Annotated in this window: 46 protein-coding genes, 2 tRNA genes, 2 pseudogenes and 1 riboswitch (2 of these 51 only partly in view); of the genes and pseudogenes, 19 read left to right on the top strand and 31 right to left on the bottom strand. The window is 56.6% G+C overall.

Features of this window, described 5'->3' with window-relative positions; genetic code table 11:
- Positions 1–453: the 5' end (the start) of a S24 family peptidase gene (locus AC1EKE_RS03465; protein ID WP_480308222.1), read on the bottom strand. 609 nt of this gene lie to the left of the window's left edge; the window shows 453 of its 1,062 coding nt (coding positions 1–453); it begins with the start codon at positions 451–453; its stop codon lies beyond the left edge, outside the window.
- A gap of 115 nt (positions 454–568) precedes the next feature.
- A riboswitch (cobalamin riboswitch) is annotated at positions 569–780 on the top strand.
- Positions 781–906: 126 nt separating this feature from the next.
- Here AC1EKE_RS03465 and AC1EKE_RS03470 point away from each other — a divergent pair.
- From AC1EKE_RS03470 to AC1EKE_RS03485, 4 genes are read left to right on the top strand one after another with little or no spacing between them, the layout of a single operon-like run.
- A complete protein-coding gene (locus tag AC1EKE_RS03470) occupies positions 907–2,061 on the top strand; it encodes a DUF5074 domain-containing protein (RefSeq protein ID WP_480308223.1) in 1,155 nt (384 codons plus the stop codon).
- A gap of 14 nt (positions 2,062–2,075) precedes the next feature.
- On the top strand, positions 2,076–4,112 hold the full coding sequence (locus AC1EKE_RS03475) for a TonB-dependent receptor (protein WP_480308225.1): 2,037 nt from the start codon (positions 2,076–2,078) through the stop codon (positions 4,110–4,112).
- On the top strand, positions 4,109–5,539 hold the full coding sequence (locus AC1EKE_RS03480; RefSeq protein WP_480308226.1) for a hypothetical protein: 1,431 nt from the start codon (positions 4,109–4,111) through the stop codon (positions 5,537–5,539). Before AC1EKE_RS03475 ends, AC1EKE_RS03480 begins: the two co-directional genes overlap by 4 nt.
- Before the next feature lie 27 nt (positions 5,540–5,566).
- A complete protein-coding gene (locus tag AC1EKE_RS03485) occupies positions 5,567–7,024 on the top strand; it encodes a DUF5074 domain-containing protein (protein WP_480308227.1) in 1,458 nt (485 codons plus the stop codon).
- Between the two features lie 179 nt (positions 7,025–7,203).
- On the opposite strand, the gene AC1EKE_RS03490 is transcribed toward AC1EKE_RS03485, so the two are convergent.
- Positions 7,204–7,277 (bottom strand) — tRNA-Arg (locus AC1EKE_RS03490).
- A 48-nt stretch (positions 7,278–7,325) separates the two neighbouring features.
- Positions 7,326–7,399, bottom strand: a tRNA-Arg gene (locus tag AC1EKE_RS03495).
- A gap of 190 nt (positions 7,400–7,589) precedes the next feature.
- Here AC1EKE_RS03495 and AC1EKE_RS03500 point away from each other — a divergent pair.
- Positions 7,590–9,779, top strand: a complete 2,190-nt coding sequence (locus AC1EKE_RS03500) for a DUF349 domain-containing protein (protein WP_480308228.1) — start codon at positions 7,590–7,592, stop codon at positions 9,777–9,779.
- A 1,058-nt stretch (positions 9,780–10,837) separates the two neighbouring features.
- Here the strand turns inward: AC1EKE_RS03500 and AC1EKE_RS03505 are convergent.
- Positions 10,838–11,899, bottom strand: a complete 1,062-nt coding sequence (locus tag AC1EKE_RS03505; protein ID WP_480308229.1) for a hypothetical protein — start codon at positions 11,897–11,899, stop codon at positions 10,838–10,840.
- Positions 11,900–11,907: 8 nt separating this feature from the next.
- Entirely contained in the window at positions 11,908–12,327 is a 420-nt protein-coding gene (locus AC1EKE_RS03510; RefSeq protein WP_480308230.1) for a FeoB-associated Cys-rich membrane protein, read from the bottom strand.
- 796 nt (positions 12,328–13,123) lie between these two features.
- Between AC1EKE_RS03510 and AC1EKE_RS03515 the strand changes: the two genes are divergently transcribed.
- The 6 genes from AC1EKE_RS03515 to arsB all read left to right on the top strand — a co-directional run bounded on the left by AC1EKE_RS03515 (position 13,124) and on the right by arsB (position 17,328).
- The gene (locus tag AC1EKE_RS03515; RefSeq protein WP_480308231.1) at positions 13,124–13,450 is read left to right on the top strand and encodes an ArsR/SmtB family transcription factor; all 327 of its coding nucleotides are present in this window, start codon (positions 13,124–13,126) and stop codon (positions 13,448–13,450) included.
- A gap of 77 nt (positions 13,451–13,527) precedes the next feature.
- Positions 13,528–13,761, top strand: coding sequence for a thioredoxin family protein (locus AC1EKE_RS03520; RefSeq protein ID WP_297236764.1), 234 nt, complete (start codon positions 13,528–13,530; stop codon positions 13,759–13,761).
- Positions 13,762–13,771: 10 nt separating this feature from the next.
- Positions 13,772–14,098, top strand: a complete 327-nt coding sequence (arsD, locus tag AC1EKE_RS03525; protein WP_480308233.1) for an arsenite efflux transporter metallochaperone ArsD — start codon at positions 13,772–13,774, stop codon at positions 14,096–14,098.
- Positions 14,099–14,123: 25 nt separating this feature from the next.
- Positions 14,124–15,836, top strand: a complete 1,713-nt coding sequence (gene arsA / locus AC1EKE_RS03530) for an arsenical pump-driving ATPase (protein ID WP_480308234.1) — start codon at positions 14,124–14,126, stop codon at positions 15,834–15,836.
- Positions 15,837–15,840: 4 nt separating this feature from the next.
- Positions 15,841–16,269: an arsenate reductase ArsC gene (locus AC1EKE_RS03535; protein ID WP_480308235.1), complete on the top strand. Its 429-nt coding sequence runs from the start codon at positions 15,841–15,843 to the stop codon at positions 16,267–16,269.
- Between the two features lie 12 nt (positions 16,270–16,281).
- The gene (gene arsB, locus AC1EKE_RS03540; RefSeq protein WP_480308236.1) at positions 16,282–17,328 is read left to right on the top strand and encodes an ACR3 family arsenite efflux transporter; all 1,047 of its coding nucleotides are present in this window, start codon (positions 16,282–16,284) and stop codon (positions 17,326–17,328) included.
- Between the two features lie 92 nt (positions 17,329–17,420).
- Here the strand turns inward: arsB and tpiA are convergent, their stop codons facing one another.
- From tpiA to dacB, 6 genes are all read right to left on the bottom strand, one after another.
- Positions 17,421–18,176 carry a triose-phosphate isomerase gene (tpiA, locus tag AC1EKE_RS03545; protein ID WP_480308237.1) on the bottom strand — a complete coding sequence of 252 codons (756 nt, stop codon included), beginning with the start codon at positions 18,174–18,176 and terminating at the stop codon, positions 17,421–17,423.
- Between the two features lie 9 nt (positions 18,177–18,185).
- The gene (locus tag AC1EKE_RS03550; protein ID WP_480308238.1) at positions 18,186–19,373 is read right to left on the bottom strand and encodes a BT_3928 family protein; all 1,188 of its coding nucleotides are present in this window, start codon (positions 19,371–19,373) and stop codon (positions 18,186–18,188) included.
- 13 nt (positions 19,374–19,386) lie between these two features.
- Positions 19,387–19,977, bottom strand: coding sequence for a DUF1599 domain-containing protein (locus AC1EKE_RS03555; protein WP_296164825.1), 591 nt, complete (start codon positions 19,975–19,977; stop codon positions 19,387–19,389).
- Positions 19,974–20,711: a dipeptidase PepE gene (gene pepE, locus AC1EKE_RS03560; protein ID WP_296164821.1), complete on the bottom strand. Its 738-nt coding sequence runs from the start codon at positions 20,709–20,711 to the stop codon at positions 19,974–19,976. The genes AC1EKE_RS03555 and pepE overlap by 4 nt, the downstream gene beginning before the upstream one ends.
- A 59-nt stretch (positions 20,712–20,770) precedes the next feature.
- A complete protein-coding gene (locus AC1EKE_RS03565; protein WP_480308239.1) occupies positions 20,771–22,144 on the bottom strand; it encodes an MATE family efflux transporter in 1,374 nt (457 codons plus the stop codon).
- A gap of 112 nt (positions 22,145–22,256) precedes the next feature.
- Complete coding sequence (dacB, locus tag AC1EKE_RS03570) at positions 22,257–23,672, bottom strand: D-alanyl-D-alanine carboxypeptidase/D-alanyl-D-alanine endopeptidase (protein WP_480308240.1); 1,416 nt, start codon at positions 23,670–23,672, stop codon at positions 22,257–22,259.
- A 143-nt stretch (positions 23,673–23,815) separates the two neighbouring features.
- On the opposite strand from dacB, the gene AC1EKE_RS03575 reads away from it, so the two are divergent.
- The 3 genes from AC1EKE_RS03575 to rsmH are packed head-to-tail and all read left to right on the top strand — an operon-like array spanning position 23,816 to position 26,337.
- Positions 23,816–25,087 carry an AI-2E family transporter gene (locus tag AC1EKE_RS03575; RefSeq protein WP_480308241.1) on the top strand — a complete coding sequence of 424 codons (1,272 nt, stop codon included), beginning with the start codon at positions 23,816–23,818 and terminating at the stop codon, positions 25,085–25,087.
- Complete coding sequence (locus AC1EKE_RS03580; protein WP_296161383.1) at positions 25,084–25,377, top strand: DUF4286 family protein; 294 nt, start codon at positions 25,084–25,086, stop codon at positions 25,375–25,377. Before AC1EKE_RS03575 ends, AC1EKE_RS03580 begins: the two co-directional genes overlap by 4 nt.
- Before the next feature lie 3 nt (positions 25,378–25,380).
- The gene (gene rsmH / locus AC1EKE_RS03585; protein ID WP_480308242.1) at positions 25,381–26,337 is read left to right on the top strand and encodes a 16S rRNA (cytosine(1402)-N(4))-methyltransferase RsmH; all 957 of its coding nucleotides are present in this window, start codon (positions 25,381–25,383) and stop codon (positions 26,335–26,337) included.
- A 6-nt stretch (positions 26,338–26,343) separates the two neighbouring features.
- Here the strand turns inward: rsmH and queF are convergent, their stop codons facing one another.
- The gene (gene queF / locus AC1EKE_RS03590) at positions 26,344–26,820 is read right to left on the bottom strand and encodes a preQ(1) synthase (protein ID WP_296161404.1); all 477 of its coding nucleotides are present in this window, start codon (positions 26,818–26,820) and stop codon (positions 26,344–26,346) included.
- Positions 26,821–26,905: 85 nt separating this feature from the next.
- On the opposite strand from queF, the gene AC1EKE_RS03595 reads away from it, so the two are divergent.
- Positions 26,906–27,241, top strand: coding sequence for a PAS domain-containing protein (locus tag AC1EKE_RS03595; protein WP_296161407.1), 336 nt, complete (start codon positions 26,906–26,908; stop codon positions 27,239–27,241).
- A 92-nt stretch (positions 27,242–27,333) separates the two neighbouring features.
- Here AC1EKE_RS03595 and ubiE read toward each other — a convergent pair whose 3' ends face one another.
- From ubiE to AC1EKE_RS03615, 4 genes are read right to left on the bottom strand one after another with little or no spacing between them, the layout of a single operon-like run.
- Entirely contained in the window at positions 27,334–28,068 is a 735-nt protein-coding gene (ubiE, locus tag AC1EKE_RS03600; protein ID WP_296161410.1) for a bifunctional demethylmenaquinone methyltransferase/2-methoxy-6-polyprenyl-1,4-benzoquinol methylase UbiE, read from the bottom strand.
- Positions 28,058–29,011: a phosphoribosylaminoimidazolesuccinocarboxamide synthase gene (locus tag AC1EKE_RS03605; RefSeq protein WP_480308243.1), complete on the bottom strand. Its 954-nt coding sequence runs from the start codon at positions 29,009–29,011 to the stop codon at positions 28,058–28,060. The genes ubiE and AC1EKE_RS03605 overlap by 11 nt, the downstream gene beginning before the upstream one ends.
- Before the next feature lie 45 nt (positions 29,012–29,056).
- Positions 29,057–30,022: a PhoH family protein gene (locus tag AC1EKE_RS03610; RefSeq protein WP_296161437.1), complete on the bottom strand. Its 966-nt coding sequence runs from the start codon at positions 30,020–30,022 to the stop codon at positions 29,057–29,059.
- The gene (locus AC1EKE_RS03615) at positions 30,022–30,519 is read right to left on the bottom strand and encodes a thioredoxin family protein (protein ID WP_296161452.1); all 498 of its coding nucleotides are present in this window, start codon (positions 30,517–30,519) and stop codon (positions 30,022–30,024) included. Before AC1EKE_RS03615 ends, AC1EKE_RS03610 begins: the two co-directional genes overlap by 1 nt.
- A gap of 481 nt (positions 30,520–31,000) precedes the next feature.
- On the opposite strand from AC1EKE_RS03615, the pseudogene AC1EKE_RS03620 reads away from it, so the two are divergent.
- Positions 31,001–31,243, top strand: a pseudogene (locus tag AC1EKE_RS03620) (Arm DNA-binding domain-containing protein); the annotation flags it as partial.
- Positions 31,239–31,373 (top strand): annotated as a pseudogene (locus AC1EKE_RS03625) (tyrosine-type recombinase/integrase); the annotation flags it as partial. The pseudogenes AC1EKE_RS03620 and AC1EKE_RS03625, both read left to right, overlap by 5 nt.
- Positions 31,374–31,437: 64 nt before the next feature.
- Here AC1EKE_RS03625 and AC1EKE_RS03630 read toward each other — a convergent pair.
- The 10 genes from AC1EKE_RS03630 to AC1EKE_RS03675 form a co-directional block, all read right to left on the bottom strand.
- On the bottom strand, positions 31,438–33,123 hold the full coding sequence (locus tag AC1EKE_RS03630; RefSeq protein ID WP_480308244.1) for an alpha/beta hydrolase-fold protein: 1,686 nt from the start codon (positions 33,121–33,123) through the stop codon (positions 31,438–31,440).
- A 136-nt stretch (positions 33,124–33,259) separates the two neighbouring features.
- Entirely contained in the window at positions 33,260–34,231 is a 972-nt protein-coding gene (locus AC1EKE_RS03635) for an IS30 family transposase (protein ID WP_480308245.1), read from the bottom strand.
- A 307-nt stretch (positions 34,232–34,538) separates the two neighbouring features.
- Positions 34,539–35,246, bottom strand: coding sequence for a DUF1266 domain-containing protein (locus AC1EKE_RS03640; RefSeq protein ID WP_288965611.1), 708 nt, complete (start codon positions 35,244–35,246; stop codon positions 34,539–34,541).
- A gap of 38 nt (positions 35,247–35,284) precedes the next feature.
- Positions 35,285–36,337: a DUF3137 domain-containing protein gene (locus AC1EKE_RS03645; protein WP_480308246.1), complete on the bottom strand. Its 1,053-nt coding sequence runs from the start codon at positions 36,335–36,337 to the stop codon at positions 35,285–35,287.
- Positions 36,338–36,340: 3 nt separating this feature from the next.
- Entirely contained in the window at positions 36,341–36,910 is a 570-nt protein-coding gene (locus tag AC1EKE_RS03650; protein ID WP_480308247.1) for a LemA family protein, read from the bottom strand.
- 15 nt (positions 36,911–36,925) lie between these two features.
- Positions 36,926–37,657 carry a toxin-antitoxin system YwqK family antitoxin gene (locus AC1EKE_RS03655; protein WP_480308248.1) on the bottom strand — a complete coding sequence of 244 codons (732 nt, stop codon included), beginning with the start codon at positions 37,655–37,657 and terminating at the stop codon, positions 36,926–36,928.
- A gap of 121 nt (positions 37,658–37,778) precedes the next feature.
- Entirely contained in the window at positions 37,779–38,036 is a 258-nt protein-coding gene (locus tag AC1EKE_RS03660; RefSeq protein WP_480308266.1) for a helix-turn-helix domain-containing protein, read from the bottom strand.
- A 142-nt stretch (positions 38,037–38,178) separates the two neighbouring features.
- On the bottom strand, positions 38,179–39,693 hold the full coding sequence (locus AC1EKE_RS03665) for a sialidase family protein (protein ID WP_480308249.1): 1,515 nt from the start codon (positions 39,691–39,693) through the stop codon (positions 38,179–38,181).
- A gap of 27 nt (positions 39,694–39,720) precedes the next feature.
- On the bottom strand, positions 39,721–42,036 hold the full coding sequence (gene tamL, locus AC1EKE_RS03670; protein ID WP_480308250.1) for a translocation and assembly module lipoprotein TamL: 2,316 nt from the start codon (positions 42,034–42,036) through the stop codon (positions 39,721–39,723).
- Entirely contained in the window at positions 42,033–46,850 is a 4,818-nt protein-coding gene (locus AC1EKE_RS03675) for a translocation/assembly module TamB domain-containing protein (protein ID WP_480308252.1), read from the bottom strand. The genes tamL and AC1EKE_RS03675 overlap by 4 nt, the downstream gene beginning before the upstream one ends.
- Positions 46,851–46,988: 138 nt before the next feature.
- On the opposite strand from AC1EKE_RS03675, the gene AC1EKE_RS03680 reads away from it, so the two are divergent.
- Complete coding sequence (locus AC1EKE_RS03680) at positions 46,989–47,804, top strand: polysaccharide biosynthesis/export family protein (protein ID WP_480308253.1); 816 nt, start codon at positions 46,989–46,991, stop codon at positions 47,802–47,804.
- A 5-nt stretch (positions 47,805–47,809) separates the two neighbouring features.
- Positions 47,810–50,308, top strand: a complete 2,499-nt coding sequence (locus AC1EKE_RS03685) for a polysaccharide biosynthesis tyrosine autokinase (protein WP_480308254.1) — start codon at positions 47,810–47,812, stop codon at positions 50,306–50,308.
- Positions 50,309–50,551: 243 nt separating this feature from the next.
- Here the strand turns inward: AC1EKE_RS03685 and AC1EKE_RS03690 are convergent, their stop codons facing one another.
- From AC1EKE_RS03690 to AC1EKE_RS03710, 5 genes are all read right to left on the bottom strand, one after another.
- Positions 50,552–51,211 (bottom strand): outer membrane beta-barrel protein, encoded by a 660-nt coding sequence (locus AC1EKE_RS03690; RefSeq protein ID WP_297129426.1) that lies wholly within the window; start codon positions 51,209–51,211, stop codon positions 50,552–50,554.
- A gap of 61 nt (positions 51,212–51,272) precedes the next feature.
- Positions 51,273–55,256, bottom strand: a complete 3,984-nt coding sequence (locus AC1EKE_RS03695; protein ID WP_480308255.1) for a glycoside hydrolase family 2 TIM barrel-domain containing protein — start codon at positions 55,254–55,256, stop codon at positions 51,273–51,275.
- Between the two features lie 187 nt (positions 55,257–55,443).
- Complete coding sequence (locus AC1EKE_RS03700; protein ID WP_297129429.1) at positions 55,444–56,157, bottom strand: DUF5020 family protein; 714 nt, start codon at positions 56,155–56,157, stop codon at positions 55,444–55,446.
- Positions 56,158–56,160: 3 nt separating this feature from the next.
- Positions 56,161–57,162, bottom strand: coding sequence for an aspartate-semialdehyde dehydrogenase (locus tag AC1EKE_RS03705; RefSeq protein WP_297129431.1), 1,002 nt, complete (start codon positions 57,160–57,162; stop codon positions 56,161–56,163).
- 46 nt (positions 57,163–57,208) lie between these two features.
- A protein-coding gene (locus tag AC1EKE_RS03710; protein ID WP_297129433.1) for a dihydrofolate reductase crosses the window boundary here: on the bottom strand, positions 57,209–57,671 show its 3' portion. The gene runs 56 nt beyond the window's last position; 463 of the gene's 519 nt are visible here — the last part of the coding sequence; the start codon falls outside the window, past its right edge — the gene reads right to left on this strand; its stop codon occupies positions 57,209–57,211.

Genomic DNA, 57,671 nt, shown 5'->3' on the forward strand with positions numbered 1-57,671 from the left:
CTTATCGAGCGTCGCATCCTGCGGGCGCTGTCCGTAGCGGGTGATGCGGAAGAGTGTGGAGGCGTTGCTCAGACCCACCTCCTTCGTCATCTCACTATAGGTCAGCTCCTCCTGCTCCATGACATGAGTCACTCGGTCGCTACGCGTAGGGTACGGAGAGGTGGAGAAGACCTCCCCTCCCGCAAGCATCTCTCCCTCACCATCGACGAGCCAGGGGCGGGAGAAGATCCCGTCGAATGCGTCTAAGAAGTCGTCGATCAGATTGACCGACATATAGGTCCCCCCACGCGAGAGGGCCGAGCGGATGGAGCTCCTATTGCCCCCCATGCGGAGAGCCACATCATCGGTCGTCTCCACAAAGTTGTGCGACCGGAGGTAGTCGTAAGCTCGGACCATCCGGTCGTGCTGACCCTGACGGATCTCAGCGGTGTCGTTTTTCTTCACGATAGGCATCTTACTTATATACAACCTTGCAAATATAGTTATATTCCGCGACCAATCCACCCCCTTTGGTCCGATGGCAGGGGCGGTGCGTTTTTGGCAAAACGGATAATAATGGCTAAACTTGCGCCCTCGTAGACTATTTGGTGTCCTCCCGCTCGGGCTCTCCGGACAGGAGGATGAAAAGGGAATCAGGTGCAAGACCTGGGCAGACCCGCTGCCGTAAGCTCCATAGAGAACTCCACTCACACTCTACTCTCCACTGTTGCCCTGTAGGCAATGGGAAGGATGCGAAGGGAGGGAGCAAGCCGGAAGACCTGCCGTAGTCTTAAGAGTAAAGTGCTTCCGGGGAAAGGAGCCGTGCTTGAGTCGCAATCGACCGACCCGCTGTCGGATCCACGCCATCGCTGCGCCTGCCATTCATCCTACCCTCTCTCCCGGTGATCGCAATAGCTGTAGAGAGATATGAGGATACGAGTACAGGCAATGGGATTGCTGGCGGCACTGCTCTCGGTGGTGTGCGCCTGCGACAAGATCCCGGAGCTCCCCTCCTTCGAGGGCGAGGATGGCAATAAAGCGGTGATGATCGTGGTGAATGAGGGTCTCTTCACCACCAATACCGCCGCCCTCTCGGTGATCTACGCCGATGGGACCGTCCACTACGATGTCTTTAGGGCGGTCAATCAGCGTCCTCTCGGCGATGTGGCTCAGTCGATGGCTGAGATCAATGGGCTTTACTTCATCGCTATTGACAACTCCCGCCGGATCGAGATCCTTGACCCCAAGAGCTTCCGGAGCGTCGGGTCGATCCGATACAGTCGTGCCGGCTCCCCTCGCTACATCACTCCCCTGACCGATAGTACTGCCGTTGTCTCTGACCTCCACAATCAGCTCGTCACGATCCGCACTCGCCCGCCCTACCGAGAGCTGGAGTACATCGAGCTACCATTCTCCTCCTCCGGCATCGAGCAGATGATCACGGTGGGAGGCAAGGTCTTCTGCACCTACATAGACCGGGGTATCGCAGTCTTTGATGCAGCCAAGTTTCGTCTCAGCACCATGCGACTGATTGACGAGGTCTCTGTCAGCTGGTCGCAGTCGACAGCGAAGCCGGTGGTGGATCACCGGGGGAGGATCTGGATCCTCTCTACGAAGCGAGTGGACGGCATCGAGCTGCCACGACTCAGCTGCATCGACCCGGTGGCTGAGGAGGTGGTGGACGAGCTGCTGATCCCGATCAAGAAGAGAGGCGACCTGAAGAGGGGTGACCTCATGGGGATGCCGGGCTACAATCGGATCGACATAGACCCCTCCGGCCGGCGGATCTACCTCAGCCTGACAGAGGCATCGGAGGACAACCCGGGAGCAAAGACTCGCCCACTCCAGGTGATCTATGCTATGGACGTGGACTCTAAGGAGCTGACACGCTACCTGCCGCTTCCCGAGGTGAAGCTGATGTACGGCATGAGTGTCTCACCCGAGGGGAAGGTGTGCATCTGCGACTGCCTCGACTTCACTGCCCAGAGAGGCTATGTGCGCGTTTACTCTCCTGACCGAGGTGAGGAGAAGAGCTACAAGGTGGCAGTCTACCCCAACTTTGTCTTTTTCCCCAAGTCATAATTAACCGAGTCATGATGAAGCGCCTGCCACTTCTCCTCCTCCTGCCCTTCCTTGCTCTCCCCACTCTACTCGCCCAGGATAAGGTGGAGCAGGAGGGGACTCTCGCTGAGCTCTTCGTCTATCAGCGGGCGATCACGAAAGAGAAGGAGATCAATGCCGGAGCCAAGGTGGAGCAGATCGCCCCGGCTACCATCGAGCTCTTCCGCTCACGCTCTCTCGCCGAGCTGCTGGCTGACAATACCGCGGTACACATCAAGAGCTTCGGTATGGGCGCTCTCGCCACCGCCTCCTTCCGCGGCGCTGGCGCGTCACAGACACGGGTGATGTGGAATGGCATCGACCTCACGCCGGCGATGTCGGGGATCTTCGACTTCTCCCAGATGCCCACCTTCTTTGCCGACCGCGTCTCACTCGTCTATGGCAGTAGCGATGCCACCACAGGTAGCGGTGCCATCGGTGGCAGCGTACGGCTAAGCACCACCCCGATGTGGGACGGGAAGCGGGCACTCACCCTCTCCGGCGAGTATGGATCCTATGGCACCTATAGCGCTATGGCATCGGCAAGGTATGGGACCGATCGCATATCCGGCAAGACGAGGGCCTTCCTCCGCCACTCTGACAATAACTACAGCTATCTCAATAAGGTATCCTCCGCCGATGCTTACCTCGAGCAGCGGAGCGATGCACGCTTCACCCTTGGCTCGGCTATGCAGGAGGGACACTTCCGCCTCGGGGAGAGCTCTTTCCTCTCCTCCGCACTCTGGTACCAGCAGGGGACGCGGATGCTGCCACAGCCCCTTGGCGTGGAGACGACCGTGCATGAGCGACAGGGGGAGACCAATCTCCGCGCCTACCTCGGACTGGATCACAGGGCAGGGAAAGGTCAAGCGGAGGTCAAGGCAGCGTATATCTACTATAGGATGAGGTATGACCGATGGTTTGACAATGATTACTTTGACCCCCAAGGCAATACCAATCTCTCCCACACCATCCACCTGAGCGGACAATACCGCTACCGCTTCAGCGACCGCCTACACGCCTCCACCACCCTCACCTACCGACACGATATCGCCCGCGCTGAGAGCTACCGCGAGGATGTGGTGCGGGTGCCTGATGAGAGTGGCTACGAGCGTCCGGAGCTGCCGGCACCGGAGCTAATCCACCGCTCCACACTCTCCTGGGCGAGCGCCGTGAGGTGGCAGTGGGCCGACCACTGGCTCGCCGACGGACGACTGATGATGGAGCTGGTGGACCGACGTAAGCCGGTGGTCACCTACTCCCTCGGCATGACCGGGACGCTTCTCCCGGAGCGCCTTCACCTCCGCGGTAGCGTCGCCTACAACTACCGCTTCCCGACACTCAACGAGCTCTACTGGCGACCCGGTGGCAACCCCAAGGTGCGCCCCGAGCACGGACTCTCAACCGACCTGACTCTCTCCTACCGACAGCCACTCGGCAGCCACTGGCACATAGAGAGCGAGCTCTCCCCCTATCTCCTCCTGATCGATGACTGGATACTCTGGCTGCCGATAGACCCCGAGTCGGGAGCCTTCACCAAGGGAGGCTCACAGAATCAGTGGCTCTGGTCGCCCCAGAATAAGCGCAACGTCCTCTCCTCTGGGCTGGAAGCGATGGCGAAGCTCTCCTACCGTCACGGCAACTGGGGCGGTAGTGCAGCCTTTAATTACTCCTACACCGACTCCCACTCCCGCAAGAGCGACGTCCGGGACGACGGTGCCTACCTCAAGCAGATCCCCTACGTCCCTCGACAGAAGTGGCACCTGACACTCTCTCTCGACTACTCCAAGGCTTTCCTCTCTCTCACCACCTCCTACGTGGGGGTGCGGTATGTGACGACGGACCAGAGCTACTTCACCTATCCCTACAACGTCACGCAGCTCGCCCTCGGCTACACCTGGGTGCTGCGGAGTGGCGTCACCCTCTCTCCTCAGCTGAGAGTGGATAATCTCTTCAACACCTACTACGAGTCGACGCAGTACTACCCGATGCCGCGTCGCAACCTTCTCGCATCTATTCTTATCACGCTATGAGTAAGTTTTCCACCACTTCGCTCCTCCTGCTACTCCTCATCCTCTTCCCGGCGTGCGGTGACGAAGGGACGTCTCCCTCCCCCACCCCCACCCCGGCAGGCAAAGACCTCACGATCTCTATCTCAATGCCTGAGGGCATCATACCGATAGAGGGGCTGAGGGTAGGCATGACCTACTACCTGGACGAGTCACAGAGTGTGGAGGTAAAGCTCTCCCAAGGAGCGAAAAGTGTCACGATCTCGCATCTCTCCCCGACAGAGGTAAAGGGCTCCGCCAGAGAGGCCACTATCCGCATCCCTCAGGGCAAACTATCAACGATAGACAGGACAAAAAAGTATCAGCTCACACTTCGCCTCACCGGGGCGTCACCGGAGGAGCGCCCACGGATCATGGAGCTCGACCCGAAGCAGCAGCGGTCGATCCTACACATCATGGATCTGATGCCCGTAGAGATGGAGGGAGAGGGAAGCTTCCAAGGCGATAGCATATCACTGACACTGACCCAGAGCAAGGAGCAGAGCATTGTCCTCCTCCGACTGGTCAATGTCACTAAGGAAAAGAAAGCCACAGAGAGGATCACCCTGGCGACAGCAACGGAGAGGCTCACCACCTCACCCGCTACCAAGAGTCTGCCACCTAAGTCTCAGATCAAGCTCCTCGCACTACTGACCCGCCCCTCAGAGGCGACGCTGACCATCGACAACGTCTCCGACAAGATTGACGCCCCTCGCCTCTCACACCGTGGGTCCGTCACCGCAGCCTTCATCGGGGATCGCTTCTCCTGCACCGTCCCGGAGGCCGAGGTCCCCGAGGAGGCCAATACGACCAATGGCGGAGATCCGCTCTTCAGCGCTGAGGACATCACCTACTGGGTAGGGGAGGGACCTAAGCAAGCGGCACTCGTCATTGACTGGCACGACGACCGACTTCCTCACGCCCTCGTCTGGGGCTACAGATGGGAGGGAAAGGTGACTGCAGAGCAGATGCTCCGCGATGTGGTGACGGCTGATCAGCAATTAGTGCTACTCACCTCCCCCTTCAGCAGCTACGGCATCGCCTGCACGGGGATCGGCTATCTCCCGAAGAAGCCGGAGAAGAAGGTCGAAGTCCTCATCGACGACATATCGGTCGATGAGGTGTCACCGCGGATCTTCCACGCCAAGTCGGGAAATGCCAATGTGGATGCCGCTCAACTCACCATCCCCTCCGCCATCTGGAGGTCAGGCTGGAAGACTGCCGGCTACTGGGTCTACTACCAAAAGGACAAGCGACTGGACCCCTGGAGCTACAGCAACATAGGTATTACCGGCACTACGGTCACCGATAAGAGTTGGCACGGACTATCCTTCCAGATAGGTATGGAGAGCCAAAGTGGCAACCCCCTGCAGGACCACTTCGCACCGGCAAGTGATAAAGCATTTCAGTAAACACTCCTATTTATACAAGTAACACTTATGACTAGACTAAAGACACTGAGGACCCTGATGATGGGTCTGATGGCGGTGGGTGCGCTCACGAGCTGCGCCACCGACGATGACATCACCGACCTCCAGCAGGAGATTAATAAGCTCAAGCAGCAGATCGGGCAGGAGGGCGGCTCCCCCATGATCAAGCTGACCGGCGGCGAAGCCGGTCAGACCGAGCTGTCCCTCTTCCCCGGAGAGACACTCACCGTAAAGGTTGAGGCCGAGAAGGGCATCACCGACCTCGCTGCCTCCACCACCGACACCGACTGGCGCGTCCTCTGCGATGAGGAGAAGGGTGAGCTCCTGATCACCGCACCCCTTGTGGTCCGCGACACGCCTGCCAAGGTCTTCGTCTCCGGGACCAATGCTCAGGGCATCATGTATCGCGCCGGCATCGTCTGTCGCATGCGTAATTACGCCGACCCCAAGGCGGTCCTGATCCTCAACGAGGGCCAAGTCGGAACCGGTGAGATGGGCTCCATGATCTACGTCAACCCCAAGGGCGATGCCGTAGCATCTCCCTTCCACGCCATCAATAGCACCGATCTCGGAGTCGCCTCACAGGACATGAGCCGCTGCGGTGACAAGATCTACGTGATCGCTCAGGGTCCCTACAAGAAGAGTGGCACCCTCTCCGAGATCGATGCCAATACCCTCCGTCTCGTTCGCACCTACACAAGTGAGATCAGCGAGGCCCAAAACCCCACCCACCTCCTCGCTTACGATGCTGAGCACATCTACATCCGCGACGAGCACGGTATCGCATGCTACGACAGCAAGATGGACCTCTACGTACCGGTAGCCGACAGCAAGGGTGCACTCAAGCACCCCTTCCTCCAGGTTGGCGGCAAGGTATTCTTCACCACCAATGACGCCCTCTGCGCCATCGAGGTGGGAGAGAAGACCTTTGACAAGGTCGCCAAGCGGATCACCTTCCCCGGCAAGGTCTCCGGAATGGCCAAGGCGGATGACAAACACCTCTACGTCTCCTACGGCATCGAGGGAGAGGGCGTGATCGCTCTCGTCAATGTGGAGACTTACGAGATCGAGAAGAGCCACACCTTCCCGCTCGCTGAGGGCGGAAGCGCACTTCAGAGGCTCTATGCCTCCACCTCCACCATCACCGCCAAGGGCGACACGATCTACTTCGGTGAGGGCAAGAACTCGATCTACCGCCACCTCTTCTCCACCGGGGCGACGAAGGAGATGTGGAGCTACAAGACCGTCAACCCCAAGCACATGGAGTCCTACCAGACCCCTGCCGTCCACCCCGTCACAGGACTGGTCTACTACGCAACCCTCAAGGGGTGGGGATCAGCCTACAAGACCAATACCGTCTACGTCCTCGACCTCAAGGGCGATGAGGCGAAGCTCGTAAGTCGTATCGACGACCTCGTACGCTTCCCCGCGGGCTACTTCTTCCCCTACGCAGAGGATAAGAAGTAATACCCTACCTCATCCATAAGAGAGGGGCTGTACCGCCACGTGCGACACAGCCCCTCTTTTTTTTTGCCCCATCACGATAGAGTACTTCTCTATAAGGAAGGGGATAAAAGATGAAGCCCCCAGTTGTCACAACCGGAGGCATCCAAAGTGATGTTTAACAAATAAAATACGCAAAAAAGTGACCCGGATAGGATTCAAACCTATAACCTTCTGATCCGTAGTCAGATGCTCTATTCAGTTGAGCTACCGGGCCGAAGTATGATTGCTCACACCCCGAGACAGTCTGGCGACCGTCTGGAAGTGACTCGGATAGGATTCAAACCTATAACCTTCTGATCCGTAGTCAGATGCTCTATTCAGTTGAGCTACCGAGCCAAGCACAGGTCTATCGACCTCGCTTATGACTGCAAAGGTACAATATTTACAGAAGTAATCCAAGGGGCATGCTTTGTGACCTGATCGCTCCGGACAGGTGGTGGAAATCCTGTAAAATGAGTACCTTAGGGGGCTGATCGGGCTGTAGCTAGACCAGCCAGCAATAATCTATCTAAAGTATATTTGAGCCATGGACTTGAATCCCACAGACATGAATACCGCTCCCCAGGAGGTGGAGGAGCAGAAGACCATCACCGACGCTGCCACCGAGCAGACCGCAGAGACCGAGACCACAGAGACTGAGGTCCCCACCGAGGAGACTACGACAGAGGAGTCGGTCACTCCGGAGGACAAGGCGTCGGAGGAGAAGGACGTCACCCCCGAGGAGCCGCAGGAGGCTCCCACCGCTGAGGACGGCGAAGAGGAGGACGAAGAGGAGGAGGAAGAGTCCGAGGAGGGCGACGAGCAGGCGAAGAAGCCACACGCCGACCTTTCCAAGCTCAGTGGTGACGAGCTCTACGAAGCGATCAATACTATGGTCGAGGAGGGCACCATCCCGAGTCAGCGCGACATGCGCCGTCTCGAGCGGCAGATGATGCCCAAGGGCAGCGTCACGGCCAAGCCTACCGGTGAGGAGAGTGCCGAGACGGAGACCACCGAGGCAGCCCCCGAGGACGAGTCGGTAGTTCGCTTCATCAATCTCAAGACCCGCGTGCAGAAGCTCCGCAGCGATCAGCGCGAGCAGGAGCGGACAGAGCGCGAGGCAAACTTAGCCGCCAAGCGCCAGCTGGTGGAGCGCCTGAGGGACCTACTCAGCCCGACGAATACGATGAATCCGATCACCCTCCGCAACGAGTTTTTCAACATCCGCCACTCCTGGAGCGAGGTGGGTCGCGTGCCCGACAATGACCGCAACGCCCTGATGGACGAGTACTCCGCTCTCCTGGACCGCTTCTATGAGGAGAAGGAGGTCGGCGAGGGAGAGCGCATCCAGGACTACGCCGACAACCGCGCCACCAAGGAGGCGATCATCGCCAAGGCAAAGGCGCTCGCTGACGACAAGGACGCCGTCAAGGCCTTCCGCAAGATGAAGGGTCTCCTCGACGAGTGGAAGGAGGTAGGTCCCGTGGCACCGGAGTTTAAGGACAGCCTCTGGAAGGACTTCAAGGACGCCCAGCAGGTGATCTACAAGCGTCACGACGACCACTTCAAGGCCATCCACGAGGACGAGAAGGCCAATTATGAGAAAAAGAAGGAGCTGGTCGACAATCTCGAGAAGATGCTCGTCACCCTACCCGACAGCCGTCAGGGCTGGCGCCGCTACGAGAATGAGCTGCGCAAGATCCACAGCCAGTGGATGTCCATCGGACGGGTGCCTAAGGATCTCTTCATCGATCTCCGCAGCAGGTACGATGTAGTGAGGGACGAGTTCTTTATGCGGCGCAAGGCCTTTCTCAAGGACCTCTCCGCCGAGATCTCGCCCAAGCTTGAGCGACTCCGTGAGCTGGTCGATGAGGCTGAGGCTCTGCAGGACAGCGAGGAGTGGAGTGCCACCACCGATAAGCTCAAGGCGATGCAGAGAGAGTGGACGGAGAACTCCCGCTTCGGCACCCAGGTGGCTGAGGCCCAGCGCCTCTGGAAGCGCTTCCGGTCAGCCTGCGACAAGTTCTTTGAGCGCAAGGCAGAGCTGCACAAGCAGCGCAATGCCGACCGTAAGGAAAACCTCCAGGCCAAGTACGATGTCGTAGACCGCCTCGAGGCACTCCTCGACCGCCGCAACGACCCCTCCACAGCCGATGAGGTGAAAGCGCTCGAGCAGGAGTGGCGCACCATCGGACCGGTCCCCAATGACGAGAAGGACGATGTCCTCAATCGCTACTTCGGCGCTATGCGCATCCTCACCGGACAAGGCGGTCAGGGCGGACGCCGTGGCAACCGTCGCGAGGGAGGCAATAGGGATCGCCGAGGAGGGGGCGGAAACTCCCGCCGCGGTGACCGTCGTGACGACCGCCAGAGGGAGCCAAAGTTCTCCAAGGTCAATCTCGACAAAGACCTCTCCAAGCTCTCCAAGGACGACCTCAAGGATGAGCAGAAGAATGTGAAGCACGGCATCTCCAAGCTGGAGGACGAGCTGCTGCAGCTGGAGACCAACTTCAGCTTCTTCTCCGGAGACCCCAGCAACCCCATAGTCAAGCACGTCCAGCAGCAGATCGATGAGGTCAAGGCCAAGATCTCCCAGTACCAGGATCGTGTAGGCGAGATCAAGGAGGAGGCCAAGAAGCCTGAGGACGAGCAGTCCGACGACAGCAAGCCTGAGACCCCGACCGAGGAGCCTGAGACCAAGCCTGAGGCAACGGCTGAGACCCCGGCTGAGGAGTAAATCACTCAGACCCTAATCAAGGAGGGCTGCACCTGTTATGGGTGCAGCCCTCCTTTTTTTGCTCATTGCCAAGCGGTGACCGATGTGCTGAGCCCCCAACCACCTCGACCCCGCCAGGGAGTCGCTGGGCTACATTCTCTCCCCCTGCGACCTACAGGGGCGCTTCGCTCCACACACTTCATTAATGGATGGAGTGGCTTCTCTACCGCTCAAATGCATCGCCTCTGCTGCGAGGGCAATTTTTGCATCGCAAGCAGGTGGCGTCTTGATCCTTGTTTTAATGGAATATGGTCTGCGAGACGGTCAGCCACAGTATAGGCGAATCTGTTTCTCTCTCGTGTCTTAATCCTTGTTTTAATGGAATATGGTCTGCGAGGCTGAACGGTAAAGAGATGTCCTCTATACCGTTAGAGGAAGTCTTAATCCTTGTTTTAATGGAATATGGTCTGCGAGGTCAAATCCGTGAGGATCTGTATATGAGCCCTTTACGACCAAAAAGACCGCAGAGCCCGAAAATTTTGAGGGAAAACATGTACCTCTGAGTGCAAATATACAAAGGTTTTTTGAATTGATTCTACAACGTGTCATCTCCACCTTACAATTTTTGGGTTTTTGGCCATTTTCCCCCTTGCCGAGATGCTCCCGCCTGCCGATCCCGCAGGGGCTAAGCCCCGTAGGGATCATCGTTTTTTAGTCCGCGTGTCGAGGCACGAAGTGCCGAAGACCGCGGAGAAAGGATGCCTTTTATTAACCTACGACCCCGCCAGGGTGTCGCACTTACCAGTCAGGCAATCAGTGCGACACCCTGGCGGGGTCGGGATCGTTATCGATGCCTGATCCACGGGTCTTCGGGGCAACGCCCCTCGACCTCGTGGCTAAGAAACGGGCACCCGCAAGGGGGGCTTCGTGATCGGGCGATTCTTATCCTTGGGGTTACCGTGGGGCGCAGGTATGTAGGTGGCATAATGGCACCCCTGCCGGGGTGCTTAGTTACCCACTCTTCACGATGAGACGATAGGCTACTGTGCCACTCAGGTGCGTCACCCCTAATGCAACTCTTATTTACCCACCTCGGGGCGGAGGAGGGCGGTGAGCCGGGCGTGGAGCCGACGATACTCGTCGGGTGTGAGACGACGGGAGGCGGTGATACTGCTGTAGCCACCATAGTTCATCACCCAATTATTGACATTACGTACCGGACCAAAGCGCTCTACAAAGCTCTGCCCCTCGACCGTGGCACCCCCCGTCTCCGCCTGCTCCCGAGCGGGATGCTCGTAGGTCTCGAGGAGCGCTATCTCTCTCTCGTACCTCAGTATCTCGGTGTGGCGATCGTCTGCCAGTCGCTTCTGCACCTGGAGTGCCTCGGGCCAGAGGTTGAGGGACCAGAGTCTCTCTCGCAGGTCCGCGAGCAGCATCCGCTCCATGAGAGACCCTCGCGGGAGAGTCGAGAGGATGATAGGGGTATGGAGCCGAAAGTAGTCGGTAGTAAGGTCCCCATTGCGCAGCACCTCCGCCCACTCCCTCAGCGGACCCGGCTCTCGCATGGCGATCAGCCGGTCGATCGCCTCCGCCCTCCGGGAGGGATAGGCGGCAAGAGCCCAGGCGGCGAGGCGCTTGGTCTCAGCGGGGTATCCTTTCCCCTCCAGCACCAGTGCGAGATGTCTCTCTGCAGCGACCGTATCGCCCCGGAGGTGAGCCAGCGAGTATGCCATCGCTGCATCGGGGTTGGTCCCGATCAGCCGACACAGGCGCACCGTGTCTCCCACGAGGGCAGCCGCCATCATCGCCCTATGTGGGTCCTCGGAGTACAGTGCCTGCTCTGGGTGACCGGTCACGAGGGCCACCCGCTCCAGCAGGTGAGGGTCACCGAGCTTAAGAGCGGTGGCGTAGAGCTTTTCGCCCTCGCCCAGAGGGAGGGTGGGGAGGGGGTAAAGGAGTAGAGGGGTGTCGGTCGTCAGAGGTCTCCGGCTCTCCTGAGAGAGATCCGCGAGCGTCTGCCGGAGGTAGGTCGTGGCATTGAGCCGCTCGACACGATGCAGCAGAGAGCAGGCGGGAAGTAGGAGGGTAAGGAGAAGAGCTACCACCCGTGCCGGATGGAGCGGTAGAGAGGTGTGGTCCACAGGCTCAGTTACTGATTGAGCACTAAGCTAAGCCGGTGCGTCACCTCGTCAGCGACACCCTCGGGGAAGTGGATCCCTCGTCGATGGATGCTGGTCACCCAGCCCGCCACATCAGCATCCTCGAGCGTCTCGAGGACATCGCGAAACTCCTGCGTCTCCATCTCGGTGTAGAGCCCGGCAGCACGACCGCGGAAGCGATCCAGCTCCTCATCCTCATAGTAGAGGATCATCGGTCGTCGCTTGCCCTGTAGCTTAGGGTCGATGGGGGTAGTGCAGCCGGTAGTGCAGGCGAGACATCCGCCCCCACAGTCAGCTGTCACCGCAGCATCAGGCGCCTGACCGCCATTGCGGTGGATCATGCGGATCAGCTGCCGGATGAGAAACCCGACAGCGACAGCCAGTATCAGGAGTGTGATGATCGTAGACATAACCGAGGTACTTTCTTTTATACAAAGATACTACTTTAAGGGGTTAGACAAAAGGTGATGCGTCAAAGCGTGCAGAGCAGAGACCTCCGGGCGTGTACTCCTGAAGATCCATGCCCTCTGTTCTAGCGCCACCCGCGCACACCACCCCACCCTATTATCCCGCCCCGAATTGCCTTTTCTCTAATACCGATATTAGCGTTTACTAATACCGATATTAGAGATCACTAATATCGGTATTAGATACAGCCCTGCAGAGAAGGGGATAAAACGACAAGCATTAAGTACCCGACAAAGGCAGTAAAACTCTGCCTGCGGAATGGAGATAGGCAGGGGTGACGCATTTGAGTCGCAAAGAAGTCCATCGACTCATTATAAAGGGTGGGGAACGAGGCACCCCGGCAGGGGTGCACGGTGTTTAGCCACGGGTCAAGGGGCGTAGCCCCGAAGACCCGTGGACCCGGCCTCGGAAGCAATCCTCGACCCCGCCAGGGTGTCGCACTGATTGACTGACTGGGTAAGTGCGACACCCTGGCGGGGTCGTATATCTTTCCCGAGCTCTTCTTACCCGGAGTCTTCGGGGCTTCGCCCCTCGACATCCGGGCTAAAGACCGGTGATCCCTCCGGGGCTTCGCCCCTGCGGGATCGGCAGGCGTGTGCATTAGGAGAGGAATCTCGCGCCTCAGATCTCCTCTGCATAGCTGTAAAGCTCAAATGCGTCACCCCTATGGAGGTAAGCCGTATTATTTGGCTATTCAAATATTGTTCGTAACTTTGCGAATAAGAAAGGAGAATTGGAGTGAAAAAGAAACAGTACACAGCAGAGCAGGAACAGATTGCACGGTTTGCCAAAGCAATGGGACATCCGGCACGGATGGCTATTCTTGCTTTCCTGGCAAAGCGAGATAGTTGCTTCTTCGGTGATATTCACGATGAACTACCTATTGCTAAAGCAACCGTGTCGCAGCATTTGAAAGAGCTGAAAGAAGCCGGCTTGATTCAGGGGGAAATAGAAACGCCCAAAGTCCGGTATTGTATAAACCTGGAGAATTGGGAACTTGCCCGAAAATTGTTTGCTGCTTTTTTAGGTGACTGTAAATGCAAGGACACATCGTGCTGTGAATAGTAGTACCTTTTTTTTGGAATAATTGTTCGTAGTTCTACGAACTGCGATTATTACATCAACTATAAAGTAGAATGACAATGGAAATTAAAGTATTGGGGACTGGGTGCTCAAGCTGCAAAGCTTTGTACGAAACAACCAAACAAGCTATTTCAGAATTAGGTTGCGATGCAACCCTTATCAAAGAGGAAGATTTATTGAAAATCTTGGAGTATAACATCCTAGGGCTTCCGGCTTTAGTGATCGACGAGAAAGTCGTATCAGCCGGGAAAAAGTTATCCCTTGATGAGGTGAAAGAATTGATAACCAAATAAAAAAAACAGTATGAAGAAGATAGAAATCTTCGACCCAGCAATGTGTTGCTCTACTGGTCTCTGTGGAACAAGCATTGACCCTGAATTAATACGTATTTCGGTTGTTATCGAAACACTGAAGAAACAGGGTATCATCGTTACTCGTCACAATCTACGTGACGAACCGCAAGTATACGTAAGCAATAAAGCAGTGAGCGAGCATCTGCAAAAACATGGGGCGGATGCACTGCCTATTACCTTAGTGGACGGCGAAATCGCTGTTTCAAAAGCCTATCCTACTACCAAACAAATGAGTGAATGGACGGGTGTTGATTTGGATTCTATGCCGGTAAAATGAGCATTCACCAGCTAATTACACAAAAATGAAAGCATTTAATTTGTCAGATGTAGGTTTGACGAAATACCTTTTCTTCACCGGGAAGGGCGGTGTTGGAAAGACTTCGATTGCTTGTGCTACTGCGGTCGGCTTGGCAGATAATGGGAAGAGAATCCTTCTTATCAGTACAGACCCGGCTTCAAACCTACAAGATGTGTTTAATCAAACACTGAACGGACACGGCACGGATATTCAGGAAGTACCTGGCTTAACGGTCGTTAATCTCGACCCTGAACAAGCCGCAACCGAATACAGGGAAAGCGTTATTGCTCCTTTCCGGGGGCAACTGCCCGAAAGTGTGGTTCAAAATATGGAAGAGCAACTTTCAGGCTCTTGTACAGTAGAAATTGCGGCTTTCAACCAGTTTTCCGATTTTATCACGGATAACGATAAAGCAAAAGAATACGACCATATTATCTTTGATACAGCCCCCACGGGCCACACGTTACGAATGCTACAACTGCCTTCAGCGTGGAGTACATTCATCAGTGAGAGTACGCACGGTGCATCTTGCTTAGGTCAATTATCCGGTCTGGAAGAACGGAAAGGTATCTATAAGCAGGCAGTTGAGACACTTTCGGATGCAAGCGCAACCCGCTTGGTATTGGTTAGCCGTCCTGAAATCGCTCCATTGAAAGAAGCCGCCCGTTCTTCACATGAATTGCAATTACTGGGAATTAAAAACCAGCTATTGGTAATCAACGGGCTTATGCTGCAGTTAGATAGAGCCGATAACGTATCGAAACAGATATATGAGAGGCAGCAAAATGCCCTGAAACAGACCCCTGCGGAACTGCTGAAATATCCGTCTTATTATGTCCCTTTGCGGTCATACAATCTATCTAATATTGCGAACATCCGCCGGATGCTTTACAGTGATGATTTGACAAATGATGCGCACTATCAGCGGATTACCGATGCCAAGGGGATGGATGAACTGGTAAACGACCTCTATCAATCGGGGAAAAGGGTTATTTTTACTATGGGAAAAGGTGGCGTGGGAAAAACCACTTTAGCCACTGAGATAGCCCTGAAGTTAACAAAACTGGGCGCAAAGGTGCATCTTACCACCACTGACCCGGCAAACCATCTGGATTATAACCTTGCTATCCAGGCTGGCATCACGGTAAGCCGGATTGACGAAGCGGACGTGTTGGAAGCCTATAAAAATGAGGTTCGCAGTAAAGCAGCGGAAACAATGACAGCCGAGGATATGGAATATATAGAGGAAGATTTACGTTCACCGTGCACGCAGGAAATTGCAGTATTCCGGGCTTTTGCTGAGATTGTCGATAAGGCAGAAAAAGAAGTCGTAGTAATTGACACCGCACCTACCGGACACACATTGTTATTGCTGGATGCGACGGAAAGTTACCATAAAGAAGTGCAGCGTACACAGGGCGACACTCCCGCTTCCGTGAGAAAGCTGTTACCACGCTTGAGAAACCCGCAGGAAACAGAAATCGTTATTGTGACCCTGCCCGAAGCAACACCCGTATCTGAAGCCGAGCGTTTGCAAAAGGATTTACAGCGTGCCGGGATTAATAACAAATGGTGGGTAGTGAATGCTTGCTTGTCACTAACTGACACCGAAAATCCTTTCTTGCGGGCAAAGGCGCAAAATGAATTGGTTTGGATCAAGAAAGTAGAAGAATTGTCCAAGGGAAATGCAGCCCTGATAGCTTGGAAAGATAACTAATAACATGAAGGTTTTAATTCTTTGTACAGGGAATAGCTGCCGCAGTCAAATGGCACATGGATTTCTACAATCATTTGACAATAAGCTGGATGTCTTTTCGGCAGGAACAAAACCTGCTGAAAAGGTCAATCCGATGGCGGTAAAGGTTATGGATGAAATGGGTATAGACATAGCCCACCATATCCCTAAAAGTGTAAACCTGTATATAAGGCAGGAGTGGGACTATGTTATTACGGTCTGCGGTGGGGCAAATGAAAGCTGCCCAGTGTTTTCTGGTAAAGTCGGAAAGAGACTGCACATAGGATTTGACGATCCCTCGGAAGCAACCGGGACACCGGAGTTTATATACAGTGAGTTTCATCGGGTACGGGATGAAATAAAAGCCCGTTTCTATGACTTCTACCTGAACGAATTGAAGCCACAATTAAGCTAAATAGTTGTTGTTATGGAAAAGAAACAAGGAATTGGGTTTTTCGAAAAATACCTGTCCCTCTGGGTTGCCTTATGCATCATTATAGGAATTGCCGTGGGACAATGGCTTCCAGCAATTCCGCAAACATTGAGCAAATTTGAATATGCCAACGTCTCTATACCCGTGGCAGTCCTGATTTGGTTAATGATTTATCCAATGATGCTCAAGGTTGATTTCCAAAGTGTTAAGAATGTCGGCAAGCGTCCGAAAGGAATAATCGTCACTTGCGTTACAAATTGGCTGATAAAGCCATTTACCATGTTCGGAATAGCTTATTTATTCTTCTATGTGGTTTTCAAAGCCTTTATACCTGCCGGATTAGCCGAAGAATATTTAGCCGGGGCGGTATTATTGGGGGCTGCACCTTGTACAGCTATGGTGTTCGTGTGGAGTTACCTTACTAAAGGGGATGCCGCTTATACACTGGTACAAGTGGCAGTGAACGATTTGATCATATTGGTAGCGTATGCCCCTATCGTAGCTTTCTTGCTGGGAGTTGGCGGCGTATCTATCCCGTGGGACACTCTGTTGCTATCCGTAGGGCTGTTTGTTGTGATACCACTTACAGCGGGGGTCATTACCCGAATAACGGTTATCCGCCGCAAAGGTGTGGAATATTTCAATAACGTATTTGTCAGGAAATTTGATAACTACACGGTAGCCGGATTGCTACTAACGCTTATTATCCTCTTTTCATTCCAAGGAGAAACGATACTGAACAATCCCCTGCATATCTTATTGATAGCAGTTCCGCTTGTGTTGCAAACGTTTCTGATTTTCTTCGTTGCTTACGGTTGGGCTAAATGGTGGAAACTACCCCATGAAGTTGCCGCACCTGCCGGAATGATTGGAGCAAGTAATTTCTTTGAGTTGTCGGTTGCTGTGGCTATTTCTCTTTTTGGCTTACAATCCGGGGCTGCATTGGCTACGGTAGTGGGCGTGCTGGTCGAGGTTCCGGTGATGTTGATGTTAGTAAGGATTGCCAATAACACACGAAGATGGTTTCCTGCTACAGAATAACAATAGGACTAAAGTCCGACTTATAGGTCAAAAAAAAGGGGCTGCCCCGCCATTCGGGACAGCCCCATCTGTATGTGAGCTATGAAGTGGTATCAGAAGGCCTCAACGATCGGGAGGAACTTCTCTGCCGAGAGGGAGGCGCCGCCGATCAGTCCGCCATCGACATTGGGCTTAGCGAAGAGCTCAGGTGCATTCTTACCATTGCAGGAGCCACCGTAGAGGATCGAGGTCTCCTCAGCGACTTCCTTACCGTAGCGGTCGGCGATCGTCTGGCGGATGTACTTGAGCATCTCCTCTGCCTGCTCGCTCGTGGCAGTCTCACCGGTGCCGATCGCCCAGATCGGCTCGTAGGCAATGACGACGCTACGGAACTCGTCCTCGCTGAGATTGAAGATCCCGTCCTCGAGCTCCTTGCGGACGACGTCAAACTGCCGCCCGTCCTTGCGCTCCTCGAGGTCCTCACCGCAGCAGAAGATCACCTGCAGCCCGTTGTCAAGTGCCTGTGCCACCTTGGCGACCAGAGTCTCGGAGTCCTCGCTGTAGTACTGGCGGCGCTCGCTGTGGCCGAGGATGACCGCCTTGGCTCCGGTGCTGGCTACCATGGCTGCGGAGACCTCGCCGGTGTAGGCGCCCTTGGGCTCGGTGGCGCAATTCTCTGCCGCCACGATGATGTCGGTGCCCTTGACCGCCTCAGCGACAGCGCAGAGGTGGGTAAAGGGGACGCCGAGGACGATGTCGCACTTGCGGTCCACGCCCTCGAGAGCCTTACGAACACACTTCGCTAGCTCGATACCCTCAGGGACGGTGGTATTCATTTTCCAGTTGGCAGCTGCAATTTTCTTTCTCATAATCAATCTTTACTCTGTTAGTATACTTGTTAGTTGCGGATGTCTGAATAGGTGGGCGAGGAAGTGGCGGTCCTGCACGGCAAAGCGGAGACTCACGTAGGAGAGCTTGTCGGAGAGGATGCCATCGTGGATCACGACCAGCCCTGGATTGCTCCGGATGAGGGTCTGCGCCATCTTCAGGTCCATAAAGAGGACCCTCCCGTAGCGGCGGATCAGGTCGATCCGGGGGTGGCTCTCCAGGCGGTCGATCGGGGTGGTGATCACGAGGGTCACCGGGTGATGGGCACGCTCCTGCAGCTCCAGCCCGAGGCGGAGCTGCTCCTCGCTCATCCGATCGATGTCGTAGGTGATGTAGAGGAGTGCCTGGGCGTCGGTGGCTGCGAGGTGGTGCCCCACTTCCTCACCCTGTGCGTCCAGCAGGATCAGGTCTGCCTCACTCTCCCGCTCGTGGGCGGGCTTGGCGGTGAGCTCCTCATACCGGACATAGGTCCAGGTGGAGTCGATGGTCGCCAGCTCATCAGTCGTGAGTGTGCGCTCCTCCCCGGCTCGCTCGTAGATGTAGCGCATCCCGTCGTCTGCCGGTCGGTCGTAGAAGTGGCTGATCGGTGTGCCGACCTTATAGGGACGGAAGTCGATCGTCGGCAGGTAGAGGAGGGGATAGATATTGAAGGAGAGGAGCACCAGCGCCATCGTCGCTCCCGTGATCACCTGAGCTCTCAGGCTCCGGAGGGCGTAGAGGGCATCTCGGTGGCGGACCAGGAGGGTGAGGAGGAGCAGCAGGACCACGTTTTTCCAGAAGGTGGCCCCATTGCTGATCTTGAGAGCATCGCCGAAGCAGCCGCAGTCGGCGACCGGATTGGCGATGTAGATGTAGAGCGTCAGGCAGGTCATCGGCACCATCAGCACGAGCGTCGCGATGGAGACCCACAGGCGACCTATGCCGAGTAGGAGGAGGGTGCCGAGGAGCGCCTCGAGGACATTGAGCCCCACAGCGAGGTAGGTAGCCAGCGACAGGTCGATGGACTGTCCCGCGAGACCGAGGTACTCCATGATCTTGAGCCCGGTACCCATGGGGTCGATCCCCTTGGTGCAGCCGGAGAAGATAAAGAAGAGCCCCACTAAGACCTGTACGAGACGGACGATGAGGGTCAGTCCCGGGGAGGTGGCAGGGCGGTGGTCGGAGTAGCGGTGACGCATGGCTGGTGGGCTATTAGTACATCGGGTCGGTCCCCTCGTCGATGCGGATGATGGCGAAGGCGGCGTAATTGCACATATCGAGGTAATTGGCATCGATGCCCTCACTCACGCTCACCTCGCCACGGTGGTCCTCTATCTGCTTAGTGCGGAAGATCTTCTGGAGGATGATGTCGGTGATCGAGGAGATACGCATAGAGCGCCACGCCTCACCGTAGTCGTGATTCTTATCCAGCATCAGATCCTTGGCGCGCTTGGCGTAGCTATCGTACCAGCTGAGGAGCAGCTGGGGATCGACCCGGCTGTCATCGGCATAGCCGTGCTCCAGCTGCACCATCCCCATGAGGGAGTAATTGAAGATCCCGACAAACTCGCCCCTGATCCCGTCCTCGACACGCTGGACACCCAGCTCCTGTATGGAGCGGATGCGCTGTGCCTTGATCAGGATCTGGTCGGTGACCGCCGACGGACGCATGACCCGCCACGAGGCGCCGTAGTCGTCAAACTTCCGGAGGAAGAGCCCACGGCACTCCTTCAGCACCGCATCGTACTGGCAGGTGGTATCGCGGGGGCTCACCTCAGGTCGTAGGCTCGCTCCCTCACTCATTTCTCCTCCTCGCGAGAGGGCTCCTGGAGGAGGAAGGAGAAGTCGCCCGTAGGCATCATCTCCTGAGTCTCCTCACCGCCGTGGTAGATGCGGACGTTATTTTCCCCATGCACCTCGATCTCATCGCCCTGGATGAGGAAGCGGCTACCCTCACGCAGTCCAGCGACGAAGATGTCCGGATTTTGCGTGATAAACTCTACGATGCGGAAGTCCCTCGTCTCGCCTCCGTGTCCCTCTGGGGCCTTGTCGAGGTAGTGAGGATTGATCTGGAAGGGGATCAGCCCGAGTGTGCGGAAGCTCTCCGGCTCAGCGATAGGCATGTCATTGGTCGTCATCAGTGTGGGGCAGGCGACATTGGACCCTGCACTCCAGCCGGAGTAAGGGATCCCAAGGCTGACGGCTTCGCGGATCGGCTCCATCAGCCCGAGGCGCTGCATCGTGGCGGTCAGCACCCAGGTATTTCCACCGCCGACGAGGATGGCGGTCGCCTTCTTTATCGCTGCTACCGGGTCATCGTAGGTGTGCAGCCCGTGGACCTTGATCCCGAAGGGCTCGAGTGCTTTATTGACCTTGCTGACATACTCATCGTAGGAGTAGGTGATGGCGGCGTAGGGCACGAGGATCACCTCCTCACGATCGGCCTCGGTGAGGAAGTCATTGAGATCGGGGCCGGCTTTCTCCAAGTAGCTCTCGCCGGGAGAGGCTGAGTTGCTGATCAGTAGTAATCGTCTCATAGATCTATGTTGTATTGTCTGATTAGTTGTTATGCAAATTTACCCATTTATCTCCGCCCTCACACGAGATGCACCCCGCGCCACTTCCCCGAGCGCATAAAGAGGTAGCTGCGGACGGCGATGATGCCGAAGTAGATCGCCTCCACCGTAAAGCAGACGGCGATGGGTGCGCGGAGCAGGTAGACCATCGCCACGGCATAGAGGAGGTAAAAGATATTTCCGGTTAGCTCGATGCGGAAGACCTTCTGCGTCGACCCCACCCCGCCGACGGCGTGGAAGTACATATTCCCCACACTTGCTATGACAAAGGAGAGGCAGAGTACGCGCATCGATGGCACGGCCGCCGTGATCAGCGCCGGGTCGTCGGTGAAGACACGGAGGACGGAGGAGGCAAAGAGTGAGACCAGTGTCGCCAGTACCGCCGCTGTGCCGAGGGAGAGACGGCTCGCCCGGTGCAGATAGGGCGCGATCTCGTCCGCAGCATCGGCACCCATCAGCTGCCCCGTGGTGGTCCGTACCGCAGTGCCGTAGGAGATGATCGGGATGAAGAGGACATTGTAGACGCTTCGCGAGATCGAGGCGACACCGAGGGACATCTCCCCGAGGCTCTCGAGCATAAAGAAGAAGAGCGTCCAGACGCTCTGCGACATCAGCGCCTGCAGCATCAGGAAGTAGGAGATATGGAGCAGCGAGCGCGCCACTGAGCCATCCCAGCGCAGCATATCCCGCATATCCATACCATACTTCTTGAGGTCCACACGGGTGCGGATATAGAGGAGGTAAAAGATGAGGGAGGCGCCCTCGGCGCAGACACTGGCGATGGCGGCGCCCTTGACGCCCAGCGCTGGGAGCCCGAGGTTACCGAAGATCAGCGCCCAGTCGAGGACGATATTCACGACCGACATCACGAGGGAGTTGTAGGTCAGCACCTTCGTCTCCCCTATCCCGACGAAGAAGGAGCGCATCGAGGAGGAGATAAAGATAAAGATGAAGCCGAGCATCCGGTAGTCCCAGTACTCCATCGCCGCCGCTCCCACCGCCTTGCTCGTGAGCAGCGTGCCGAAAGCCCATCGCCCTATCGGCATTGCGAGCACGATCGCGAGGATCGCCGCCCCGAGGAGCATCATGATGCTATTGCCGAGGACGTTACCGATGGAGCGGTACTGGCCGGCGCCATACTTATGGCTGATGATGATCTGCGTGCCGGAGGCGAGACCGAAGCCAATGGTAAAGATGCTGAAGTAGACCAGCGCAGCAATCGAGGCACCACCCAGCTCTGTCACCCCGAGACGCCCGAGGAATGCGGTGTCGATGACGCCGATGAGGTTTTGCGCCATCAGTGAGATGACCACCGGCCCGGAGAGCCGGAGGAGTCTCCTCAGTGAGGTGTCGGGGATCTCTCTCCGGAGTAGTGTCTCTGAGTCTGCCTGCATAGATCTTCTTTTACTTCCTCACAAAGGTACACATTATTGCCAGCGCACCCTCGGAGAGACGACAGGTCAGGCTAGGGGTGTCTGCTCCCTTTTGTGACCTTTTTCCCCCTCCTCAGAGGACAAAGGTGGCGAGGAGGAGATCTCCGATGGCTCTTCGCACCTCGCTGTGTCGGAGGGTGTGGTTATTGACCATCACAGAGACGGCATAGGTCCTGCCTCCGTGGGTGATGTATCCGGCGTAGCAGGTGACTCCGTGGATGCTGCCGCTCTTCATCCGCCCCGCCCCCTCGAGCCGGGTGCCGGCAAGAAGCAGCCTGAGGGTACCCTCCTGACCGATAGTGGGGAGTAGCTGGGGGAAGCCGGCGCCATCCGTCTCGCGCCACACCCTCGTGAGCAGATCAGTCATATAGGCGGGGGCCACCTTATTGGCTCTGGTGAGTCCGCTGCCATCGTACATCTCGAGGAGGGCACCGGGGATGCCCTGCGAGGCCCAGTGGTCCCTCACTGCGCGGATGGCTGTCTCCGTCACGGTCTCCCCGGGGAGGGCCGGGATCCTGTCGGCAATCAGCCGGAGGCACCCCTCAGCATACATATTGATGGAGAGGTGGTTGGTCAGCCTGATGATCTCGCTCAGCTGTGGTGAGTAGTGCGTCATCAGTCGGGCACTTCCACGGGGGAGCTGTGCCACGGTGCGGTAATCGCCATCGACGGTGATGCCGTCACGCCGCAACCGGTCACGGACGCGCTTGGCAAGGAGGAGGGGCGGATCAGGAACCGCCCCACGGATGCCGAGGCTCTTGGCTCGTGAGGGGTAGGCACCGGTGATGGCGAGGGAGCCGTCGGAGAGGGGGAAGGAGGAGACGTAGAGCGAGTCGGAGGTGACGCGCGAGGTGCGGGCGTAGAGTCCCACGAGCCTAAGCCCCGGCACCTCGGGAGAGACGCTGAAGTCCCGACCGTAGTTTCGGAAGCTGAGGTAGTAGGTATTGTCCAGCACATTGAGCATGAAGTGGCCCGCACCGTAGTAGTTGCCCATGTCGACAGCGGACCAGTAGGGGTTGACCGCCTGGAAGTCCCGCCGGTCGGAGAGCGCTAGCACAGAGCCGGTGACCCGGCTGACGCCACGCTCGCGGAGGGCAGCGGTGATCTCGTCGTAGAGTGCCCAGCGCTCCTCCTTGGGCAGGTGACCGGACTCGATCGTCGGGTCACCGTGCCCCACGAGGCAGAGGTCGCCCTCCAGCACACCATCCCGCACGGGTCCGGTGATCATCACCTCGGTCGGAATGCGGTAGTCAGGCCCGAGGATCCGGTAGGCGGCAGCGGTGGAGATGATCTTCATCGTGCTGGCGGGGGTGAGGAGGTGACTTGCCTGCAGGTCGACCACCTGCAGCCCTGTGGAGACGTCGCGGACGCTGAGGCCCCAGGCAGTGTCATCGAGCAGCTCAGGGATGACGGCAGGCACCCGGACGGACTGCGCCCCAAGGGTGGATAGGAGGGTGAGGGAGAGGAAGTAGAGAGATAAGCGTCTCATAGAAAATGGTATCTTTGTGGCGTGGATGCCACACGACATCCGCATCCACTTATGGGGGACCTCCTGCATAGAGGTCATTCATATAGGTATAAAGATAAACAAAATTTCCCTTCCTCCGAGCGAGGAAACCTCGCGACTCGTTTATGCTGACAAACTTTTTCAGAAAAGAATTTACTCTAGATCGGACTGTCCGATGCCTCTTTGCGATCGCAGTGGCGGCGCTCGCGATCTATCTCGTCGGCTCACTCGAGGTGATCCTTTGGCCCTTTGTCCTCGCCTGGATCACCGCAGCGGTACTGATGCCACTGGTACACTACTTCGAGCGGAAGTGGCACATAAGGCAGCGGGGCTGGTCAGTGACGCTGGTGGTACTGCTCTTCTTGCTTATCGTCGGGGGTTTCCTCGCCTTTGTCATCCCCTCGGTGATCAACGAGGTGAGCAAGGGATGGAGCCTGATCTCGCGCTACACCGATGCGGAGGTACTGCTGGCGATAGTGCCGGAGCAGTACCGCGCCGATGTCGCCAATGCCCTAAACCTCGATATGTGGCTCCAGCACTTTGAGATCAAGGAGATCCTCGGTTACCTGATGCAGGCCGCCTCGACGGGCTGGGATATGCTCTCGAGCGCTATGGGGATAGTGAGCGGTTTTACCGTGGTCTTCCTCTTCGTGATGTACCTCTTCTTCATCCTCCTCGACTATGAGGTGCTGATCCACGGGCTCTACCACCTATTCCCCCACAAGATCCGCCACTACGCCATGGAGGCCGGTGAGGTGATCAATGTCTATGTCAATAGCTACATACGTGGTCAGGGTCTGATCGCGCTGATCATCGCCGTCTATCTCGCCATCGGCTTTGGACTTATGGGGATGCCGATGGGGATCACCCTCGGACTGCTTATCGGGATCCTCAACTTTGTCCCCTATCTCCAGATCGTCGGCTACCCGCCGCTGGTGCTCTGCTGTGCTCTACAGTCCGTAGCCACGGGGCAGAATTTCTGGGTCGTGCTGCTGATCGCTGTCGCCATCATGATGATCTCGGAGGTGCTGCAGGACTTCGTGCTCCGACCCCTGATCATGCAGAAGAGCCTCGGCATGCGCGCCTCGATCATCATCCTCTCGCTGGCCGTCTGGGGATTCCTCCTCGGGGCGATCGGTATCTTCTTCGCCCTCCCCTTCACGATGGTGATCTACTACTTCTATATGAAATACGTGGTCGGCGAGCCGATACCGCTCTATGCCATCAACGAGGAGAAGCTGACGAAGAAGGAGGAGAAGGCTCAGAAAAAGGCGCAGGAGCGCTTCGAGAGAGAGCGCTCCGATAGGCTCCTCAGTATGAATAAGGATGGTCGCAATCCCGTCGTCGTCACGACACAGGAGGACCTGGACGAGAGCTGCACCACCGAGGGGAAATGAGCCGCTACATCTATAATGTGACGCTCACCTGCGAGCCGGAGCTGCTGGAGGAGGTCCTCTTTTACCTCCGAGAGCGGCTACTGCCCGCCTGGCGGGACTACGAGGGAGTGACGGCGGTCCGGCTCCTCCGCCTGCCCGATGAGGGAGGCTATGCCCTTCAGCTCGAGGGCGACCGGCGGGAGCTACTGGAGGAGCTGAGGCTCACGGAGGATCGCGAGCTGCACCGACTGATGCAGACCTATCCGCGGAGGGTGCTCCCCTTTATGACCAAGCTGGAGGTGCTGGAGTGACCCATGAGTGAGGAGAGGAGCAGCAGCCCCACGACAGCAGGGGTCTATCATGTGCCGGCACTGCTGCGGGAGACCGTCGACAGCCTGATCACCGACCCTGATGGGATCTACGTCGATGCCACCTTTGGCGGCGGCGGGCACTCGCGGGAGATCCTGAGCCGGCTGGGACCCGAGGGACACCTCTTCGGTCTTGACCGCGACCTCGATGCGCGCGACCGGTGCGACATCAGCGATGAGCGCTTCACCTTTGTCCGGACCGACTTCCGCTACCTACCCCGCTTCCTCACCTACTTCGGCGTGCCCCGCATCGATGGTCTGCTCGCCGACCTCGGAGTCTCGTCGCACGACTTTGACGAGGAGGGGCGAGGCTTCTCCTTCCGCTACGACGATGCACCGATAGATATGCGGATGAATCAGTCCGCCGGTGAGACCGCCCGCCAGCTGATCGACCGGCTGGAGTGGACCGAGCTCGCCACGCTACTGCACACCTACGGCGAGGTACAGCAGTCTCGTCGCGCTGCCACGCTGATCAAGCAGGCCTCCGAGCGGGGCGAGCTGGAGACGATGAAGGGGCTGATCGATGCGCTGAGCCCGATCGCACCGGAGAGGGATAAGAAGCTCCGGAATAAGGTGCTCTCGCAGGTCTTCCAGGCACTGCGCATCGCCGTGAATGACGAGATGGGCGCCCTCTATGCGCTCTTAGAGTCGCTCCCCACCCTGCTCGCTCCCGGCGGGCGGGCGGTCTTCCTCACCTATCACTCGCTCGAGGATCGCCCGGTGAAGAATTTCTTCCGTTACGGCAACGTGGAGGGCAACCGAGAGACAGACCTCTACGGCAACCTCAGGGCGCCACTCCGACCGCTCTCAAGCAAGCCCGTCATCCCCTCGGACGAGGAGATAGAGCGCAATCCCCGCGTCCGCTCCGCCAAGCTCCGTGCCGCCGAGCTGGTCTCAGAGTAAAAAAGCTTACTCGTGTGCCTCGAGACGGCGCTCCGCCAGCTGCTCGTAGCGGGTGCCTGGGCGGCCGTAATTGGCGAAGGGATAGATGCTGATCCCGCCTCGGGGCGTGAAGAGCCCCGTCACCTCGATGTACTTCGGGTCCATCACGCGGATAAGGTCCTTCATGATGATATTGACGCAGTCCTCGTGGAAAGCGCCGTGGTTGCGGAAGGAGAAGAGGTAGATCTTCAGCGCCTTGCTCTCCACCATCCGCACGTCGGGGATGTAACTGATCCGGATCTCGGCAAAGTCCGGCTGCCCCGTGATCGGGCAGAGGCTGGTAAACTCAGGGCAATTGAAGCGGACCCAGTAGTCGTTGTCCGGGTGCTTATTGACAAACGTCTCCAGCACCGACGGATCGTAGTCCTCCGGATAGTGCGTATCGTGCGGGCGGAGCAGTTGCAGCCCCTCCTCTTCTCTCTCTTTGTCTCTATGTGCTGTCATAAGGATCATTCGTTATGGGGCAAAAGTAGCGATTTTATCTCCAAGTGTGGGTACCTTTGCGACACAACACTTAGTCACCACTATTATGCTTAAGTACTTTGACGAGGCGGATATATCCGTCACCATTTGCGACAAGGAGGGGAAGATCATCGAGATGAATCAGCAGTCGCGCCAGGTCAATTGCCCCGACGGGCGCGACCTCATCGGCTTCAACGTCCTCGACTGCCACCCCGAGCCTGCCCGCTCACTCCTCCGGAAGATGATGACCGAGGAGCTCAAGCACGTCTATACGATAGACAAGAAGGGGAAGAAAAAGCTCATCTACCAGATCCCCTGGTACCAGGACGGCGAGTACGCCGGCTTCATCGAGCTCTCGATGATCCTGCCCGACGAGCCGATGCAGCACTACGTGCGCAAGTGACGCACTGACGCCACAGCCACCCTCTACAGAGCGGCTCCACCGGCATCTCCTATGAGATCCCGGTGGAGCCGCTCTTTGTATATAAAAAGGGATCAGCGGGCGCCCCGCTTGCGGGCGAGGTATAGACCGCAGACGCCGGGGAAAAAGATGCGGTAGCGACACTGCTCCAGTCCGGCCTGCTCCATGAGGGCAGTCATCCGCCCTCTCGCGGGGACGCGGGCGATGGACTGGAGAAGGTAGTCGTATGCCTCGGGATCCTCGGAGTAGCGCTGCGCCATCCGCCGGAGGTAGAGCCGGGTGTAGAGCCGGTAGCCGGTGTGGAGGAGTCCACTCTCCGGCTCAGTCAGCTCGAGCACAGCAACGATGCCACCTGGGCGCAGCACGCGGGCAAACTCCCGGTACCCCTGCTCTATGGAGGCGAAGTTGCGGACGCCAAAGGCGCACGTGACCGCATCGACAGCCTCGTCAGGCAGGTCTATGTCGAGCGCATCACCGACCCCAAATCCGATCCGATCAGCGAGACCGGCAGCCTCCACCTTGCGTACTCCGACAGCCATCATCTCCCGAGAGAGATCCATACCGGTGACCTGCGCCTCGGGGCAGGCACGCGCCAGCGCAATCGCCACGTCACCCGTGCCGGTCGCCACATCGAGGATCTGCCTCGGGCGACTGCCGGAGACAGACTGCACCAGCACATGGCGCCAGTGGCGGTCGAGGCCGAGCGAGTTGAGCTTATTCAGCAGGTCGTACTGCGGCGCAATGTGGTCAAACATCTGCCGCACCTGGGTGGAGAAAGCGGGACTCTCGCGTCTCGGCTCACTTGCCATGCTGCCGGATCCAGTCGGTGACGTTGGTCTCTATACGCTTCTCGATGTCGCCGCTCTCGTGACGCTCAAAGGGCTCGTCCATGATGTCATTGAAGAGCTCGATGTAGCGCTCCGAGACGCTGTCGCAGTAGGCGTCGGTCATCTCCGGCACCTGCTGACCCTTCTCTCCCTGGAAGCCGTGGTCGATGAGCCACTGGCGGACAAATTCCTTGGAGAGCTGGCGCTGAGGCTTCCCGGCCTCAAAGAGCTCCTGATAGGTGTCAGCGTAGAAGTAGCGGCTCGAGTCGGGGGTGTGGATCTCGTCGATGAGGTAGATCTTGCCGTCCTTCTTGCCAAATTCGTACTTCGTGTCGACGAGGATGAGCCCTTTCTTCTTCGCCAGCTCGCTGCCGCGCTCAAAGAGGCGGAGCGCAATGTCGGAGATGGTCTTCAGCTCCTCGGCAGTCATCAGCCCCTGCTTCACGATCTCGTCGGGGGTGATATTCATGTCGTGCCCGGAGTCGGCCTTGGTGGTGGGGGTGAGGATCGGGTGATCGAAGTACTGATTTTCCTTCATCCCCTCAGGCAGGATCACGCCGCAGAGGTTGCGCTCGCCGGCCTTGTAGGCGCGCCATGCGCTACCGGTGAGGATGGCACGGACGATCACCTCGAGCTTATACGGCTCGCAGACGTGACCGATGGTGACCATGGGGTCGGGTGTGGCGATCTTCCAGTTGGGGACAATGTCCTCTGTGGCATCGAGATTGGCAGCAGCGATGCGATTGAGGATCTCGCCCTTGAAGGGGATCCCCTTGGGGAGGATCACGTCAAAGGCGGAGATGCGGTCGGTGGCGACCATCACGAGGAGGCCGTTGTCGAGGGTGTATACATCACGGACTTTGCCGTGGAAGACATGAGTCGTACCCGGCAGCTTGAGGTCGGTATGGGTAAGTGCTTGTGCCATGATTGTATGGAAACGTTATGTATTTGTGTGTAGTAAAAAGAGTCTCTATTCCTTCTCCTCCCTCGCGGCTCCCCGCTTGCGGTCCGCCCGCTCGTAGACGGCGACGATCTTCTTCACCAGCCCGTGACGCATGATGTCGCTTCGCTCAAAGTCTATCCAGCCGATGCCCTCTATCGAGTGGAGCAGCCGGTCAGCCTCTCGGAGACCGGAGGTGACGCCACGGGGGAGATCGACCTGCGACATATCGCCGGTGACGATCATCTTCGCCTCGCTACCGAGCCGGGTGAGGAACATCCGCATCTGGTGCGTAGTGGTATTCTGTGCCTCATCGAGGACGACGATGGCGTCATTGAGTGTGCGGCCGCGCATATAGGCGAGCGGGGCGATCTGGATCACCCCGGTATCCATATAGTCGTGCAGCCTCGTGGGCGGGACCAGCTCCATCAGCGCATCGTAGAGGGGCTGCAGGTAGGGGTCGAGCTTATCCTTCATCTCGCCGGGGAGGAAGCCGAGTCGCTCGCCCGCCTCCACGGCAGGACGCGAGAGGATGATGCGGCGGGCTCTCTTTTCTCTAAGAAACTTCACCGCCATGGCTATGGCGAGGAAAGTCTTGCCGGTGCCGGCGGGACCGGTAGCGAAGACGAGGTCGTGTCGGTCGACCAGTTGTACCATCTCCTGCTGGTGAGCGCTGCGCGGGGTGATCGGCTGGCCATAGGCGCCGTAGAGGATCACCCCGTCGCCGCTCTGCCGATCGGGGGACTGGCCCTTGACGATCTCGAGGACAGCGGTCTCGGGGAGGCTGTTAAATCGCGCAGCGTACTTCTCCAGCTGGTGGAGCACCTTGAGGATCTCCTCGGTCTCCTCCTCGGCGCCCATCACCTTGATCACCGACCCGCGCGCCATGATGCGCAGCTTAGGGTAGAGATCCTTGAGGAGGGTGAGGTTGCTGCTATTGGTGCCAAAGAAGACGACCGGATCAGCCTCCTCGATGAGGTAGATGTGCTCTGTCATCACTTGTAGCTCTGTATCATTCGATCGGCCTCGGCCCGTAGGCGTGTATCGATCTCATCCATCGTCCACTCGATCATGGGTCGTGCGGTGACGTAGCTGCCATCGCTGTGGATAAAGAGGAGGGTGGGCACCTGCTGGATGCGGAGCTTCTTGATGATCTGGTGTAGCTCCTTGCTTTTGTTGAGTCGAGAGTTGAGGTATCTGACAGCTACCCGACCGCGGTACTCCTCAGCAAATCGCTCCATATGGGGCATCAGTCCCTGGCAGGCGGAGCAGTCGGGTCGGTAGACCTCTATGATCGTGGGGCGTGGCTCCCTGAGCTTGATCTGCATCAGGTCATAGTAGGCGACAAGGCGGTCAAAGTCCTGTACCGTCAAGTCGCTCGGTCGACCCTCAGTCTCCTTCTCCTCGGGGTCGTGCATCGGCTTGCAGCCGGAGAGCAGGAGGGCAAGGAGGATGCCGCCCAGGAGGGCTATATAGAGGCTTATCTTTTTCATTATAGTGAGTTGTCTCTTGTGTGGGACAAAGATAACAAGAAATAGGTAAGGGGACGGCAGAAATCTAATACCGATATTAGGCGCGACTAATACCGATATTAGAGTTCACTAATATCGGTATTAGAGTTTTCTTTTACCGGTAAAAGAATTTCCCCGGAGGGACGGAGGAACAATTAGGGGGAAGGGCATTAGGGAGAGAATTGAGGGTAAGTAGATGGAAATGAGAGGGATTTGCGCGATATCTCTGTGATTTGCGCTGCGAGGTAAAGTGCAGAAAGCGTGGATTTGAGCAGAAGTTCCGTTACCAAATCGTTAGCCCATTCTCCGAATGGTAACGAAGAGGTAAGAGCAGGTAACTGACGGAAGAGTATTCGGTAAGTAAACTCTCTGCAATTCTGGTGCTGTTGCTTTGATATACAACGCTTTGCATAGCTGAGAACGCTTCGGTAACGGGTAACTTTGCCCGCAAAAACAGAAGCGTATGCAAACAGACAAAATGAAGGTGTTGCTCTACCTCAAAAAGAGTGGATTGGACAGGTCGGGGCAAGCTCTGATTATGGGGCGGATAACTTACGGGCGAACGATAGCTCAATTCAGTTGCAAGCTGTCGTGCGACTCCAGGTTGTGGAATGCTCGTGAGAGCAGGCTGAACGGCAAGAGCCGTGAAGCTGTGGCAACGAATGGCAAGTTGGAACGCTTGCTACTATCGGCGCAGTCGGCTTATGCTAGAGGCTGGTGTGCCTATCGAGAGCATTGCTAAGATGATGGGGCATTCGTCTATTGCCAGCACGCAAATCTACGCCCAAATCACCGACCAAAAGATTGCAAAGGACATGGACAGGTTGATACGATAATAGAAAGGATAAGGCTAAACAAAAAGAACTTACTCCATTTTTGTGAAATAAGTTCTTTTTAGGTTTATTGTATGTGAATTTGATTTATCCAAACTTGAATTCTATCTTGGCTTGTATTGAATCTCTGCAACATAAAATCCGTGTCATATTCAATCCGCTTATTAAAACACAATTTCCCATTTAGATATATCCGTACATTCTTTTCTGTATCTATCATTTCTGGAGATATGTTCACCGAGAAAGATTTTATACAAGAGGTTTCTATTCTGAAGACATTATCATTATACTTTGCTATTATCTTGCCTGATTTACGAGGGAAATCAAAAGCCATTTTATTCACATCTCTAACAACAAGACTATCCTTTTCGTTATATCCTAACCAATGATTGATTTTGAAGTTCTTTACTATATGCCAGTCTTTTTTCACTGCTAACGTATCGAGCTTAATATTTGAAAGCCAATCAATCTCTCCGTAACATTCATCGTCAAACTCCCAAGATATTTCTTTGGGAAAAGGATTTCTTTGTCGCTCAAGAAGGTCCGCAAATATAATTTCATAGGCAGACTCTGATTCATCGAATTGAGGAAATTGGTGTGGAAACCCATTGTAGCGATATTCTTTGTAATCGGCATTGATACTATTCATCAGTTGAGTGAAATCGTCATTTGCATTAGGTGGATAGTAGTAATCCTCATCTGTTGAGATATTGATAAATGAACGATTTTTAATATTCTCTACAAAAGTTCCTCCTGTAAAGACTTTAGGATAAGTATTGAAGCCGTAGAACCCTGCAAATAAAGTTGGCTGTTTCATTAAATACGAGAAAGAACCTGTTGCCCCATTAGAATGTCCTGAAATAAACACTTTATCATCATCTACATTGAGTGCCTTTTTGACCAGTGTAACTATCTTAGGAATTATAAAGAAGCCGTTATCGGGAGTCATCCAATTGAAGTCTCTACTACCTTTTGGAAAGACCAATATTACATCATTCCTTTCAGCGTACTTCGTGTAATATCTATTCCAATCATACAGCACCCAAGAAGCAAGTTGATAATCAGACAACCGATTATATCTAACTGCTCCATGTAAAAAGAATAGCAGAGGATAGCTCTTGTTAGGGTTGTATTTTGGGGGAAGATGTACAAAAAATGAAGTTTTGACCGAATCATTTATTGCAAATGAAATAGAGTAATTCTGGCTTTTCTTGGGTAAATATCCGTCTTTCTTTCTGATTTCTTCATATAGAGTTTTCCCATCTTTCCCTTTTTGTGGCGGAACATTATTGGAAGCATAAAATTCCTCTTCATTTACGCTCAGTTCTTTATAAAATGTTTGTTTGGCTTCCAGGGCTTTTTGTCTCAAATCATTCCACCTTACATCTGAGAGCAAATTCTTATACTCATTTTCAGACGCATCTCCAAGGATATAACTCCAATTCGGTTCCAAAGGAAGAGTAGGCTTTAGCTCAAATAAAAGAGTTAGATACTTGAAAGCCTTGTCATACTCTTTTAGGTCGGATGAAAGAACTGAAGCCTTGTACAATCCAACTTCATCTATACTGTCAGGAAAAAGAAAAAAGGCATGCTCGTACATATCAAGAGATTCTTTGTAGCCTACGGCATCTTTCGCCTGCCACATAGCTTCCAAAGCCTCTTCCGTTAGTTTGGAATAATTCTCTTGCCCATGTAAAGGAATACATACAAACACATAAAAAAGGATGATATACTTTAGTTTTCGTTGTTTCATATTGAGTCTTCTTCCTCCTTTGTTTTCTCTTCCGAAGTCGGAGGATTTCGCTTGCGGAAGATGTTGCTTTGTCCTGATAACGCAAATGTACTCGATTTATTTCGAAAGAGATACCGAGCGATTGCGAGACGTAGATTCAAGGACGAAGTGCAACAGGGAGGAAGAATGGGGCGAAAAGTTTGAAAGGGGAAATGTACTCATGTTTCTTCCTGGGTCTGTTGTTGAGTAAAGTCTGGATTTCAAATAGTCGATCGTCGTCGAAGTCAGAGAGATCAGATTTTTTAGGGATGTATTGTCTGATGAGTTTGTTGGTATTCTCGATGGCCCCCTTTTGGCAAGAAGCGTAGGGGTCGGCAAAGAAGACCGGAATACCGAGCACACGAGTAATTGTGTCGTGATCTCTAAATTCAAACCCGTTGTCGGTAGTAATAGTCTTGAGTTTATCCTTATAGGGGAGCAACAGCAAGATAGCTGCTTTAGCAGCTGCCGCTGGATTAAAACCTCCATCAATTTTCTTGATGAAACACAAGTTGGTAGATTTCTCGACAAGGGTAAGGATGGCAGACTTCTGTCCTTTGGCAACAATGGTATCCATCTCAATGTCCCCAAATCTCTTTCCATCGACCTCCGTAGGTCTCTGATGGATAGAGACTCTGTTAGGGATATGAGCGGCAGAGGATTTCTTGTAAAGACCTCTACTCCGATGTTTGAGCTTATGACGACAGTTAAGGTAAAGGGAGCCGCCTCTAGCCTTATCCTTCCTAATCCATTGGTAGATAGTTTCGTGAGAGATGCTGATCCCTTCCTTCCGAAGAGTACCGGATATCTGCTCTGGAGACCATTGGTACTTGGTTAGTAAGGTAAGCACCTTATAGCGATACCTCTTTTTTGTCCGCCTGTTTCGAGCTGATCGAGCCCTGTTTTCCCGAGCCATCTCATTGGCTAGGGCAGGGATGTATACTCCTGTTTTCGAGGAGTTTCTCTTTATCTCTCGGCTGACGGTAGAAGGACTAACTCCGATCAGACGTGCAATCATACGGAGTGGCACGTTCTCCTTAAGTCCATTCTTAATTACGTACCTTTGTGATGAAGTGAGTTGCTTATACATAAATAGAAATATTTGGGACAATGTAAAAGTAACTCATTTTGAGGAGACTTCGGTCTCCTCTTTTCATTTTGGGGGATCGAAGAGGTGAGTCTGGTCGACGCGAGAGTCCCCCTCCACCCCCAAAGGGGGGATGGGGGCGGGGGACTCTCGCCAAACTTTTTCCTCTAGTGTTGCACTTCGAAGTTGAACCTAGGCAAGAAAGATAGACATAGATAATAATATAGTCAATGATCCTTTTTGTAAAGGACCATTGACTATACCATCATTGGGAGACCTTTGCACAGAGGTCTCGGTCTGCTTTGAAAAGTTATTTAAAGCTGTATTTGGAATACACATCCGTGTCAGACTCTCTATGATATAGAGCCTTACAATCGTCTATGATATCCTCTGTATCAAATCCTTGAATGGCTCGGCCCATTAAGAACGAGACCGTATAGTCGTTCCAGTCTTTGCCTAATGACGATGCTTTCACCGCTCCTTCATTGAGGTACTTCCACATTTCCGCTTCACTGATGTATTGCAACCAATAACACCATTTTGCCAAGCTCACCAGTCGGCATACGTCCCAAGCATACGTGGAGGTTGTGGTCCGGACTTGAGCCAAATCCGTTTTTAGCCCGTCTGCTATCAAAGTCTGCAGCTCAATAAGTTCCTCGGAAGAACCTCTTTGAGCAAGGACTTCGTCCACTTCCGTACTCTGCTCTAAATTAAGGAGAGCGTTTAGCGTCTCTAGAGCATCTTCCCGACCATTAATGCTCCATTGTTCTTGAAGCCCTGTCTTGTATACATTCATATTATCATCGGTGATAATACTAAGGATGTCCTCACTGCGATAACAAGACAAGATGGCTCCAAATACCAGTAACCTTTTCTTTTCCTCGGTGAGCGGTGTTTGAGGATGAGAAGCCAAAAAGGCTTTCAGGTTTTTCTTAGCAAAGAGCCGAGACACGATTTCAAGCACGATAAAAGCAATAATCAAGACAGCGACTATTGCCACGATGATTTTCCAGATCATACAAGTATTATTTTGAAGTAAAACATAAGTCTATTATATCATATTTCCTGCTTATCCACATGCTCGCCCATCATCTCTTCTACAGAAAGACAGAACCCGATCTCTTGGTAGATTTCAAGCAATAGGTCTTCGTTTACAGATGTTTTCCCGCTAAGGCGAAGAAATCCTTTTGGCATATTGGAGGCATAATAAAATGTATCTCCGCTAAAGGAGAGCATCAAGTCATGGGTAAAGGAACAACGAAGAGCGGTAAGTTTCTTCATCATTGCCGGGGTCAAAATCATACGGGCTTCTACCTCGTCATCGGCATATACGGTAAAGAGACGTTCAAACTCGGGGTCTTCCAAATAAACAAACTTTGCTTTATGTCTCTCCCTCAGTTTCTGTATCGTCAGAGCGAAGTAGCCCAACTTATCCTCCAAATGGTCGGGAAGCAGCATAACAAATCCCCTACAAGTTCTTGGAAGACGGCAGTAACCAAACATTCCCCTAAAGCTGAACATCGTGCTCTCTACTTGTGCGCCCCACATCGGACTGAAAATCGCCCGACAGAGGAGCTTAAAGGATCTCCATGGTTTAGTATTCTGTTCATTTGTTGCGGTTACCCCTATATCGGCTATTGTCAATGCTTGATGCTGAGTTGGGAAACTCAATGCACCGTAACTTGCCACTTGCAGAGCACCCTCCGACCTATTTGGGGTTCCGAATAGTCTGCTTGCCCGAATATCGGACACCTTTACTTCTTTTGTCGGAGAATAATTTGCATCCGGAAATAGCTGGTTGATAACTTGCCCCATTACTTTTTCCTCTTTCTGCTTCAGTACATTTAGGCATAAAGAGAACAGCGTATTGAGGACCACAAAGGCGACAAAGAATATGACGACATACGTTGCCGTTATTTGTGAGGTTTCATAATTGCCCGCATCAACGATATGCCTTCCGAATATAGTGAATGCAAGCCAAAGCAGAGCCAAAGGGTAAACGGAATAAATGAGAAGCCTAACAATCTTACGCCACATAGCTATGTGGGTTAGTTGCCCTCTCATTTGTTGAGCGACAATCTTGAAGTCAATCAAGTGGTCTTCTTTCATCAATTATCCGAAAATCTCCTTGATATGAATGTCACCCAACTCACTTTCAGGAATTCGTATCAATGCTTCTTTCTCAAGATGTTTTCTTGAAGCGATGTATGAAGACGGGAACATTTCTACGGCATTGTTGTAATCCGTTACGGTTGCGTTATAAGTTCGGCGTATAGCCTGCAATTCGTTCTCCATATCCGTTATCTGATATTGGAGATAGACAAACTGCTCATTGGCTTTGAGATCCGGATTACTCTCAACAACAGCCTTAACTTGTTTGAGAAGAGCGGAGATTTCTGTCCCGTCCTTGATTTGTTCTGCTTCGGGGGCTCCGTCTGCTCGAGACCTTAGTTCGGCTATGCGGGTAAGGATTTCATTTTCGTGTCCCATATACGCTTTAAGAGATGCCACCAAATTGGGTATAAGGTCATTTCTCTGCTTGAGTGCCACACAAATGCCACTCCGGCATTGTTCCACCCTGTTTTTCTTGGCAATGAGATTATTAGAGGTGATTATACCCCAAATCAGTATAAGCACAGCTATTGCGATAAGAACACTCCCGGCAATTACTAATGCAGTCATACAAATTCGCTTATCTCAATGATTATTTCTTAGTACTCTTGTCGTCTTCGTAGTGGCGTCGTACTCTTTCCATACCCCCGAACGTTCTCCATCGGCATACTGTCCCTCTACAATCAAAACCGGATTTCCGTTGCGCAAAACTTCTTCTTTGTACGCCCCATGTAGCACGCCCATGCGATAAGTTCGTGTGACTTTGCTTTCAACGCCATCTCCCTGTTTCGTGAGTTTCCACTCGACCCCGTCTTTCTTCCCATTCACCCAACGGGTCTCAAGTATTTGAGCACCGTTTTGGCTGTCATACCGCTTCTCAAAGCCGTTTTCCACACTTTCTTGGTATTCTTTCTCCAAATCCAAACGACCGTCTTTGAAATAGGTTTTTACACAGCCATCGATTTTGCCCTTCTTCATAGGGGTAATCTTGCTGACAGTTTTGCCATCTTGGTAGTACTCCGTGAACACCCCATTTCTTTTCCCCTGGTCATACGCTCCCGTTTCTCTCAGTACACCATCCCGATAGCGGTGGTACTTGCCATCCATCAGTCCGTTAGAAAAGGAAATAGTCTCTTCGTCAAGCCCCCGCTTGATACGCCACTCTCCCTGCAAGGGTTTTCGGCTGTCCTTTTCAAAATAAACTGTCGTATTGTTTTCGCCCGATAGGGGTAAGAGTTCATCGCCTAGAATCACCTTTTGAGCCGATACCGAAAGGCTCAGCAACAGCGAAAAGAAAAAGAGAATATATCGATTCATATTATAATAGAATGTTTTATCAAGAGGCAAGAGCATACACAGATACTCAATGCCAAAGATAGAGTTTTTTTTGCGATTCTCTGACCAAAACAATGGATAAAAATAAAGGAAGACCTACATATCATAACCGATGAAGGTTTCTGTTGACATAGTTCTCACTCAGTATTCTGTTTATGTCTGAGAGCCGATAGAGAATCTTCCCTGCGATTTGGGTGTAAGGGATAATGTTTTTATCCCGATAGTCTTGCAGGGTACGAGGGGAAAGGAACAGTCTCTCGCAAACCTCCCGTCCTGTGAGATAGATTTCACCTTCAAAAAGAGGACGATGAGTTTGAGCCATGCTTCTCACTCGATTCGTTAAACCTTTAATGCCAGAGATGAGTTGCTTCTTCTCTGGTGTTTCTTTATTGAGTACTTCAAAGCACTCCGCTCATCTCTAAATCGTTACCTATCCGCATCGCCCCAAATGGTAACCTCTTACTTCTCCGCCAGATAGCCCGAAACCAAAAAATTGAGGGGGATTATTTCTCCTCTATAAGGGGCAGATCCTGTAGGCCGATGGTGTAGAAAACGAGCGACATCTCCTCGTCCTCCTCAGCTATGTAGCCGATGGTGTGGTCGTCGATCATCAGCGCCTCGGTGTAGGCACACCAGCCGGGCGTGAGGAGGACGCCCTTGTCCCAGCCCTTCTCCTCACTCCAGCTGTAGAGTCGCCCGTTTTGGCGACCGGGGCCGGAGGGGAGGGTATGCATAAGGCGCATGCCATCGGCGGGAGAGGTGAGGAAGGGGGCGCCATTGCAGGCGACGTCGTGGAGGCCGGCATAGCGATCTGTCTGCTCCCAGGTGATGCCGCCGTCATTGCTGACGGAGAATATCCGATCGTCGCGGCGGGGATTTCGGATGCTCATCAGGAGCGATCTGTCGGGCATCGTGATCACCTTGGACTCATCACCACGATCGTAGGCAGGCTCCGAGACCTGCCAGGTCTCGCCCAGGTCGTCGCTGAAGACGAGGCGGTTGTCAAAGGCGCGTCGCTCAGGGTCCCACATGGCCGCGACGTACATAATCCGTCCGTAGCAGGCTGTGGCGCCGTGACCGGCGGCGATGAAGGAGGCGGCGTACTTCCGGCGATCGGGGTCGGGACAGCGGGTCCCGTAGATCTGGGGCTGCATCGTCCTCGGCTCGCTCCAGGTGCGACCATCATCGGTACTCTCCATGACGTACTGGGGCATCGGCTTATCCGCCGTGGAGCCCCAGAGCCCCTGCCCGCCGACAAAGGTGATGATCACCCTCTCTCCGTGGCGGGTCTCGACGACGCAGATGTCCCCGTAGCCGGCACCCCTACCCTGCCCCCTGAGGATGATCTCGGGGTCGGACCACGACTTGCCATTGTCCTCGCTCCGGCGGAGGATCAGGTCGATGTCCTCGGGGATGTCGGTCTGATTGTACTTCCTCCTGTCCGCAAAGGCGAGGAGCGTCCCCTTGGAGGTCTTGATGAGGGCGGGGATGCGGAAGTTGCGCGAGCCAGTGTCCCCTGGGACGAAGAGGGGCGTGTAGGTGCGCCAGCGCTGACGGGAGGTCTGGTCACCCACCTGCTTGAGGGGGTAGCTCCGGCCATCGATAGAGACGGAGAGGACCTCTCCGCGGAGCTTATCGGGGGAGTAGAGGGGGTCAGCAGCCACGTCAGCAGTGAGGTAGAGGACTCTCTTGTCGGTGGTGAGGCGGGCGCGCTCCTTCCCACTCATTGGGATGGCATCGTAGGCGACCCGGCCCTTGTAGTCGTCGAGATCACGCACCACGAGGCTGTCGCTGGCGAGCACCTCGCACCGCTCTATGAGGCGGGTGGTGCGGGGGTCGAGGCGGTAGGTGATGTCGATGCGGCCGCTCTTGGGGAGGACGATGGTGGCGAGGGTCCGCCTCGTCTGTCCGCTCATATAGCCGTGCCGGGAGCCGATGACGGTGACGGAGTCGGTCTGGGCATAGGCGAGGGAGCCGAGGAGAAGGAGGATGAGGGTGTAGAGGGTCTTTCGTATCATGAGTGTAGTGCGTGCTGTGAGTGGGGATCAGAAGGGGTACCCAACGGCAAGGTGGAGGGCAAGCGGGAGGTTTTTCTTATCCCCAAAGGTATTGAAGTAAGGTCCGCCCGATCGGTCGGGACGATGGAGGGCAACACCGAGGTCGAGCCGTACCACGAGCATCGAGAGGTCGTACCTCACGCCGAGCCCGGTGGAGAGGGCGACGTCGCGGAGGAAGTAGCGCGAGGTGACGGTGGCATCAGGCCTCGAGGGATCCTGCCTGAGGAGCCACACATTGCCCGCGTCGACAAAGGTGGCCACCTCAAGGTCGCCGACCACCTTGGCCCTCAGCTCGAGATTGGCCTCGAGGCGGAGGTCTCCCGTCCGGTCGAGGAAAGAGAGGGGAGAGGGGTTTTGGGGACTATAGGCGCCGGGACCGAGGGTGCGGACGTTGAAGCCGCGCAGACTATTGGCTCCGCCGGAGTAGAATTGCTCGGTGTAGGGCGCCACGGTCTGATTGCCGTAGCTGTAGATCGCCCCGCCGTAGAGGCGGCTGGCGAGCGAGATGGTCGAGCTCGCCTGATAGGCATACCGCAGCTCGAGGGTGCCCTTGACAAACTGTGCAAAACTCGACCCCGCCAGGCGGTAGGGGCGGGGGGTGTCCTTGGGGTAGCAGAGGGAGAGGAGGTTGCCCGCCTCCGAGACGTATGCCTCGAGGGAGAAGGTGTGGCGCGAGAGCGGGTCGCGTGTCTCGAAGCCGAAGAGGTAGGATGCCTGTGGGATAAACTGATTTCGGAATGAGAGCCCCAGCCCGGGATTGGCCTCTAAGGCCTCGTCAAAGGCGGCGGTGCGGCGGACGAGATGATTGTAGGAGATGCTGAGTGGCCGGACGGTGTGGCGCACGCCCTTGAAGGGCTCAAAGCGGTACTCGGTGTCAAAGGCAAACTGCATCTGGCGATAGAAACCACTTCGGCTCAGGAGCGCCGCCGTGAGCCCAAGCTTGCTGTAGGCGGGATAGGTAAAGGGTCGGTAGTAGAGCCCGGGGATCAGGAGACGGGGAAACTTAAGGTCAGTGGAGAGGAGGAAGAGGTAGCTATTGATGTCCCACGCCGCTGAGCCCTCGTCGCTCTTGCGGTAGCCGGTCTGCCACTCGTAATTGCCCTGCAGCCGCACGGAGAGGGTCTCCCCGCCGCGGAATACATTTCTCTTATTCACGGAGAGTGCCAGTCCGGGGCCGGTCTGATTATTGGACTTCAGTCGGTAGGTGGCCTCCAGCTCGGCGGCATAGGGCTTATCCTCCATGGAGACTAAGGAGACGTCGAGGAGGGAGAGGCTGTCGGGCGTGTGTCTCGGGGAGTAGGCGACATTGGTGTAGGCAAAGGTCTCGAGCTCGGAGAGGGAGGAGACGGTCGAGGTCTGGTAGCGCTCGTTGTAGACCTGCCTCTCCTCCAGCCGCACCCTCGAGGAGAGGAAGCGGAGCCGCACCGGGGGACGCTGATGGTAGCGGAAGAGGATGCCGTCGTAGCGGGTGGAGTCGGTGAGGGCGGAGCGGTGCCGGTCGTAGAGGTCGTAGGTGACGCCACCGATGCTCCAGGTGCGGAGTGCGTCAGCGGAGGTCTCTCGGGAGAGGTCGACTCGCAGCTGAGCCTTCCCCGGCACGGCGAGGGTGTCCGCCTCGTAGTGGATGTCCGTGGGCTGGAAGTAATAGTACCCTCGGTCCCTGAGGGCGGAGGCGATGCGCTTTCGCTCGCTCTCAAGGCGCCAGACGCTGAGTACGTCTCCCGCGTGGAGCCTCCGCTGACTCGGGTCCTCGAGGTCGAGGGAGTCGGGTGTGGCGATGCTGAGCCGGTAGTCGATGCTGTCGAGCCGTATCGGCTCGCTCATGGTGATGTCGTAGGCCACCTTGGCGGTGACGGAGTCCTTGTCGTAGACGATGCGCGGCACCACGGTGGAGCCAAAGAAGCCGTACTCCTCCAGCACCTGCTTCCCCACCTGGGCGCGGAGGGGAGGATTGACGTTGGAGATGAGGATCGGCTCGCTGCCAAAGTTCTTGTAGATCCATCGCCCCAGTGGGTCGGTGGCATCGGCGAGGTTTTGGTGGATCCAGAAGGGGTAATTGAAGGGCAACCTCGCTCTCGAGGAGCCGAAGAGGGAGCCATTGGGCTTATAGGCGAGCACTCTATTGACGTCGGCCTTGGCGAGATGCATCTCCTCTATATTGGGCTCATTCTCTATCGACACCTTGCCCAGTCCGGCGTAGAAGGTCTCCCCCTCGGGGATGTACCGCGAGACGGAGCAGCCGACGGCGATGAGGAGGACGACGGCGGTGAGCAGGATCGAGGGACGAGGGGGGTAGTTTCTCATGGCTCCTCTTCTTTCTTCTTAATGATCGGTAAGGGTTTCTCTATGACTAAGCTGTCAGAGAGTGCAGGTGCCTGCTTGCGGAGCAGGGACTCCTCCTCGATGATCAGGCTCTCCGGTGAGGGGATGTCATCGTAGGTGGGTATGCTGTCGGTGGAGTGACCGAAGCGGAAGAGGTCCCTCAGGGAGTCAAGTCGGCGGCGGAGGACATAGCCGACACCGGTCTCGATCACCTCACCCTCGAGGAAGTTCTCATAATTCTTATTGTGGAAAAGGCGGAGGTAGTGCGTGCCTGCACGGTCAAGGCGGTACTCCATACTGACGTTGTCGATGAAGGACTGCTCCATCCCGGCGGCAGCAGCACCGGTCATCACGCGCCCACCGACGACGACGCGGATGCGGTCGTTGAAGAAGCGCTTAGCGACAGAGTAGGTGTAGTCGGTGCGGTCTCCCGCTGCGGTCTGGTCGTTGGTGATGCCGAAGTTGATGTCCGCATGGAGCGACTCCCCGAGGAACGAATTGACCTGCGAGGTGAAGAGACCGGCGAGGGCATTATTCACGATCGCATTATTATTCCCGTTTCCACCATTCCCGATCTCGCTGCCGAAGAAGTAGCCGGTCGTCAGGAGGATGATCGACTGCCGGGTCTGCTCCTCCTCGCTCATCGTGGCGAGGCGATTGCGGAGAGCGAAGTCCTTGGGCGCCGTAGTCTCAAAGCGGAGACCGAGGTCGCTGAGGGTATTCTCCGCAATGATCGAGACATTGAAGTCCACCGGGCGGGACGCCTCGCCCTCTAAGGAGACGCGTGAGGAGACCTTCGCCGTGGCGCGGAAGTCTATGGCCGGCTTAGTGAGGTCGCCTGACCAGGTGAGGCGACTATTGTCATCGATGGTGAAGGTCCGGCTCACCGGCGGGATCTCCATCACCACCTCACCGTCGCTGATATTGTAGGTCCCGGTGAGTGTCATCGGTCCGTAGGGAGACATATCGAGATTGAGGTCACCACCGCCCACGACGGAGACCTTGGTCTGCTCCTCGGACGAGAGGATGGCGGTGAAGCGTGCCGCCGGGTCGATATGCAGGTCGAGCGCCACGGTCATGCCGGACCTGGAGATCGAGTCGAGGCGACTCGTCTCAGCGACAAAGAGCGTGTCGGAGAAGTCGGTGAAGGTGACCAGATCCTTGTACCCCGATCTGCCGGAGAGCTGAGACTTAGGAGTGCGGTAGGTGAAGTTGGTATTCCCCAGGATGCTGAGACTCCCTCTGGCGGTGAGGTCGCTCGGATGACCGGAGATGTGGAGGCGGGTATTGGCGTTTATCCGTCCGTAGAGGAGGGTGGAGGAGGTCTCCTCGGAGTCGAGGAGCCGCAGGTTGGAGCCGAGGATATTCAGGTTGAGAGGAAAAGCATCGGTCAGCCCCACCTTTCCATTCACGAGCAACTGCCCCCCATTGGCCCCGAGGGCGAAGCGGCGGAAGAGCATCTCCCCATTAATGATCGGGAGCTTCTGATCCTCCACACGGTAAGTCTCATTGAGCGCCGGGACGTAGACCTCCCCCTTGTGGAAGGCCACTTCTCCTCTGTAGGGGAGCGTGCGGGCAGTGCGGATGTCGCCGGCAGTGAGGTAGTTGGCGACCTGTGCCGAGACCTCACCGCGAGCCTGAGCATACTGCTCGGGGAGGAAGGGATTGAGCATATCGAGCGGCAGGTGATCGATCCGGAGGTCAAACCTCTGATCTTTGCTCCCCTTGGGGAGGTAGGCAAGTAGCTTCGCCACCTGCTCCTGCTCGCCGAGGTCAGCCTCCGCCTTGATCATCTGCCCGGCCTTATCCGGCTCGGCAGATCCACGGAGTGCCAGGTCGCCCACCCTCTTGTCCTCAAAGATAAAGTCCCGGAGCGACGCCTGCGCGGTGATGCTTGGCTGCTGCCCGTCGGGCGTGATATGGCGCACATCGGCAGAGAGCACACCCTCTAAGTGCGGGATCACCGGGATGCCCTCCAGTGCGGAGAGCTTGAGGTCGTGGATCACTCCCTCGAGCACCTGACTGCCCTTGGTGGGGATATCCTTCAGGCTAATCACTGCCCCATCCTCGCTCCTCAAGTCGATGTCGGCACGGATCTTCCCCTTATGTGGCGGGATGATGAGGTAATTCTCCGCCTTGGGGAAAAAGGTATTGTATGCCAGCACGATCGGCGTCGGTGTGAAGCCAAAGACCAGCTCGCCTGAGGGCTTATTGTACAGCTCCGCCCCCAGCGTGAGGAAGTGCCGGTCCTCGTGGTCCTGCCAGTCGAGCGCCACCTCAGAGCGGCGGATATTGGAGGAGAAGGAGAGCACGGCATTGAAGGGCAGCTGATTGCGGAAGCGCTCCTTGTGAGCCGTCAGCATACCGTAGACAAAGGCGGAGTCCTGCCTCAGGATCAGGTCGATATTATCGACCCGGAAGGTGTCGGTCTGGAAGTACTGCATCATCCCCTCACCCCGCAGCCCCTCAGCCGGGTCGACCCGCAGCCCGAGGTGGATCTCGCGGGCACCGATGCGCTTCGAGTCGAGGTAGTAGCGGAGCGGATTATTTCGTCCCATATTTAGCTCCAGCTCCGCATCGGGGTAGTGCTCGATCCAGCGGCTCATGTCGGGTCTCGCCGTCGTGTCTTGCAGAGCTGTCGTGACGACCTGGGAGAGGTCCTTGAGCCGCTTCTGGAAGTCCTTTAGCCCATTCTTGGAGGCAAAGGCGAGGCTAAGGTCTCCACTCTCCACGTGCGCCCGGAGGAGACTATCGGTAGAGAGGGCCTTGATGACCGTCTCCTGAGGTCGCAAGAGACCATTGTCGAGCTGGAGGACAAAGTCTCTCGTGTGCCCCTCGAAGTCGTAGAATTGATCGAGGTCCGACCTGAGGTAGCTATTGAGATGCACCTTTCCCCCTCTCACGATCGACTTCGGCAGCCCGAGACGATCGGGGATGATGCTGTCCACCAGTAGATTGACCGAGCCGTTGATGTCGTGTTTCTTGAGCAAGAGGTCCAGCTGAGCCGTCGCCCGGAGAGCTTCATTGTCGCTATTGAGTGCGGCAAAGAGTCTATTCTCCTCGAGCTTGGTGAGGAGCATAAGGTCTCGATAGGTGGCACCCTTGTACTCCACACTATCGAGATCGAGGAAGATGTCAGCTGAGGTGCGGGCGGAGTAGATATCCGTCCCATGTCCCTTGGCGTGGATCGTGCCATCTAAGTAACCGATCGAGTCAGAGGGAAGGAACGCCCCTACGTCGAAGTGCTTCGCCTCCACATCGGCCATGTAGCTCTTGCCCCTCGGGCGGTAGTGCCCCGCTGCAGTGAGGTATCCCTCGGGGAGAGTAACACGGAGATCCACCTCTCCACCCTTAGGTCCATAGCTCCCGCTACCGACCAGGTCCATACCATCGGGGATGCGCCAGCGGGGAGTCGCCTTCATCAGGTGCGCCACCTGCCGGGAGAGGTCCTTACCGGACCGCAGCTCGTAGTGACCGGTGACGCTCAGCGGACCACCCCCCAGCAGCGAGGTGGCTCTCGCTGAGGCGTGCAGCCGGAGGAGTGAGGGCTCCTCCACGCGGATCTCAGCGTCCACGCCCCTCTGCCAGTCGCCCGAGGCGGTCACCACCGTCCTCAGCGGTCGGTCGGGCAGCTCACCCGCCATAGGGAGGAAGCGCGACAGCTCCGGCAGACAGAGACGACCGGCAAGACGCGCTGAGAGCGAGCCGATGCTATCCGGGCGCCAGCCCTCGAAGGGGAGATCCAGCTCACCACCCAGCTTACTCTGAGGCAGCTCGACGATCAGGTCCCCCACCCTCAGGCGGTCCTTGTCCTTGGTCACCAGTCCGGAGAGGCGCGTCACCCGCCAGCCATCCCCGGTGGCGAAGCTCGCGTCCGTAAGCTGCGCTGCAAGGTCGGAGGCACCTCCGTAGCGGACCGACCGACCCTGCAGGGCGGCGGACCAAGGCAGGGGGAGGATCTCCAGCGGGGGACCCACCTTAGCCAGGTCGGCCTCAATACTGATCTCCTCGATGGTGTAGAGCGAGTCGGGGAGATCGACCACGCCCTCCTTGGCGAGAGCATCGTAGATGTGGGTGTCGATGATCAGGCTGTCGGGCGAGTCGGTGAAGGTGGCAGAGACATTACTCAAGAGGAGCTTGTCCCAGCGGATCGTGGGAGGAGGCGACTTGGGCTCCTTCTTTTTCTCTTTTTTCTCCTTAGGGAGGATCAGCACGTCCATCCGGGTGTCGGACAGCTCCACGGTGCCGAAGCTCATCTGGCTGAAGGAGGAGTCAAAGGAGGCTCTATCCACGGCGAAGCGGCTGATACGCCCCATGAGGACCATACTGTCACCAGGCGCGTGGTAGTCGAGCTGTGCGCTCTCCAGGGCGACCCCGCTCAGCGGCAGGTCCCGGTGGCGAAGGTAGGCGATGGCATCAGTCTGAGCTGTCAAGCGCTTAGCGTACAGCACCGTATCTCCCTCGGCGGTGAGAGCCTGGAGTCCCTCTAAGTAGAGCTTCCCCGGGAAGCCGACGCTCAGCCGCTCGACCGACATACGTAGCCCGGTAGACTGCTCCATCGTCGCTAAGAGCCTATTAGCGATGCGGGTCTGGACGGAGGGGATCATCAGGAGACCGGTGAAGATCACCAAGATCAGGAGCAGCACCCCGAGGATACCCCCCAGCCAAGAGAGTAGACGGAGCCACAGGGGTCGCTTCTTTTTCCCTAAGCGCTCCTGATCCGTCCCGGTCTCCCGCTCCTCGGAGGGGTCGACAGGGGTATCGCTCTGGGGCAAGTCGCCCCGCTTTTCCTGCATACCTATATATGGTGTAGTCAGATGGTATGCAAAGTTAATAATTTATCTCACCCTTTCTCCTCTCTCCTCGATTCCTTATGGTAATGGATTTGCAATAAATAGGTACATTTGCGCAGAAGTATATCAAGAGTCAAAGACATGCAAACACATTGTTATCGACTGGAGCTTCGGAAGGTGGGCACCTTTGCCCTATCTCTGCTGATGATCGGGCTCCTCTTTTCCTCCTGCGCCACTCGTAAGGATGTAGCCTACGTACAGACCCCGGAGCAGGTGATGACCGTGGCCTCCAATGGTCTGCAAGATGCACGCATCCGCGCCAAGGACTTGCTCACCGTCACGGTGGAGTCCTCCAATCCTGAGGCTGTGGCTGCCTTTAACGGCATCTACTGGACTCCCAACCAGCAGTACAGCACTTATGCTCAGCAGGCGAGGACTTTCCTCGTGGATAATGAGGGAAATGTGGAGCTGCCGGTCGTAGGTCTGACCCACGTGGGGGGATACACTATGCGTGAGGCAGAGAGCCACCTCAAGGAGATACTCAAGAAGTACATCACCGACATCTCCTCGGTCAATATCAAGATCCAAAACTATAAGTACTCCGTGATCGGAGAGGTGAGACGCCCCGGGACCTTTACCTCCGAGAATACGAAGGTCTCGATCTTTGAGGCGCTGGCCAATGCCGGAGATATGTCCATCCAGGGTGTCCGCACGGAGGTGAAGCTGATGCGCGAAAATCCGGATGGTCACCGCGAGATAGTGACGCTCAATCTGCAGGACCCCAATATCCTCTCCTCACCCTACTACTACCTGCAGCAGGGTGACGTGGTCTACGTGCAGCCCAATGATGCTGCCGCCCAGAGTGCCAATATCGGTGCCGCGACAGGCATCATCTTCAGCATCGCCTCCCTGACACTCTCCGTAGCCAATATCCTGATCAGTCTACTCGTGAAGTAATAGGCATGAACCCATACGACAGCTCCACCGGAGCACCCTCCAATACCCCTCTTCTCTCTGAGGAAGCAGGTCACGACGAGCAGGAGCTTGATCTCTCCACGCTCCTCGCGTCATACCTGAGCCACTGGCCGCTTTACCTCCTCTCGCTGCTCCTCTGCCTGATCCTGGGGTGGCTCTTCATCACCACCTCCAGACCGAAGTACAGAGTGGCGACGACCATTCTCTTCAATGACCCACAAGACGGGAAGGGAAGCAAATATGCCTCCGCTATGGGGGAGCTGGACCTCGTCTCCATCGCGACCGGCGGACTAAATCTCAATGTCGACAACGAGATGCAGCTGATCCAGTCACGCGAGATGCTGCTCCAGACCATCAAGGAGTCCCACTACTTCCTCGACTTCTCGAGCCGGCACGGTCTCCGGACTCAGGTCTACTGGCGAGACCTCCCCGTCAGGATCACGATGGAGCCCTTTGACAAGCTCGATCAAGTCAAGGCCCCTCTCGAGTATACGCTGACCTCCTCCTCCGATGGGATGACCCTCACAGATAAGGGTACCGGCGAGACAAAGGTCATCACCCAGCTGCCGGCGACAGAGGTGACCGAGTATGGTATCCTCTCGTTACAGAAGGGCGACAGCCTGGCTCTGGAGAGCGAGATGCCGGACGAGCTCACGATCACCATACACTCTCCACTCGCCATGGCAGAGCAGATGACCAACGGACAGGTCTCCGTCGAGCGTGTGGAGAAAAATAGTAATGTCTCCTCCCTCTCCATCCTCTCCGACAATCGCCTCAAGGGCGAGGACTTCCTCACCAAGCTGGTAGAGGTCTACAATCGTATGCGTGCCATCGACAAGAACGCGGCAGCGCAGCGACAGTACGACTTTATCAATGAGCGAATCTCCCTCATCAGCCAGGAGCTGGGGAGTGTGGAGTCCAATCTCGAGTCGGTCAAGAAGTCTCAGGGCGTCACCAGCTACGAGGACCTCGGCGTCATCGTACAGAGCAGTGCCAAGCTTGCCGAGGAGGTGTCGCGGATCCAGACACAGCTTAAGGTGGTGGATCACCTGATCTCCTACGTCAGAGCGATGGGAAAAAATGAGTACAACCTGATCCCCGCCTCGCTCGGCGTGGAGGATGCCTCGCTCAATAGTGCCGTCGGTCAGTACAATACGATGGTCCTCGAGCGGAATTCTCTCGCCGCCTCTGTCAGTCCCGAGCACCCGCGTCTCAAAGCGCTCGAGAAGGATCTCGCTACCACTCGTGAGGGTCTCGTAGGCGTAGCCGATGTGACCCGTCAGGGACTGCAGATCCAGTTCGAGGGTCTCAAGGGTATGAAGGGAAACTTGCAGGGAAAGATCTCACAGGCTCCTACCTTTGAGCGTATCACCACCGACATAGAGAGGCAGCGGAGCATCCGCTCCAATCTCTACCTGATGCTCCTGACGAAGCGGGAGGAGACCTCGATCTCTCTCGCTGCATCGCTGGAGAGCGCCAAGTTAGTTGATCCGGCTCTCGCCGATGCCACCCCCTCGCAGCCCAAGAAGCCTATCGTCTACCTCGCTGCCCTGATACTGGGTCTGCTCCTGCCTACGATTTACCTCTACCTGAGGCGGCTGACCCGGACCAAGATCCGCACAGAGGATGACATTCGTCGCCATACCCCCCTCTCTATCCTCGGTACCGTGCCTCATATGTCTGATGATCACTTCGGAGATCAGACCGGTGAGATCGTCGTCAAGACTCGAGACAGCGACGTGATGACGGAGGTCTTCCGCACCCTGCGTACCAACCTCAATTTCGTCACCGGCAACAAGCGACCCCTTGTCCTCCTCGCCACCTCTACGGTACCGGCAGAGGGTAAGACCTTTGTCGCCTCCAATCTCGCTGTCTCCCTGTCGGCACTTGATGAGAAGGTACTCATCATCGGCCTTGACCTCCGTAATCCACGCCTGTCGCGTACCTTCAAGGGGCAGCACATCCACGACCGCCACGACTCCTCTCACGATCATACTCACGGGATGAGTGAGATCCTCAATGATCCCACACTCGACCCGATGGACTTCGTGATGGACATGCCGGACTACCCAGGTCTGTCGGTATTGCCGGCCGGTAAGATCCCGCCCAATCCCTCAGAGATGCTCTCTCGTCCACGTCTGGACGACGTGATCGAGCAGCTCCGGGACCACTTTGACTACATCATCATCGATAGTGCGCCCTGCGGACCGGTGGTCGACACCGTCATCCTCAGCCGTGTCGCTGATGCGACGATGTACGTCACCCGCTACCGCAAGACGGACAAGCGCGACCTCGAGTACATCAATTACCTGTCCGATGCCGGCAAGCTCCCCAACGTCTCCATCGTCCTCAATGACGTCAAGACGGACACTAAGGCGCTTAAGAAGGGATACGGCTATGGCTACGGCTACGGCTATGGGTACGGCTATGGCTATGGCTATGGCTACAGCAGCGACAAGAAATCCTCGGATCAGCACAAGTCCTGAGGTAATCTGTCGATAGATACCACCTCACCTCGGGGACCGCACCGCCATCAGCGATGCGGTCCCCGATCTATACAGTTAAATCACGCCAGCGGGAGAGGCTCCATGTCGGCAGGCCCTTATAGGCAGTGTCCCCCTGATGCACGCCCCCTCTATGCGACTAAGGGAGAGAAAAGAGCGAGGGCTGCGCCACCGGTGATCCCGGAGAAGCGCAGCCCTCGCTCTTAGTATTTCTGGGGGGTATGATCAGAATTCGTAGCCGACCATCACGAAGAAGTTGACATTCTTCGGTGAGCCGGTGAGTGTCTTCGTATCCTTCAGCTGGTTCACGAAGCCATACTGTCCGCCCACGGTGAGGAGGAAGTCATCATACCTCAGCCCGAGGCTGGCGTTTAGGCCACTGTCGATGCGACGCAGCTCACCATCCTTACCGAAGGAGTCGTGCTTCTCCTTGGAGCTACTGCCTGTCCCATTTTTCCCATAGAGACCGATGCCAATGTAGGGTCCAAAGTTGGCGATCACGTCGAGATCGTCTGCCACCTCGCGACTGACACGGAGGGTCACAGGGATGTCGAGGTAGTTGAGATCATACGAGAGTGCCTTGTCGGCAGTCTTTGTGTACGCCTCACCCTTTTGAGAGAAGAAGACGCCCGGACGGACGCCAAACTCGAAGCCCTTGTACTCATAGACCTCAAAGTCTGCGTCCACTCCGACCCGGACACCCGAGTGGAGCGACCGAGTAGCACCGGGATAGGCGGTGAAGTCCTTGAGGAAGCTCCCCTGATATCCGACATGGACGGCAAAGTCCACATCCAGGTCACACTCTTTCTCCTCCTGAGCGTTCGCCGGCAACGACAGTGCCACGGCGGATAGTGCCGCAAGGGCACCGAAGATCATTTTTCTCATATCTATTTACTTGATAAAAACAATGATTATTCCGGGCACAAAGGTAGCTAAAAAGCTTCTCTTACTCCGACAGCACCGTCAGCTCTGCCCCGGAGGCGAAGTCGGCTCCACTCTGAGACGAGAGAGCGGTAAAGCGCACATAGCGAGCCCTCATCGGGTGACCAAAGCGAAGGGTCTGCCGCGACCTCGACCGCTCCATGGTGCCACGTGCCACCTCCTGCCACGTCTCCCCGTCGCTGCTGACGGAGAGGGCATAGTCGCGTATGTCGCCATTGATGCTTCCGTCCTGCCTCGGCAGATAGGTGACGCCCGCGATCGATCGCTCCTCACCACAGTCGAGCGCCACCCAGTGAGGATAAGCGGCGACGGTGACGGAGTACATACTGTGCCAGATCGTGGAGGGATCGCCATCGAGCAGATGGGCGACGCTGCCCTCACCACTCTCCTCGGAGGAGACACCGCTTATGGTCACGGGGATCGTCGTGATCCGCTCGTACCGATGCTCCGTGGCGATCCAGTCGCTCCCCTCCGGCCACGCACGGACCACGCCTCCCTCACGGAGGTCAAAGGGGCGCTCATACCGTACCGCCGGCTTGCCGTCGATCGAGTAGCGGATGGGCGACGATCCGGAGAGCGTCACGAGACCGGTACCACTCCGCTGCATCGTCACCGGCAGGGCGGTCGGCGTGGCGACCACGCCCGTCGCGCCCAAGGGACGGATCTGGAGCGTCATCGTGTGGGGACCGCCCATCACCCGATCCTCTGTCAGCGGACCACCCTGACCGCAGGAGTTTCCCCCGAGACCGGTGACAGCGAGATCCATATGGACATACGTCCCGTCAGACTGCGGGAGCTGGTAGGGGTGGGGCGCCATCGCCAGCTGCATCTGACTATACGGCAGCACGCTCATACTCCCTCCATAGGTATAGATCACCAGCCCGGACTGCCCGGAGGCATCCGTCAGGCGACCGTACCGCACGCCCTCCCGATTGCCCATGCTCTGGGGCTTGGGGAAGGGGACAAATTGCTCCGCCACACTGCTCGAGTACTCCCCGAGGAAGGCACCGGTCTCCCGGTCGGCGTAGTTATTCCACGGACCGCGACCGTAGTAGGTGTAGCGGTCGAGCTCGCGTGGCAGGCGCATCGAGAAGCCTACCCGGGCGAGCGCCAGAGAGGGCTTATTGCTCTCCACCGAGGCGCTGAGGGTGATCGTCCCATCGGGACTGACGGTCCAGATGTAGGTGGAGGAGAAGGTGCAGTCCTCGGGACCAAAGGGCTTCTCAGGGTGATCCTTGAGCTCAAAGCGTCCGCTCACCCCGCCGCTGAAGTCGGTACCGTAGGGAGCCCGGCTCTCCACTCGGTAAAGGAGTGAGATGGAGCCGTCGGCATTGGGATGCACGGTGCGTGAGAGCACCCGGTGGCGGAGGTTGTGGAGGCCATTGGCAAACCATGCCGTAGAGGTCCAGTTGTCGTTATCCGTCGGGGCGCGGAAGGGATCCAGTCGCGGACCATTGCCGGCGGAGATCACCTCCCGACCACCGTAGACAAGGCGGTCGATCGTACCCTCGCGGTCATCGAAGCAAACCGAGAAGCCCTCACCGGAGATCGTATTATCGTCGCCGAGAGTCAGCCTGACCTCTCCGTCAAAGCTCTTTGCCGAAGGGGTCGCCGGCCTCAGCTCCAGCTGCTCTGCCATCTGCACATAGCCCGCCTCGGCCCAGGGTGTCTCGTATCTCTGGCGCAGCCGGATGGTGACGAAGTACTCGTGGTCTCGAGAGGTGTCCTTGCGGCTAAAGGGGAGGGTCACCACCGCAGCCTCACGCGGAGCGATGGAGGGCATCTCAACCTGCTCCGTGCGGACCTCCCGTCCGTCCTCCAGCAGTGCCGGCTCTAAGTAGAGGTCATTGAGAGTGGTGAAGTACCGCTTATTGAATATCCTCACCGTCCCCTCCTCTGCCAGTGCCTCGTTACTGATCCCGACGTCTTGGTAGACCTTTCGCACCTCGTAGTAGGCGGGCTTCGGCTCGTGGGTCGGCAGCAGGATCCCATTCATGCAAAACATCCCGCTATTGGGCTTGTCGCCAAAGTCCCCTCCATAGGCGAGATACCGGTCGCCGGTCTCAGGATCGGTCGTCCAGAGTGCCTGATCCACCCAGTCCCATATTGCACCGCCCATGAAGAAGTTGGTGCTCTCGATCGCCTCCCAGTAGTCGACGAGGTTGCCCACCGCATTGCCCATACTGTGGGCATACTCGCTGACGTGGAAGGGGTACTTCAGATTATACTTCCCCTGTACCGCCTCCCGCATCCAGGCGATGGAGGGGTACTGATTGGAGCCTATGTCGACGATGTCGTTATTCCGCTCGTACTGCACCGGGCGAGATTGGTCAAAGGCCTTGATCGCATCGTAAGCGGCGACGAAGCACTTCCCCGGCCCCGCCTCATTGCCGAGCGACCAGATCAGGATCGAGGGCTCATTGACATGCGCAGCCACCATATTCATCGTCCGCTGGACCGTCGCGTTGGTAAATTCCGGCACGTGCGACAGCGATGCTTCGCCGTAGTAGTAGGCGTGGCTCTCGCAATTGGCCTCATCCTCGAGGTAGAGCCCAAAGAGGTTGCAGAGGTAGTAGAATATCGGAGTATTGGGATAGTGCGAGAGGCGGACGTGATTGATATTCCCCCGCTTCATCAGCATTATCTCGTCGATCATCTGCTCTCGCGTGATCGTATTGCCGGTCTCGGGGTTGATCTCCTGGCGATTGACCCCCTTGAGCTTGATCGGCTTTCCATTGAGGTAAAAGTAGCGCCCCGCGAGACCAAATTCATCCTCCTCAGCGGGCGTATCGCGGATCTCAATTTTCCTAAATCCCGTGATCACCGAGAGGGTCTGAGCCACTCTCCCGCGCGGGTCGAGGAGCTCGCCCACCAGCGTGTAGAGGTGCGGTCGCTCCGCCGACCAGAGGTCGGCATTGCGGAGGGAGAGGGTCGTCTCGGTGACGGACGCCTCGCCCCGTGGTGTGCCGGGGAGGTCGGTCGTCACGACGATGCCGGTATGGCTATTCTTCTGGCTGTAGAGCTCGTTACGATAGAGTGAGTAGCGGATGCGCCACCCCTTTGCCGTGCGAGCGGAGCGGTTTCGCAGCTCCGTCCGGATATGGAGCGTCCCGTCCCGATAGCTCGCATCGAGATCGGGCGTCACGGCGATGTCCCGCACGGCGACGGAGGGGCTGCTCGTCAGGTAGACCGACCGGTAGATCCCCGGCAGGCGCCACATATCCTGCGCCTCGAGGAAGGAGCCGTCACTCGAGCGGTACACCTCGACCGCCACCGTATTTACCCCCTTGCGGAGGTACTCGGTGATGTCAAAGGTGGCGGTGGAGCGGGAGTCCTTACTGAAGCCGACATACTTGCCATTGATCCAGAGGTAAAAGAACGAATTGACTCCATCGAAGTGGAGCTCCACACGTCGGCCACCCCAGTCTGCCGGGACCGTGAAGTCCCGCCGATACGAGCCCACCTCGTTGCGATCCTTATAGGTGGTCCAGTCGGTCGGGGGCGTGCGCATCACCCCGCCCCGCCAGTCACCGGGCGTGACCGTGTGCTTAAAGATGTAGGGCTGATTGCAGTAGATCGGCGTGCCGTACTTCAGGGAGCCGTCGGGCTGGATCCCCGCCACACTCCAGCAGGAGGGCACCGTGATCTCATCCCAGCGGGAGACGTCATACCCGGGTCGGTAGAAGTCTCTCGGTCGCTCACCGGGGTTGCCGACCCAGTGGAAGCGCCACATACCATCGAGCGACTCGTAGTAGGTGCCCGGTGTCTCCGGGAGGTACCGGCGGGCGGCATCGACGCTCTTGTAGGAGAAGAAGTAGGCCGCCGGCTGCTCGCGATTGAGCCCCAGCCGCTCGGGCGACTCCCACTCGGAGCCGTCGGGAGCCGGCGTGGTGCCGTACTCATAGCCGGCAATGGGGTGCAGGATCTGCGCCTGACCGATCAGCGGCAGGCAGAGGAGCGCAAGCAGGGATAGGGTAAGTCTCTTCATCGTAAGATAGTGTTGGATGGGCAAGCACACTCCGCAAGAACTTATGCTTAAGGCTCCTCCGGACAGCTCGTTGTGATGTAAAGATACCCCTATTTCCCCACAGCAGCCATTGCGGGTATGATAAAAAAAGGAGCGAGGCGGTCTGATGATCGCCTCACTCCTTTTTTATGCTTTCGTACTCAGGGGATCAGAAGGTCCACTTGGCAGCAATGGTGGGACGGACGTGGAAGGCCTCCGGGAGGAGGGTATTGTACTCCATCCTTAGCTCGGTACCGATAGAGAGATTGAGCTCATCCGGCACGCCGACAAATTGGTTTACATTGCACCACACCTGCGGCTCAGCGCGGAAGATCACCCGACGGCGAGCCTCATCGGCACCGAGGTTGGTCCTCAGGACGGCGAAGCCGCGGATGGTCCACACGCGATTCCAGCTGGTCCAGGCGGCATCGCCCCAGAGCTGGAAGTTGTGCGGCTTCTCGTAGCCAAAGTCATACCGGTAGCTGGGCGCCACGGTGAGGTCGACATACTCGTTGTGGAAGCGGTAGGAGATACCGGAGGAGAAGGCGTGGGTGCGGTCGGCCATGTAGCGCATGGCGCCGTGGTACTCGAGGCGAAGGGCTAAGGGAGCGTCAACAAACTTGATGTCCCTCTGCAGGCGGGCATCCAGGTCGTAGAGCCGCTCGGAGGCGGGATTGAGCCGGATGTAGCCATAGTTGCGTCCCCACTTGTCGTAGGAGAGGTGACCGAGCTTGATGAGGATCGGCTTCTCTCCCGAGAGGTCGTTGTAGATGTGTCGACCGAAGTCGTAGTGGATCTCAGCCGTGGTCTGTGCTGTCGCGGTGAGGGTGGTGAGGAGTAGCGCCGACGCAAGTGCCGGCAGGAGTTTCTTCAGTAGTGTCATATGTTACTTATTACGGATGATATACTCGCCGATCTGGATGGCGTTGAGAGCCGCGCCCTTGCGGATCTGGTCTGCCACGCACCAGAAGGATAGGCCATTGGGGTCCGTGAGATCCTGGCGGACACGGCCGACGAAGACCTCGTCCCTCCCGGAGAGGTCAAGCGGCATCGGGTAGACCTGCTGTGCCGGGTCGTCCATCAGTATGCAGCCCTCGCCTGTGCGGAAGGCCTCCTGAGCCTCCCCGGTCGTCATCGGGTGCTCCAGCTCACACCAGACCGCCTCGGAGTGGGCGCGGAGTGCCGGCACGCGGACGCAGGTGGCGCTGACACGTATATCGGTCCCCATGATCTTGCGGGTCTCGTTGTACATCTTCATCTCCTCCTTCGTGTAGCCATTCTCCTGGAAGACATCGATATGAGGGATGAGGTTAAAGAGCAGCTGGTGGGAGAATTTCTTCACCTCCAGCGGCTTCCCCTCGGCGTAGTCGTGTGTCTGCTGCTCCAGCTCCGCCATACCGCTCGCTCCGGCACCGCTGGCGCACTGGTAGGTGGCGACGTGGACACGGCGAATGTGTGTCTTACGCTCGAGCGCCTGCAGGGGCACCACCATCTGGATGGTGGTGCAATTGGGGTTGGCGATGATCTGACGGGGAGCCGAGAGGGCGGCAGAGGCATTCACCTCCGGCACCACGAGCGGCACATCCTCATCCATGCGGAAGGCGCTCGAGTTGTCGATCATCAGGGCGCCATGCTTGGTGATGGTGGAGGCAAAGGCCTTAGACGTGCCGGCTCCGGCGCTGACGAAGGCGATATCGATGTCGCGGAAGGCATCCCCCTCCTCGAGCAGCTCCACGGTCACCTCCCGCCCCTTGACGGTGTAGGACCGCCCGGCACTGCGCTCCGAGCCGAAGAGGCGGATCCGGTCGCAAGGGAAGTCCCGCTCCTCGACCAGCTTGATCAGCTCCTGTCCCACGGCACCACTGGCGCCGACGATTGCTATATTCATACTATTCTTTCCTTTCTCAATTCTTTAGTGCAAATGTCCGATTTTCCTACGACTTCCGTCGCTCCAGCGTGGTGAAGGTGTAGGGGAAGGCGTTGGACGGGTCGGCAGGGTGCGGCTCCTCCCGGACCAGCTGCCACTCCGCCGGGTCGATGTCGGGGAAGTGGGTGTCTGCGCCGGGGAACGTGTGGTGCACCAGCGTCACATAGAGCCGGTCCGCCCGGTCGATCAGCTGCTCGTAGATCTGCCGACCGCCGATGACGAATATCTCGTCCGCCCCCTCAGCGAGGCGGAGCGCCTCCTCCACCGAGTGCGCCACCACAGCCCCCTCCTCCACGGTGTAGTCACTTCGGCGGGTGAGGACGATATTCAGCCGTCCCGGCAGCGGTCGGCGGGGGAAGGACTCGTAGGTGGTGCGCCCCATGAGGATCGGGTGCCCCATGGTGGTCTCCTTGAAGTGGCGGAGATCCCCCTTCATACTCCTCCCCCAGGGCATGTCGCCCGCCTGCCCG

The organism is Porphyromonas sp. C0041D3, assembly GCF_056590575.1.

What these genes read in the sequence shown, in the direction of transcription:
- AC1EKE_RS03470 (WP_480308223.1), top strand. Translation starts at nt 907, where the DNA reads ATGAGGATACGAGTACAGGCAATGGGATTGCTGGCGGCACTGCTCTCG.
- AC1EKE_RS03475 (WP_480308225.1), top strand. Translation starts at nt 2,076, where the DNA reads ATGAAGCGCCTGCCACTTCTCCTCCTCCTGCCCTTCCTTGCTCTCCCC.
- AC1EKE_RS03480 (WP_480308226.1), top strand. Translation starts at nt 4,109, where the DNA reads ATGAGTAAGTTTTCCACCACTTCGCTCCTCCTGCTACTCCTCATCCTC.
- AC1EKE_RS03485 (WP_480308227.1), top strand. Translation starts at nt 5,567, where the DNA reads ATGACTAGACTAAAGACACTGAGGACCCTGATGATGGGTCTGATGGCG.
- AC1EKE_RS03500 (WP_480308228.1), top strand. Translation starts at nt 7,590, where the DNA reads ATGGACTTGAATCCCACAGACATGAATACCGCTCCCCAGGAGGTGGAG.
- AC1EKE_RS03510 (WP_480308230.1), bottom strand. Translation starts at nt 12,327, where the DNA reads ATGTCTACGATCATCACACTCCTGATACTGGCTGTCGCTGTCGGGTTT.
- AC1EKE_RS03520 (WP_297236764.1), top strand. Translation starts at nt 13,528, where the DNA reads ATGGAAATTAAAGTATTGGGGACTGGGTGCTCAAGCTGCAAAGCTTTG.
- arsD (WP_480308233.1), top strand. Translation starts at nt 13,772, where the DNA reads ATGAAGAAGATAGAAATCTTCGACCCAGCAATGTGTTGCTCTACTGGT.
- arsA (WP_480308234.1), top strand. Translation starts at nt 14,124, where the DNA reads ATGAAAGCATTTAATTTGTCAGATGTAGGTTTGACGAAATACCTTTTC.
- AC1EKE_RS03535 (WP_480308235.1), top strand. Translation starts at nt 15,841, where the DNA reads ATGAAGGTTTTAATTCTTTGTACAGGGAATAGCTGCCGCAGTCAAATG.
- arsB (WP_480308236.1), top strand. Translation starts at nt 16,282, where the DNA reads ATGGAAAAGAAACAAGGAATTGGGTTTTTCGAAAAATACCTGTCCCTC.
- tpiA (WP_480308237.1), bottom strand. Translation starts at nt 18,176, where the DNA reads ATGAGAAAGAAAATTGCAGCTGCCAACTGGAAAATGAATACCACCGTC.
- AC1EKE_RS03550 (WP_480308238.1), bottom strand. Translation starts at nt 19,373, where the DNA reads ATGCGTCACCGCTACTCCGACCACCGCCCTGCCACCTCCCCGGGACTG.
- AC1EKE_RS03555 (WP_296164825.1), bottom strand. Translation starts at nt 19,977, where the DNA reads ATGAGTGAGGGAGCGAGCCTACGACCTGAGGTGAGCCCCCGCGATACC.
- pepE (WP_296164821.1), bottom strand. Translation starts at nt 20,711, where the DNA reads ATGAGACGATTACTACTGATCAGCAACTCAGCCTCTCCCGGCGAGAGC.
- AC1EKE_RS03565 (WP_480308239.1), bottom strand. Translation starts at nt 22,144, where the DNA reads ATGCAGGCAGACTCAGAGACACTACTCCGGAGAGAGATCCCCGACACC.
- dacB (WP_480308240.1), bottom strand. Translation starts at nt 23,672, where the DNA reads ATGAGACGCTTATCTCTCTACTTCCTCTCCCTCACCCTCCTATCCACC.
- AC1EKE_RS03575 (WP_480308241.1), top strand. Translation starts at nt 23,816, where the DNA reads ATGCTGACAAACTTTTTCAGAAAAGAATTTACTCTAGATCGGACTGTC.
- AC1EKE_RS03580 (WP_296161383.1), top strand. Translation starts at nt 25,084, where the DNA reads ATGAGCCGCTACATCTATAATGTGACGCTCACCTGCGAGCCGGAGCTG.
- rsmH (WP_480308242.1), top strand. Translation starts at nt 25,381, where the DNA reads ATGAGTGAGGAGAGGAGCAGCAGCCCCACGACAGCAGGGGTCTATCAT.
- queF (WP_296161404.1), bottom strand. Translation starts at nt 26,820, where the DNA reads ATGACAGCACATAGAGACAAAGAGAGAGAAGAGGAGGGGCTGCAACTG.
- AC1EKE_RS03595 (WP_296161407.1), top strand. Translation starts at nt 26,906, where the DNA reads ATGCTTAAGTACTTTGACGAGGCGGATATATCCGTCACCATTTGCGAC.
- ubiE (WP_296161410.1), bottom strand. Translation starts at nt 28,068, where the DNA reads ATGGCAAGTGAGCCGAGACGCGAGAGTCCCGCTTTCTCCACCCAGGTG.
- AC1EKE_RS03605 (WP_480308243.1), bottom strand. Translation starts at nt 29,011, where the DNA reads ATGGCACAAGCACTTACCCATACCGACCTCAAGCTGCCGGGTACGACT.
- AC1EKE_RS03610 (WP_296161437.1), bottom strand. Translation starts at nt 30,022, where the DNA reads ATGACAGAGCACATCTACCTCATCGAGGAGGCTGATCCGGTCGTCTTC.
- AC1EKE_RS03615 (WP_296161452.1), bottom strand. Translation starts at nt 30,519, where the DNA reads ATGAAAAAGATAAGCCTCTATATAGCCCTCCTGGGCGGCATCCTCCTT.
- AC1EKE_RS03630 (WP_480308244.1), bottom strand. Translation starts at nt 33,123, where the DNA reads ATGAAACAACGAAAACTAAAGTATATCATCCTTTTTTATGTGTTTGTA.
- AC1EKE_RS03635 (WP_480308245.1), bottom strand. Translation starts at nt 34,231, where the DNA reads ATGTATAAGCAACTCACTTCATCACAAAGGTACGTAATTAAGAATGGA.
- AC1EKE_RS03640 (WP_288965611.1), bottom strand. Translation starts at nt 35,246, where the DNA reads ATGATCTGGAAAATCATCGTGGCAATAGTCGCTGTCTTGATTATTGCT.
- AC1EKE_RS03645 (WP_480308246.1), bottom strand. Translation starts at nt 36,337, where the DNA reads ATGAAAGAAGACCACTTGATTGACTTCAAGATTGTCGCTCAACAAATG.
- AC1EKE_RS03650 (WP_480308247.1), bottom strand. Translation starts at nt 36,910, where the DNA reads ATGACTGCATTAGTAATTGCCGGGAGTGTTCTTATCGCAATAGCTGTG.
- AC1EKE_RS03655 (WP_480308248.1), bottom strand. Translation starts at nt 37,657, where the DNA reads ATGAATCGATATATTCTCTTTTTCTTTTCGCTGTTGCTGAGCCTTTCG.
- AC1EKE_RS03665 (WP_480308249.1), bottom strand. Translation starts at nt 39,693, where the DNA reads ATGATACGAAAGACCCTCTACACCCTCATCCTCCTTCTCCTCGGCTCC.
- tamL (WP_480308250.1), bottom strand. Translation starts at nt 42,036, where the DNA reads ATGAGAAACTACCCCCCTCGTCCCTCGATCCTGCTCACCGCCGTCGTC.
- AC1EKE_RS03675 (WP_480308252.1), bottom strand. Translation starts at nt 46,850, where the DNA reads ATGCAGGAAAAGCGGGGCGACTTGCCCCAGAGCGATACCCCTGTCGAC.
- AC1EKE_RS03680 (WP_480308253.1), top strand. Translation starts at nt 46,989, where the DNA reads ATGCAAACACATTGTTATCGACTGGAGCTTCGGAAGGTGGGCACCTTT.
- AC1EKE_RS03685 (WP_480308254.1), top strand. Translation starts at nt 47,810, where the DNA reads ATGAACCCATACGACAGCTCCACCGGAGCACCCTCCAATACCCCTCTT.
- AC1EKE_RS03690 (WP_297129426.1), bottom strand. Translation starts at nt 51,211, where the DNA reads ATGAGAAAAATGATCTTCGGTGCCCTTGCGGCACTATCCGCCGTGGCA.
- AC1EKE_RS03695 (WP_480308255.1), bottom strand. Translation starts at nt 55,256, where the DNA reads ATGAAGAGACTTACCCTATCCCTGCTTGCGCTCCTCTGCCTGCCGCTG.
- AC1EKE_RS03700 (WP_297129429.1), bottom strand. Translation starts at nt 56,157, where the DNA reads ATGACACTACTGAAGAAACTCCTGCCGGCACTTGCGTCGGCGCTACTC.
- AC1EKE_RS03705 (WP_297129431.1), bottom strand. Translation starts at nt 57,162, where the DNA reads ATGAATATAGCAATCGTCGGCGCCAGTGGTGCCGTGGGACAGGAGCTG.